Below are 57671 nucleotides of genomic sequence, written 5' to 3'. Positions count from 1 at the left end.
AGGGACCGGCGGCATCGGCCGGCGTGATCGTGTAGCTGACGACCGGCAGACCGCCGTTCATGCGCAGTTCTTCGAGGATGGCGTCGGTGTCGTTCGGGTCGAGCTTCGAGCCGGTCATCTGGTCATAGGCATAGATCGACTTGGTGACGTTCGAGCCCATATGGCCGTCGATGACGCCGGGCGAGATGCCGGCGCGATCAAGGAAGACCTGCAGCGCGACGATCTCTGGCTTCGACTTGTTCTTCAGCGTGATCACGGGTTCGTCGGGTGCGGTCGTGGGCGCGTCGGCAGGCGGAATCTGCTGGTCGGGATCGATCGAGGCGTAATCGTCGCCCGATTGCGGATTGCCGATGCTGTTGTCGTCTGGATAGGGCTCCTCGCCGAGCGGCAGGCGTTCGATCGCAGCGTCTCGCGGAATACCGCCGGTGACGGCTCCGCGTTCGGAATAACGCGTATCGCCATAGGAATTGTCGTCGGAATAGTAGGGATCGTTGCCGTTCTGGTCGGGATAGACCTCGCTCGGACCGGGGCGTGGCGGGTAGTAGCCGCGGGCGCGCATCTCGGTGGCGACGACATTGCCGTAGTCGTCGATCAGCACGCGATTGCCGCTGCGGTCGCGGGCATAAATATAGCCGCGCGGGACATAGTCGAGGATTTCGCCGGTTGGCGTGACCAGGACGACGTCGCTCTGCCGGCGGTCACGAAACTGCTGCGCGCCGGCTTGCGGCGCTGCAACGGCAACGGCTGCCAGCAGGGCCGCAAGCGAAAATGCCGACTTCAAAAAGCGATTCACGTCTCACACCTCGAACAGTGACTGGGCCGACACACACCTGCGAATTTTGACGCTAGTGTGGAATTTCTGAAACCGTGCTGAACAAAATATGAAATTCCCTAAGATTTCCTTTTACTCATAAACGTTTGCGTCTCTGCGTCAGTTCCGCAAAATCCATGGTTGCGGCAAAAACACAAGATGGAAACGGCGCGGATTGACGAATGGCGGTGCGAAACCTAACCCTACGGCGGCCGATAAATCCCTGAGGAGACCCGAATGATCGAATTTGCCGCCGCAAGCGGGCCGCGCCTGATGCTCGATGAAACTTCGGTTCTGGATATCGCAGGATGCATCGTCGAAGGCGTCGACATCGCCCCGAAGCGCGCCATTCCCGATGACGGCGATCCGCGAATCGATCACTCGCTCGAAGGCTTCCTCTTCACTTGCGGGCCGGATCATATCCGCCATCGCCAGCCGATTGCCGGCCGGGCCGACGGCAAGGTCTATCCGCTGCACGGATCGGCCTCCGGCCATGCGGCCAAGGTGCTGTGGACGAAATACGAAAACGGCAATGCCGAATGCCGCGCCGATATCGACATTGTAACCGTCGAGGGACTGCCGCAGCGCATCGAGCGGTTATGGCGGATCGACGGGGCCACCGGCGAAGTGCGGCTGGAGGACCGGGTCGTCAATATCAGCGACCGAACGGTGCCGACCTTCCTGATGTATCACATCAACACCGGCGGCAAATGGCTCGACGCGGGCACGCGGCTCGAAGGGCGGATGCTAGAGAATGGCGGTTTCCCCTGGGCATTCGGCGAGGAGCCGGGCGGCATCTTCTGCGTGCCGGCGCCGGCAACGGAGGCGGGCTTGGCGGAGGTTCGCCTCGGACCGATCGCCGCGATCGGCGGCAGGACGCTCAGTGTGCGCTTTGGCGCCGACACGCTGCCCTATCTGCAGGTCTGGCGGAACCAGAAGGCGCCGGCCCATATTATTGGAATCGAGCCGGTCTCGCATCGCTGGGTGTTGCGTGACGAGCTCGAGGCGGCCGGCGAATTCAATATGCTGGCGCCCGGCGAAAGCCGCAGCTACTTGCTGAGCTTTGCCTTCCTGTGAGTGAAGTGTTGTTGACGCTCGCCAGCCTCCGTCGTAGACCTTCAGCCCAGGATTTATGAGGAGACAGGACGATGGATATTCGCCAGATCGACGATGAATATTCGGTTTCGGGCCAGATCACGCTCGAGGACCTCGACGAGATCAAGGCGCTGGGGTTCAAATCGATCGTCTGCCACCGCCCCGACCATGAGAGCCCCGATCAGACCTCATTCTCGGTCATCGAGGCGCGCGCGCGGGAACTCGGCCTCGAGATCACTCATGTGCCGGTTGGGCCGATGGGCGTGACCGAGGAGGCGGTGCAGGGCATGGTCGATGCACTCGACGAATTCCCGCGGCCGATGCTCGGCTATTGCCGCTCCGGCGCCCGCTCGACGGCGATCTACCAGAAGACCCACCATATCCGCAGCTAGGTTCCGGTCCGGCTGCCGATTTTCCGGCGCTGAACCGCAGCGCCGTCACCTTCCATTCACTCAGGAGACTATGATGAGCATTAAGCGTATCGACGTCGGCGCGCGCATGAGCGGCGCCGTCATTCACGGCAACACGGTTTATCTCGCAGGCCAGGTCGGCGAGGGCGAAAGCGTCACCGATCAGTGCAACTCCTCGCTTGCCGAAGTCGACCGCCTGCTGGCCGCGGCTGGCAGCAACAAGTCGAAGATCCTGCAGACCCTCGTCTATCTCTCCGACATCGCTTATTTCGCCGAGATGAACGCCGCCTGGGAAGCCTGGATCGATCCGGCCAACCCGCCGGCCCGCGCCACCAGCGAAGCCAAGCTCGCTGCGCCGAAATACAAGGTCGAGTTCATCGTCACGGCCGCGATCGACTGAGATCGCCGCAGGATTGTATGAAAGCCGGTAGGTGCGTGACCAACCCGAATGGGGCCGGTCACGGGCCTACCGGCTTTTTGTTTGCGCGATTTCCGAGAGCGTGCGTGTCGGCGTGATCGCCTCAGGATCGAGTTTGACTTCGATGATCGCCGGCTTGCCACTGTCGCGCGCCCGCTCGAAGGCTGCGGCGAATTCCTCCGTCCGCTCCACCGTCTCGCCGTGACCACCATAGGCGCGGGCAAGGGCGGCGAAATCGGGATTGGTGAGATCGGTGCTGCTGACGCGGCCGGGATATTCGCGCTCCTGATGCATGCGGATCGTGCCGTAGATGCCGTTGTTGACGACGATTGCGATGATCGGCAGGCCGTAGCGGATGGCGGTGGCGAATTCCTGACCGTGCATCAGGAAACAGCCGTCGCCGGCAAAGCAGATGACCTCGCGCTCGGGAAAGAGCCGCTTGGCGGCTACCGCCGCCGGCAGGCCGTAGCCCATCGAGCCGGAGGTGGGGGCGGCCTGGGTGTTGAAGCGACGGAAACGATGGAAGCGGTGCAGCCAGGTGGCATAGTTGCCGGCGCCATTGGTGAAAATCGCCTCCGGCCCGGTGTTGGCTTCCAGCCACTCCATGATCGGGCCCATGTGAACCGCGCCCGGGCCGGTTGCCGGCGGCTTCGACCAGGAAAGATAGGCCTGGTGCATGCGCTGTGTGCGCTCCGCCCAGTGCGGCTCGGCCGGTGCTTCGAGATCGGCGAGTGCGGCGACGAAATCGGAAGGAGTGGCGCAGATGGCGAGATCCGGGCGGTAGACGCGTCCCAGTTCGGAAGGATCGGGATAGACATGCACCAGCGATTGCTGGGGGTAGGGGATATCGATCAGCGTATAGGACGAGGACGGCATTTCCGACATGCGGCCGCCCAGAAGGATCAGCAGGTCGCTTTCCTTTATCTCCTTGGCGAGGACAGGATTGATGCCGATGCCGACATCGCCGGCGTAACAGGGATGGAGATGATCGAAGAGCATCTGCCGGCGGAAGGAGCAGCCGACCGGCAATTGGAAACGCTCGGCGAAGCCTGCGAAATCGGCGACGGCATCGGCGTCCCAGCGCGTGCCGCCGAGGATTACCATCGGCCGCTCGGCCTTCAGCAGTCTTATATAGAAATCGTCGACCTGCCTGCGGCCGGGATGCGCCTCGATGCTCGTGTAACGCTTGGCGCGGGGCGCCTCGACTTCGTCGCGCAGCATATCCTCCGGCAGCGTCAGCACCACGGGACCGGGGCGGCCGGAGGTTGCGATCGCAAAGGCGCGGGTGACGAACTCGGGAATGCGGGCGGCATCGTCGATCTCGCCCACCCATTTGGCGAATTCGGTGAAAGCGCGGCGGAACTCGACCTCCTGGAACGCCTCGCGCTCGCGGGCTTCGCGCTGCACCTGACCGATGAAGAGGATCATCGGGATCGAATCCTGTCTTGATATATGCAGGCCGGCAGACGCATTGGTGGCGCCGGGGCCGCGGGTGACCATGCAGATGCCGGGTTCGCCGGTTAGCCTGCCCCAGCAATCCGCCATCATCGCCGCTCCGCCCTCCTGGCGGCAGACGAGGACATCGATATCGCTGTCGCGCAGGGCGTCGAGAACGGCAAGAAAGCTCTCGCCGGGTACGCAGGAGAGGCGTTTGACGCCATTGGCCTTCAGCGCCTCGACGATCAGTTCCCCACCGGTCTTCTTCATGACGATGCCTTTCTCTCACGCTCGGCGAGCTCCGCCAGTATGTCTTCCCTGTGTTCGTCGAGGCGGGGGCTCGGCCTGACATAATGCAGCGGCGTCTCGGACAGCACCACCGGCGTCCTGACCCCCGGGATGAGCGTGCCGGCGGCATCCGCAAGGTCGATGCGCAGACCGCGGGCGCGCACCTGCGGATCGGCGAACATCTCCTCGATCGTATTGATCGCGCCGGCAGGGACACTATTCTCTTCGCAGGCCCTCAACAGATCCGCCTTCTGCCATTTTAGCGTTTCGGTCGAAACGAGCCGGCGCAGCTCGGCCCGATTGCCGACCCGCGCCCTATTGGTGGCGAAACGTTCGTCGTCGGCGATCGTCTCGAGGCCGAGTATGGTGCAGAGGCGGCGAAACTGGCCGTCATTGCCGACCGCAAGAATGAGGTAGCCGTCGGCCGCCGGCACGACCTCATAGGGCGAGATATTCGGATGGGCGTTGCCAAGCCGGGTCGGTGCGGCGCCGGAGACGAGGTAGTTCATGTTCTGATTGGCGAGCACGGCCGATTGCACATCGAGCAGCGCCATGTCGACGAGCTGACCTTCGCCGGTTTTCAAGGCATGGATCAGGGCCGCCTCGATCGCCGAAACGGCATAGATGCCGGTGAAGATATCGGCGATCGCCACACCCGCCTTCATCGGCTGGCCGTCCGGCTCGCCGGTGATCGACATGAAGCCGGACATGCCCTGAACGATGTAATCGTAGCCGGCGAGGCTGGCATAGGGGCCGGTCTGGCCGAAGCCGGTGATCGAGCAATAGACGAGCTTCGGGTTCAGTCTGCGCAGGCTCTGGTAATCGAGCCCGTATTTGGCGAGCCCGCCGAGCTTGAAGTTCTCGATCACCACGTCAGCTGTGGCGACCAGACGGCGGACGAGATCCCGGCCTTCTGGGCTTTTCAGGTCGGCGGCAATGGAGCGTTTGCCGCGATTGGCGGCGTGGTAATAGGCGGCTGAGAGGTTTTCGCCGTCGGCACCTTCGACGAAGGGCGGGCCCCATTGGCGCGTATCGTCGCCGCCGTCGGGATTTTCGACTTTGATGACATCGGCGCCGAGATCGGCGAGCATCTGTCCCGCCCAAGGGCCGGCCAGCACGCGGGCGAGCTCGATCACCCGGATGCCGGCAAGCGGCGGCTTTTTCGTCAGGCTCTCGGTCATGGTCCTCCCGGGCAATCTACGGCGCCAGCGTCACCTCAGATGTATCGGATACGGGTTTGGAAGCAAAGCGGCGCTCGCGCCAAAGGATGTAGATGCCGGAGGCGATGATGATCATGATGCCGAGCCATTTTATCGCATCCGGAAAGTCGCCGAAAACAAGCCATGCGAAGATCGTCGCCGAGACGATCTCGAAATATTGCAGCGGCGCCAGCGTCGAAGCCGGTGCGGCGCGATAGGCGTAGACGCCGAAGATGCCCGCTATCGCGGCCATGGCGCCGACGCCGGTGACATAGAACCAGGCGCTGCCTGCCGGCATGACGGGATCGAAGATGTCGGAGCCGCTTCCTTCGCCGGCAAGAAGCAGGATGGCGCAGAAGATCAGGCCCCAGATGCCCATCTGGAACTGCATGGCCCAGGGATCTTCCTTGTGCGACAGGACGCGGGTCATCAATACGAAAATGGCGATGCAGAGAGCGCTGAGGACGGGCAGGAGCGCAATGTAGCCGACTTCGTTGAAACTCGGCTGGATGATCAGCATCGCCCCGAAAAAGCCGACGCCGCAGGCGGTGTAGCGCCGCCAGCCGATCGTTTCCTTCAGGAAAATGCCGCCGAGGATCGTCACGATGATCGGCTCGACGAAGAAGATCGCGATCGCATCGGCGACCGCCATGTATTTCAGCGTGGTAACGAAGGAAATCATCGAGATAGTGATGATCGCGCCGCGGATGGCATGGAACAGGCTCTGGCGCCATGAGAAATCGGCAAAGCTGCGCCGCCATATCACGATCGGCAGCATGCAAAGCGCCTGCACCGCGAAGCGGCCGGCGGTGATCTCGGCGGAGGGGATGGTGACGACGGCAAGTTTGGCGAAGATATCGATGAGCGGCGAGAACATTACCGAAAGAAACATCAGAGCAAGCCCCATCGTCACGTCGGAGGGGGATGAAACGGGCCGGGCGGAGGTGCTACTCATGATGGGGTTCTCGTTATCCGGGATTTTGGCCGTTCCGGCTCTTGCCGACCGCGCCGTCACACCAGTCGGCGAAGGCGGCAATGGCTGCATCTGCGCCGGTGTCATTCAGCGTTTCGTGCCGCATGTCCTGATATATCTCAGTGCTGATACGGGAGAAGCCCTGGCCTTTCAAATGGTTTGACAGCCAGGCTACGGCTTTTCCACGCTCGGTCGCCGGATCTTCTGCGCCGCCGACCAGATGGATCGGCAAGTCGCGCCGCAGCCGGTCGAGATGGATCCTTTGCGGTGCGCGAAAGGTTAGTTCGAAGACATCGAGCCAGAGCGAAACCGAGGCGTCGAAGCCGCAAAGAGGGTCGGCGACATATTTGTCGACTTCCTCGGGAATATGCGAAAGCCAGTCGAATTCCGTGCGGCGGTCGGCGATGGACCGGCCCCAGGCGGCGAAAGTGAGTTTCGGGAGGAGGCCGCTCGGCACGTCCGAGCCTTTCAGCATGCGCTCGGCGGTGAGGATCGCCTGGGCCGCGCGGCCGGCAAGGCCGACGGCGAAATTGGAATTCCACACGGCGACAGCGTCGAAGTCGGCCGGAGCGGTGACGGCGGTATTGAGCGCGATGAGACCGCCCATCGAATGGCCGAAGAGGATGACCTTCAGGCCGGGATGGCGCGAGGCCGCGTGAGCGCGCATGGCAATGATGTCGCCGATCACCCGTTCGACGCCATCGCGTCGTGCGAAGCGGCCGATCGGGGCATCCGGCGCCGTCGTCTCGCCGTGGCCGCGGTGATCATGGGCATAGGCGTGATAGCCGCGCGCCGCCATCGCCTCGGCAAAGCGGCGATACCGCTTCGAGTGCTCCGCCAGGCCATGCGATATCAACAGAATGCCGCATGCGGGGCCGCTGGCCTCGGCATGGTGATAGGCCAGCGATGCTCCCGGCACGGAGAGCCATTGCGTTTCAGAAAACATTCGGATCCTTCCAGCCGCAGAGCAGATCGCTAGCGCATAATTCCGCAAAGCGAAATCGATTTGAGCAATTATGCTTCAACTCAAAGTGACAAAGCGTCCTTGGTGTGACTTTAAATCGTTTGACGCAATTGATAACAAATTACAGGAATATTGCGATTCAGGGTTGCTGACGTTTACTCTTTGTGCTTATCTGTTCCTGCATTGTTCTTCTATGGGGGCTGAAATGAGCAGCATGCAGTTGCGTACCTTGACATTCGCCGTATCGATGGCCCTTGCCGGCGCCGCCATGGCGCAGCAGGCCGACGGGCGCACCCGTTTCATTCTTGCGGCGAGCTGGCAGCCCGCCTTCTGCCAGACGAACCAGAAGAAGGCTGAATGCGCAAGCCAGACCGGCGAACGCCATGACGCGACGAACTTCTCGCTGCACGGGCTTTGGCCGATGCGGCAGAATTATTGCGGCGTCAGCGACGATCAGAAGGCCGCTGACAAGGATGGCAAATGGGCTAGCTTGCCTCAGGTCACGCTTTCCGCCGAGACGCAGGCGGCGCTGGTAAAGGCGATGCCCGGCACGCAGTCCGGCCTGGAACGGCATGAATGGACGAAGCACGGCACCTGCACGAAAATGAGCGCCGAGGATTATTTTGGCGTCGGCGTGCATCTCTTGGGTGGGCTCAACGCGTCGGCGGTGCGCGAGCTTTTCGCTGCCAATATCGGCAAACCGGTCAAGGCCGAGGCGATCAAGGCGGCTTTCGACAAGAGCTTCGGGCCGGGCGCCGGCGACCGCGTCAAGATGAGCTGCCGGCGGGCCGGCAATGTCAAGATGATCAGCGGCCTGACGATCGGGCTTTCGGAGGCTGCCGGATCGGCGTCGGCGAAAAGCGCCGGCCTTGCCGATCTGATCCAGGGGGCGGGAAAAACCTCTTTCGGCTGCGATGAAGGTGTCGTGGATGCGGCGGGCTTCTGACCGGAATCCTGCCTAAACCGGGTTTCGGCGTTGCCCACAGGCGCTGTTTCGCCTACATAGCGGCACGAAACGAAGTTTCCCGCCCGGAGCAGCGCAGCATGGCACGTCAATTCATCTATCATATGTCCGGCCTCAACAAGGCCTATGGCAACAAGAAGATCCTGGAGAACATCCACCTTTCCTTCTACCCGGATGCCAAGATCGGCATCCTCGGGCCGAACGGCGCCGGTAAATCCACTGTGCTGCGCATCATTGCCGGCCAGGACAAGGAGTATACCGGCGAAGCTTGGCTGGCCGAGGGTGCCACGGTCGGCTATCTCGAGCAGGAACCGCGTCTCGACGCGAACAAGACGGTGTTCGAAAACGTCATGGAAGGTGTTGCCTCGAAGACGGCGATCCTCGATCGTTACAACGAATTGATGATGAACTATTCCGACGAGACCGCGGAAGAGGGCGCCAAGCTGCAGGACATCATCGACAGCCAGAACCTCTGGGATCTGGAAAGCCGGGTCGAGATGGCGATGGAAGCCCTGCGCTGCCCGCCGCGCGACGCCGATGTCACCAGCCTGTCCGGCGGTGAGCGCCGCCGTATCGCGCTCTGCCGCCTGCTGCTGTCGCAGCCGGATCTGCTGTTGCTCGACGAACCGACCAACCATCTCGACGCCGAAACCATCGCCTGGCTCGAAAAGCATCTGCGCGACTATCCAGGCGCGGTGATGATGATTACCCACGATCGCTACTTCCTCGACAACGTCACTGGATGGATCCTCGAACTCGACCGCGGCCGCGGCATCCCTTACGAAGGCAACTATTCGGCCTATCTGCTGGCGAAGGCCAAGCGCATGGAGCAGGAAGGTCGCGAGGAGGCCTCGCGCCAGAAGGCGATCAGCCGCGAACGGGAATGGATCGCCTCCAGCCCCAAGGCCCGCCAGGCCAAGTCCAAGGCACGTATCAAGTCCTATGAGCAGCTGGTGGATGCCGCCGAAAAGCAGCGTCCCGGCGACGCGCAGATCATCATCCCGGTCAGCGAACGGCTCGGCCAGGTGGTCATCGAGATGGAGGGCATCACCAAGGGCTTCGAGGGCCGCACGCTGATCAACGACCTGTCGATCAAGCTGCCGCCGGGCGGCATCGTCGGGGTCATCGGCCCGAACGGCGCCGGCAAGACGACGCTGTTCAAGATGATTACCGGCCAGGAAAAGCCTGACAGCGGTTCGATCCGCATCGGTGAAACCGTGCATCTCGGTTATGTCGACCAGAGCCGTGATGCGCTTGCCGGCGACAAAACGGTCTGGGAGGAAATCTCCGGCGGCGCCGAAATCATCAAGCTCGGCAAGTTCGACATGAACTCGCGCGCCTATTGCGGCGCCTTCAACTTCAAGGGCGGCGATCAGCAGCAGAAGGTCGGCAACCTCTCCGGCGGCCAGCGCAACCGCGTTCACCTCGCCAAGATGCTGAAGGCCGGCGGCAACGTTTTGCTGCTCGACGAACCGACCAACGACCTCGACACCGAAACGCTGGGCGCGCTGGAAAACGCGCTGGAGAACTTCGCCGGCTGCGCCATCATCATCAGCCACGATCGCATGTTCCTCGACCGTCTGGCGACGCACATTCTCGCCTTCGAAGGCGAGGGCCATGTCGAATGGTTCGAAGGCAACTTCGAGGATTATGAAGAGGACAAGGTCCGCCGCCTCGGCCCCGATGCCCTCAACCCGGGGAGCCAGGCCCATAAGCGTCTGACGCGCTGATCGTCTCTCTTTTCGATTGAGAAAGCCCCGGTTCGGCCGGGGCTTTTTCGTATCTGGCCCTGTCGCAATTTGAGCAGGCAATTTCGCGGAGAGTGCGAATTGCCGCTTGCCACCGCTTTTCAAATCACATAAAGATATCTTTATATCTTGATTGGGCCGATGATGAGCGAACCTTTGAAGCTTGGACTGGATGGGCTGGTGGACGTCTTGAAGGCGGCCGGCGAGCCGACGCGTCTGCGTCTTCTGGCGCTTCTCGACGCCGGCGACCTGACGGTGACCGATCTGACCGAAATTCTCGGGCAATCTCAGCCTCGCATCTCCCGCCACCTGAAGCTGCTCGGTGAAGCGGAACTGATAGAGCGCTACCAGGAAGGCGCCTGGGCCTATTTCCGCCTCAAGCAGGAGGGCAAGGCGGCAATGCTGGTGCGGGCCTTGCTGAAACATGTCTCCGAAAACGATCCGACCGTTCTTCGTGACGGCGAGCGGCTGTCGGGGGTCAAACGACAACGGGCCGAGCGGGCGCAGGCCTATTTCAGCCGCAACGCCGCGGAATGGGACGAACTTCGCCGCCTGCATGCCGCCGATGAGGAAGTCGATGCCGCCGTCATCCGACTGCTCGGCAACCAGCCGATCGATTCATTACTCGATCTCGGCACCGGCACCGGCCGTATCCTCGAACTCCTGGCCAGGCTCTACCGCCGGGCGATCGGTGTCGATGCCAGCCGCGACATGCTGAGTGTGGCGCGCGCCAATCTCGACAAGTCTCGCATCACCAAGGCGACGGTGCGCCACGCCGATATTCTGAACCTGCCGTTCGAGGGACAGGATTTCGATCTGGTGACGATCCATCAGGTGCTGCATTTCTTCGACCAGCCGGAGATTGCCATCGCGGAAGCGGCGCGCATGCTGCGGCCGGGCGGCCGGCTCGTTGTCATCGACCTTGCGCCGCACACGCTCGAATATCTCCGCGACGAGCATGCGCATGTCCGTCTCGGCTTTTCGCACCAGGCGATGTCCGACTGGCTGCGCAAGGCCGGGCTCGATGTCGAGCAGGTCGTCGATCTTCATCCGGGTCAGCAGAGCGGGCAGGGGCTGACGGTCACCGTCTGGCTCGCGCGTGACCCGAGGCGCCTCATGGCTTCGCAACTAAGCGAAGGCGCCGAACCTACATTTGCCGGGAGAGTATGACATGGCTTTGAAAAACGAAGCGCAGGCGCGCAACATCGGGATCTCCTTCGAATTCTTCCCGCCGAAATCGGAAGAAATGGAAGGCCAGCTCTGGGAGACCGTCAGCAAGCTGCAGGACTGGGACCCGGATTTCGTCTCGGTGACCTACGGCGCCGGCGGCACCACCAAGGCGCCGACGCTGTCGACCGTCACGCGTTTCCTGGCGCAGACGCCGCTTGCCACCGCTTCGCATCTGACCTGCGTCGGCGCGACGAAGGACGAGACGCATCAGGTGATCGACACGTTCCGCAAGGCCGGCGTGACGCATTTCGTGGCGTTGCGCGGCGATGCGCCCGGCGGTGCGGGCGCTCCGTACCAGCCGCATCCCGGCGGCTACGCCAATGCAGCCGAACTGGTGGCCGGCCTCAAGGAGATCGGCGATTTCGAGATTTCGGTCTCCGCCTATCCGGAGAAGCATCCGGAAAGCCGCGATACGGCCGCTGACATCGAGATGCTGAAGCGCAAGGCCGATAACGGCGCCGACCGGGCGCTGACGCAGTTCTTCTTCGACAATGACAATTTCGAGCGTTATCTGGAGCGGGTGCGTGCTGCCGGCATCTCTATCCCTGTTGTGCCGGGCATCATGCCGATCCAGAACCTGACGCAGCTGAAGCGCTTCGCCGGCGCCTGCGGCACGATCATTCCCGCTTTCCTCGATGAGCGTTTCGCGGGCTACGACGATAGGCCCGAGGAGCGGGCGAAGGTTGCTGCCGAAGTCGCGGCCGAGCAGATCGAGGATCTCGTCCGGCGCGGCATCGATGAGTTCCATCTCTATACGATGAACCGCGCGCCGCTGGTCTCCGCCGTGCTCGACAATCTCGGCTTCTCCCGCCGCCCGGCAAAGAGCGCCGGCGCCGCTGCCTGATCTTTCGTCTCCGCTCAAAAGTGAAAAAGCGCATGTCGGGCGGGACATGCGCTTTTTCATTGGCGGATTGATCAGGGGAGTTTAGGCACTATCAACGTTACGCGTCCGTCATCCAGGCTCAGATGAAGAGCATGGATAAGACGAAAGCAAACGCTGCACTGACCAACAGAACATTCAAGGATTGCGTGAGTCCCATGTCTGTCTCCTCGCGTTAACCGGCTGATATTATGTCTGAAATATGTCGGTTGAAAAGCGGATTTTATGCTGCACTGCCGAAGCGGTCGGTGGATAAGTCGAAGATCGTTTTGCCAAGTCATTGAGATAAAACGATAATATGACCCTAATTTTTGTTCACAGATTTTAACGAGGCGTTAAATCAGGCGATTTCGCATTCACCTATGCGCCCAAAACATGGCGGCTGCGCAAACGGTTGAAAACATAGAGAATGTGCAACTGTTTTTAGGCGGGTTTCGTCAGCAGGCGATAGGCGCGACCATCGAGGATGACGAGGCCAAAACCGATCAGCGCCATGCCGGCGAGTTCGGCAAGGCTGAGCCTCTCGCCGAGGAAGAGCACGCCAAGGACGATGGCGCTCGGCGGCACCAGCAGAGTGACGAGCGAGGCGTTCGTGGCGCCTGCCATTGCCATGATCCTGAAATAGAGAATGTAGGCGAAGGCCGTCGAAAGCAGCGCCAGCGCCAGGATGGCAAGCAGCGCATCGAGCGGCGGCGCGGCAAGCTCCCAGGGGCGATCAGCGAGCAGCGAGAGAGGCAAGGCAGTCAGCGAGGAGGCGGTCAACTGGCCGGCGGCGGTGACGGGGGAGGGCACGCCCTTGAAACGCTTGCCGTAGGTGGCGGCGAAGCCGTAGGAGACGGCGGCAAGCACCGGAAGCAGCAGCGCCCAGAGCGGCGCTTCGCTGCCGGTGGAGATGCTGGGGCCGATCAGCACGATGGTGCCGGCGAGGCCGACGAGGCAGCCGGCGATCTTTGCTGAGGAGAGTTTCTCGTCCGAGGTGAGGTAATTGGCGATGAGCACGGTCCAGATCGGCGTCGTCGCGTTGAGGATCGCCGCAAGGCCGGCGCCGATCCGGGTCTGGCCGAAGAAGATCAGGGCATGCGGCAGGACATTGTTGATGATGCCGAGGATGAGGAATTCCCGCCAGCGGGCCTTGAGGATCGGATACATGTCGAGACGGCCGGCGATATAGACATGCAGCGCGAGCGCTGCGAGCAGCAGTCTCAGGAAGACGAGGGTCAGCGGCGGCACATGCTGGACGGCAATGCGGGCAAAGAAGAAGGAGCCGCCCCAGATCAAGCCGAGCAGTACCAGCAGCCCCCACGTCCAGGCATTCATTCTGCTGTCCACGCCGAGTCCTCCAGCTAGAGCATTTTCGTTTTTCTTCGAATACGAAAATGTTTCAGCTCTTTGTTTCCACGCAATTCCGGACGCAAAACCGCTGCACGCTTTTGCTGGAATTGCTCCAAAATCTCGTACAGACTTAGCGCAGGCGGAGAACGGCGCCACCCGTTTCTTGCGAAGCGGGTGGCGGTAAATTGTCAGGCGATCAGAGAGCGTTGAGAAGGGCAGGCGTCGCCCAGCCGTCGGCCGGTATGCCGAGGCGCTGCTGTTCCTTTTGGATGGCGATACGCGTGCCGGAGCCGAGGATGCCGTCGATCTCGCCGACATCGTGGCCGAGCGACTGAAGCTTGGTCTGCAGCGTCTTCATCTGGTCGTTGGCGAGGCCTTGTTCAGGCGTGCCTTTGAGATAGGTCGGGGCGCCGGAAAGCCGGGTGGCGAAATAGGCGGCCGACGTCGTGTAGATGAAGGACTTGTTCCATTCGAGATAGATCTTGAAATTCGGGTAGGCGATGAAGGCCGGTCCCATGCGACCCTGCGGCAGCACAAGGTCGCCCTCGAGATCGCCGAAAGCGGTGTTGCCGTCGCGCGGCTTGACGCCGAGCGCAAACCACTCGCTCGCCTTCATCGTGCCGCCAAGGCCCGATTTCTCGAAAGGCAGATTGTCGGGCAGGGTGACTTCCTGCAGCCAGGGCTGGCCGCGCTCGAAGCCGAGGTGCTGGATGAATTTCGCCGCCGTCAGGATGGCGTCAGGGCTGCTCTGCTTCAAGCGGACATGGCCGTCGCCGTCGCCGTCCATGCCGTAGGCGATGATGTCGCGCGGCAGCATCTGCACCTGGCCGATCTCGCCGGCCCAGGCGCCGGTGTTGGTGGCGGAATCGAGGTCGCCGTGCTGGACCATCTCGATGAGGGAGATCAGCTGCGGACGGAAGAGCTCGGGCCGGCGGCAGTCATGCGACAGTGTCACCAGCGCGTTGCGGGTGTTGAAATCACCCTGGACGGCGCCGAAATCGGTCTCCATCGCCCAGAAGGCAGTGATGACGCCGGCGGGAACGCCGAATTCCTGCTCGGCTCGGGCGAAGACGTCGGCATATTGCTTCATCTTCTGGCGGCCGATGTCTAGGCGGGCTTGGCTGACGGTGCGCTGGGAGAATTCGAGGAAGGTCTGCTTGAAGACGCCCTGGGCGCGATCCCGGCTCAGCACCTTCGGATCGATCTCGGCGCCGGCAAGCGCCTCGTCGGCGGCCGCGGCACTGGCGCCAGCGGCAATCGCATCGGCCTTGACGCCGTCAAGGAAGGCGGACAGATCGCCGCCGCAGGGCGCTGTCGAGGGGGCGGAGGCGGCAGGCGCCTGCTGGGCCGCGGCGCCGCCGGCAAAGGTCAGGGCAAACAGGAGGGCGAGTGCAGAGCGGCTTGTGAGCGAGCGGTGCATGAATGCGGTCCTTATAGCAAAATAGCAAATGGATGTCCGTCGCTTTCACAGAGGAATGTGACGGAAGCAAGAAAGATTGAAGGACGTTACTAAGAATTTCTGTCCTTGGAAACGGTCGCGACCCAGTTGTTCCAGTTCTTCGCGCTGCCGGCAAAGACGTTGATATCGGTCGGCCCCTTGATGCCGGGAACAACGCCGGTCGAAGTATATTGCCAGAAGGCCCAGCGGCGGTCGGAATACGTCACTTCCGGGTGTTTTGCCACGGAGCGCACCCAGAAATGATAATCCTGGAAGTAGCCGGCGAGGTTCTCGCGGTGGAAATCGACTGAGGTGTAGATGATCGGGCGTTTGCCGTAATAGGCCTCCAGCCGGTCCATGAAGCGCTGCATTTCGGCGCGCACGGTTGCCGGATCGGGGCGATAGCGGCAGGTCTTCGATTCGCCGTTCCATTCGACGTCGAGCACCGGCGGCAGCCGCATGGCGTCCTTGGGCACGTTGCTGATGAACCAATCTGCCTGCTGGTCAGCCGAGGAACAGAAATAATAAAAATGATAGGGAGCGTGCGGGATGCCGGCGGCGCGGGCTTCGCGCCAATATTCGTCGAAGCGGGGATCGAGTCTGTCCTTGCCTTCCGTCGCCTTGATGAATGCGAAGGCAACGCCGGAATTCTTCACGCTCGCCCAGTCGATATCGCCCTGCCATTTGGAGATGTCGATACCGTGCACATCGTTCCGATGCGGGTGCTTTTCGCCAAAATTCTGCGGATCGGTGTCCTTGAAGCGCGTTTTGGGCTTGATCGATGCCGTTTCGAGGTAGTCATAACCGGAGGAAGAACAGCCGGCGAGCATGATGGCCAGAGGCAGAACGCAAAACAAAAGCCGGCGCATGGGTATCCCGTCGTGAACCGAATGATCTCTTTGCCCCACAGCCTGACCTTCGAGAATGACGAGCCCAGCAGAGGAATAACCCTCTTTTCACCATATCAACGTAAAAAATCGGTTAGTTTCAAGCGAATTATGTACGCTTGCTGATAATAGCCGCCCGCCAGGCATAACCGCCGCCGACTGTTTCGAAAGACAATCGCGCATTGTGCTCCTGTGCCTGCGCCTCAAGAACCTCGCGAAGATCCGGCCGCGGCGTGACATGGAACTTCGCAAGCCAGGCCTGCAGCATGCTGCGGAACCAGCGCGGCAGGCCTTCCTGCTGGCCGAAATCGACGATGTGCAGCTGGCCGCCTGGATTGAGCGCTGCTATCGATGCGTCGACGGCGCGCTCCCAGTCCGGGATCATCGACAGGGCATAGGAGATCAGGATGCGGTCAAAACCGCCGACGCCGAATTCTCGCGGCGTAAAGGCGGTGGCGTCGGCGACGCGGAATTCCGGGATCGTCGCCTTGGTGGCGAAGGTCTTACGGGCTGAAATCAGCATTTCCTGGGAAATGTCTAGGCCGAACAGCTTGGCGGTCGGGAAATGCCTGTGGGCGAAGGCCATGTTGCGACCGGTGCCGCAGCCGACTTCGAGCAGGGTGCCGCCCTCGGGCACGTCGAGATTGCGGATGGTGCTGTCGCGGCCGAGAAGGTAATATTTGCGCGTCAGGTCGTAAATATGACGCTGGTAGCGGTACATACCATCCATGAGGCTGGCATGTTCGTCGCTCATTCCCGCCGCCTCGGTGCCGACCTTGCTCACGCCTTCTTCCCGTAGATGTGGAAACCGCCATAGATCGCCGAGCGATCGAGCGCGGTCAACTCGCGTGACTTGTCTTCGAAATAGTCCCACTGGTCGCGGATCGACGGAGACAGGCGGCCTTCGATGATGCTCTTTTCGGCGGCGGTGCGGAAGATCACCCGGGCGCCGTCGCGCGCCGTGCGGGTGATTTCCCGCCAAACGTCGTTCAGCTGTTCATCCGTCATCCAGTCCTGCGCGTCGAGCAGGATGTAGCGGTCGCGCGAGGCGGCGGGCTCGCGGGCCAGAAGCTCGGTGAAGCTCGCGTGGTGGACGTTGACGCGATCGACATTGGCGCGGATCACCTCATAGTGCTCGGGCTTCAGATAGGTCGGCAGCGGACCTTCCTCTTCAGTGCCGTAGCGGCGGCCGAAGGCCTGCCAGGCGAAATAGTTGTCGCGCATCGGGAAATGACAGGCGAGCTTTTCCAGGCGGTGCTTCAGCACCGGCGCGATCGAATGATCGGCAGCAAGGCTTGCGAGCTCGTCATATTGCTGCGGCGGAATGCCGAGGCCGAAGAGCGAGCTCTTGCGGCCGGTGATCCAGCGAACAACCGGCTTTTCGAAAAGCGGCGCGATCTGCTCGTCGAAGAACTGGCGCTGTTCGCGGATCGAGCGGGTCTTGGTCATCTCGCGCAGCTCGACGCCATGCAGGCGGGCAAGAAGATGAGCTGCGCCGATGAAACGACCGAGCAGGCCGGTTTCGTAGATGTTGCGGTCGAAGACGGTGACGCGGCGGCGTCCGAACTTGCGGCCGTTCCAGTAGCTGCGGGTCGCTTCGTCCAGCTTGGCGGCAAGATGCTGGTCGTAGGCGCGGCTGTTCGACTTCTCGTTGGGCATCGCCAGGAAACGGACGAGATCGGCATGATCCGGCAGATGCTTGAACGCGGCAAGTTTCAGGCGATTGAGCGCAATATGGTGCGGGTTGAGATCGACGACGTCGATCGAGGCCGGCGCCTTGGAGAGATAGGCGAGCATGTTACAGCCGCCGGAGCCGATGGTGACGATGCGGTGGTTGGGCTTCAACTCCATCGCCTGCATGTCGAGATCCGGATCTTCCCAGATCTGCGGGTAAACGAGGCCGGAGAAGAGAAGGCCGAAGAGACGCTCGGAAAAACCTTCCTTCGAAAAAGCCTTGTGGCGGAGAAGGGCGTCCTTGAGTTTCCGGTTCTTGCGGAAGCCGGCATCCGGTGCAAATTCTGACATGAGTCTGTCACCTTTTTAGCGTTCAGGGCGTGTAGCGCGCCACTGCTACAGTTTGATGACGTGGACTGTGGGCCGGCGCCGCGCAAAAACGTTCTCATCCTCCTGGGAAAGTGATCAAGGCGATGGATCTTCTTCGCGCCGCCCCCTTTCCGCCGCACGCAATTCCTGCTTCTCTCCGGGCATTCGGAGGAATGTCATGCGATTTGTCCTGCGTGCCCTGAAGGCGCTTGCTCTCCTTCTCGTTCTCATCGTCGTTGCTGGCGCCGCCTGGCTCTTTGCTTGGCCGCCGGAGCTTTTGCGCGTCGGCGACGGCTATGCCGCCAAGATCGTCTGCTCCAATGTCTTCATTGCCGGCCGCAACGCCGAAGACGTGCTGGAGGACGACGTGCAGGCGCCGGGAAACCCGCTGCTGCGGCTGGTGCGCGTTAGCGTCGACCGCGACAACGGCCGGGTAACAGCGCGCTTCATGGGGCTCTTTGCATCAAGTTATGCGCTCTATCGCGGCGGGCTCGGCTGCACCAGCGTGCCGGACGGCGATTTCGAGGCGGCGGCGAATGCCGCGCCCTTCGATCCGCCGGCCAAGATGGAGACGAGCGATGCGTTATGGCCGCAGGGAGAGAGCGTCGGCGATGCGGACGCGAAGATCGCCGCGGTGCTGGCCGATGCCCGACTTGCCGGCCCGGCCATGCGGGCGATCGTGGTGGTGCGCGACGGCCGTATCGTCACTGAGGCCTATGGTCCCGGATTTTCGTCGAAGACGCCGCTGATCGGCTGGTCGATGACGAAGACGGTGAACGCGGCCATCCTCGGCCGGCTGATGCTCGACGGCAAGATCTCCTTCGACGACGATCACCTGATGGCGCAGTGGAAGGACGATCAGCGTGCCAGGATCAAGGTTTCCGACCTGCTCGGAATGGAGAGCGGCCTTGCCTTCAATGAGGATTATGGCAGCGTCGCCGATGTGACTCGCATGCTCTATCTCGATCCCGACATGGTATCGCTGCCGGCCAATGCGCCGATGGAGGCGGCACCCGGCCAGCGCTTCCGCTATTCGAGCGGCACGGCTGTGCTCTTGTCACGCATCTGGATGGACAGGGTCGGCAATGCGCAGGCAGCTTTTTCCTATCCGCATGACGCGCTCTTCTCGCCCCTCGGCATGACCAGCGCCGTCTTCGAGCTCGACGCGCGCGGCACCTTTACCGGAAGCTCCTACCTCTATGCGACTGCGCATGACTGGGCGCGTTTCGGACAGTTCCTGCTGCAGGATGGCGTTTGGAACGGCCGGCGGCTGTTGCCGGAGGGGTTCGTTGGCGCCATGCGCACGCCGACGGCAGCGTCGAACGGCCGGTATACGCAGGGCCAGGCGTGGCTCGCCCCCAGTGGCCGCAGCGCTGCATTCGGGCTGCCGGAGGATACGTTCTGGTTGACGGGGCATGATGGGCAGAGCATGGCGATCGTGCCGTCCGCCAATCTCGTCGTCGTCCGGCTCGGCCTGACGCCTAGCTGGCTCGGTTATCAGCCGCAGACGCTTCTCAAGGCAGTCCTGGCGGCGTCGCCGCAATCGGGAGTGCCGCAACAGCAGGCCGGATCAGAGCGGCAGGTCCAGACGCAGCCATAGGCGGTAGCATCGAAGCCGTTTCTGTTGTGGTGGTGGTCAGTAATTGCCTTGGGCGATGTCGTTCATGCCCTTGCGCTTGGCGTCATAATAATAGCCTCGCGCATAGAGGCGGACGGCATCATCTTCCTTGTTGTCGGAGACGAGCCACGCGCCACGCAGATATTTCGCGGCATATTTGATATTGGTCTCGGCATCGAAGAGACCGCCCGGCGCGCCGTCATAGCCCATCGATTTGGCAGTGTTGTATTTGATCTGCATGAGACCGAAATAGCCGCGCTTGTTGTAAGCCTTCGGATTGTAGCGGCTCTCGCGATGGACGATGCGGTGGAGCAGCGTCTCGGGAATTTCGTAGACTTTCGAATATTTCTGGATGAGCTTGGTGACGAAGCTCTTTTCGACAGTCGGCGCATCGTCCTTGTCGTCGTCGCTGAACATTGGCGGAGCCGTCGGCGGATCGATCGGCCCGGATTCGTCGAAGCCGTAATCCATGCTGGAACGCGGGGTTGTGTCGACTGCCGCGAGTGCTGCAAGCGCATTGTTCTGCGGCGTCGCGGCAAAGGCAAGCTGCGTCGCCGGCTGTGCCGGGGTCACCGGACGCGGCGTCGGCACGACGGATTGGATCGCCGTCATCTCGGGCGTCAGCGGGATCTGCGCATAGGCTGCCGGCTGTATGCCTGCCTGCATGGTGAGATCAGCGGGCTGAGAGGCCGTAACCGCCGGCATCGCCGCTGCGGTCAGCGGGGGGGATGTCTGCGTTTGCGGAAGCATGGCGCCTGCGACCGCCTGGCCAGCTGCGCCCTCGGCCGTCGGGATCGCGGCCAGCGTTGCCTCTTCGCCGGGCTTGGGTGTCGGCACCACTATCTGAGCGGCTGTCAATTCGGCCTGAGAGGTGTATTCGACGCTGGTACAGCCGGTCATCACGCCGCAGCAGAGCACCGTAGAAACGACAAGACTGCGTTTCAAGCCGGACAATCCGATCGCTACCATTCCGTCACTTTCGTGAAATCGCGCCGCCCTGGCAGCGTTGTAAAAGTTACTAAAAAGCTTAAATCCGATGACCCCATTAACCTATTCGTTGCATTCCGGCAACCACGGAATGTTTCTACGCTGCAATACGGCGATAGCCGGCCGTTACGGCGCCTGCAGCGATCAGCAGCGTGCCGCCGGTGCGGTTTACGGCGCGCTGGACGCTCGCCTTGCGAATCAGTCCGCGCGCGCTATGAGCGAGAAATGCGTAGGTGGAAGCGTTGAGAATCGCCAGCATGAGGAAGGTCGCTTCCATGATCGCCATCTGCCCGAAGAAGGGAAGAGCCGGGTTGAGAAACTGCGGCACGAAGGCGACAAAGAAGATGATGCTCTTCGGATTGAGGGCGGTAACGAGGTAGGCGTGGAGGAAAATCCTGAGCGATTTTTCCTCCGGAAGATTGTCGTTGTCGGCAACCGGCTCGCCGATGACGGGAGCCCGCCAGAGCTTGATTCCGAGCCATATCAGGTAGGCGCCGCCGATCCACTTGAGGACGGTGAAAAGAGTGGCTGAGGCGGCGAGGACGGCGCCGAGACCGAAGAGTGAAGCCGTCATCGCGGTGAAGTCGCCTAGCGCCACGCCGCTCACCGTCGCAAACGCCGTCCTGCGTCCATGGCCAAGCGCATATGAGACGACGAGCAGTATCGTCGGTCCCGGTATGGCCAGCATAATGGCGGATGCGGCCGCAAAAGCGAGCCAGGCTTCAAACGACATGGTGTCTCCTCCCATTCCTCAGGAACAAGCAAAGACACCTTATTAACCATCCGTCAATCATGCTTCTTTGTATTTCTGGCCTATATTGTCCATGACTTCGGCAAACCATCCCGTCGAAAGGTCAAAAGCCTTTCCGCCCTTGATGCGCGGGAATTCTATAGTGCGCAATCTACCATTCTGCGCTTCATCGTGGCCGGTGACGCCGGACACTTTATTGAGTGCGCTTTCGACGGCGAGGTCGACCATGCTCTGGATCAGCCTCAGGTCGTCGCCGTTCGCCGGCGCCGAGCGGGCGAAATAGCCCGATTTCTGCACCAGGGAACGCTCGGCGTTCAGGAGGCTGGCGAACTGCTTCTGGAACCATGCACCGACGTTGATCGTGTCGATCTTTACATGGCCGAAGGCATCACGTTTGACGGTCTCGCCGGCGGCTTCGCGCTCGGCGACGATGGCGTCGAGGCAAGCGCCTTCCGACACGAAGACGGTGGCATGGCCGGTGCGATCCATGACTTCCTTCAGCCGGGCGGCCTCGGCATCGAGATCGAACGCCATTTCGGGCAGATAGACGGCGTCGATACCCTTCAGTTGCGCATCCATCATCAGGCCGTCGACATATTGATTGCGGCTGGTGCGCTGGAGATAGGCGCGGGCAGTGGCGGCCGTCAGCCAACCGCAATGGCGTCCCATGACCTCATGGATGACAAGGGTGCGGGGGGCGGCGGTCTGCTCGTTGCCGACATTGTCGAAGAAATGGGCGCCGACTTCGGCGGCCGTCCAGGCGCCCAGCGACTGGCGGATCGGCACGACGTCGTTGTCGACCGTCTTCGGCAAGCCGACGACGGTCAGATCGTAGCCGTTGGCGGCGAGGTAGGCAGCAAGGTCGGCGGCTGTGGTGTTGGTGTCGTCGCCGCCGATCGTGTGGAGAATGGTGATGCCGTCATCCGCAAGGCGTTCGGCGGCGACCCTCAGCGGGTTGTCGCCTTCCTTGACGAGGCCGCGCTTGACGCAGTCGGCGGCGTTGGTGAGCTTGACACGGCTGTTCCCGATCGGCGAGCCGCCATAGCGGTGCAGCAGCGGCGCCTTTTCACGCATCTGACGGGTGATCTCGATGCTGTCGCCGAGCAGTACGCCTTGGTAGCCGGACTTATAGGCGACTATATCGAGCTCGGGCGCAACGTCGCTGTAGCGTTCGATGAGGCCGCCGACGGCGGAGGAAAGACAGGGTGCGAGGCCTCCGGCGGTCAGCATTGCAACTTTCTGCTTGGCCATGATTCCTCCTATGGCGTTTCGATGCGGCGGCGCTGGCTAAGGCGCATCGCATCGACCTTCGTTAATGCGATGCGTTTGCCCATTGATTGTGCATGCCGTGTCCCGGTGCCGCCGTAGAGTTCCGAGCGACATGCATCAGCGCATGGATGCGGCAGGGAAAGGGGCCTGTAAAGTAAAGAATTTACGAAAAACGCCGCCTTTTCACGCTTTGTGGCCGGAAGAGCTGATATAATCGTTTCAACCCGGAGACGCCGACCGACAACTGTTGTGGAAATTGCGGCCTCGCATCGGGACAGGTGAGGCCGGTATGGCAGGGGCGCGCCATTCCCTCAATCCAAGGGGTGAATCGTTTGCTGCGGTGCGACAATTACCAAATCGTGAAAACTGTGTTCGCCCCTAGGACCAATCGTCGCCTTGCAAAGGCTACGATTCTTTGGTCAAGCTGTTTGAGGTTGACAAGCGCGCGAGATTTTCGATGTCCTTCTGGGAAAAACTGGTGAATGCGATTGGCAATACCGCGGGCAATGCGCTGTCCGCGGTGGTCGAGGCCATCCGCACGGTTTTCGAAGGCGATCCGGAAACACGGCGGAAGGTCGCTTTCTCTGTGGCCATCATCGCGCTTTCGGCGAAGATGGCCAAGGCCGACGGCATCGTCAGCGAGAAGGAGGTCGAGGCTTTCCGCGAAATCTTCGAGTTTCCGCAGGATCAAGCGAAGAACGTCGCCAGACTTTATAATCTCGCGCGTCAGGATGTCGCCGGTTATGAGGCCTATGCCGAGCGGCTCTCGACGCTCTGCATTACCTGTGCGGCCAATTGCACCGTGCTGGAAGATGTGCTCGACGGTCTCTTCCATATCGCCAAGGCCGACGGGCTGATTCATGAGAACGAGTTGAATTTCCTCAGTCACATCGGCGAGATCTTCCAGATGAGCGAGACCCGCTTCGAGCAGATTGCCGCTCGCCATGTCTCGGCCGGCGGCGATCCCTATAAGGTGCTCGGCGTGTCGCCTTCCGACGATTTTCCGACGATCCGCCGCCGTTACCGCGGCCTCGTCAGCGAACATCATCCCGATCGACTGATTTCGCGCGGCGTGCCGAAGGAATTCCACGTGATTGCCAATGAGCGCATGGCCGCTCTCAACGCAGCCTATGCGGCAATCGAGAAGGAACGCCGCGCCGCATGATCTCCTTCGAGGCGGATTACGCGGGAGCTTGCGTCCGGCCCTCGCCCAATCACGGGGAGCGGGCGGACGGGCGTCGCCCGGATATGATCCTGCTGCACTATACCGGCATGCCGACCCCGGATGGCGCGCTCGACTGGCTCTGCAGCGCCGAAAGCCAGGTTTCCAGCCATTATTTCGTGCATGAGAATGGCGAGGTCATCCAACTGGTACCGGAGGGCAGGCGGGCGTGGCATGCCGGGAAGAGCAGTTGGCATGGCGAGAGCGACATCAATTCGCTGTCGATCGGCATCGAGATCGCTAATGCCGGCCATCCCGGCGGCCTTCCCGACTATCCGAAAGAGCAGATCGCGGCGGTGATCGAATTGTGTCGGGACTGTGTCAAACGTTGGTCGATCGCGCCGGAACGTGTGCTTGGGCATTCAGATGTCGCCCCGATTCGCAAGGTCGATCCGGGTGAAAAGTTCCCCTGGGCGGAGCTCCACCGGGCGGGCATCGGGCACTGGGTCGAGCCGGCAACGATCACCGGCGGACGCTTCTTCCAGCGCGGCGATAGCGGCCAACCCGTCGAAGCACTGCAGTCGATGCTGTCGCTCTATGGTTACGGCACTGAAATCACGGCGCATTTTTCAGAAAAAACGGCAGGCGACGTGGAAGCTTTCCAGCGGCATTTTCGGCCCGAACGGATAGATGGCATCGCCGATTTTTCGACGATCGACACGTTGCACCGGCTACTGTCGGCTTTGCCGCGTTATTCCTGATTCCTCGACAATTACTGACACGCCGAATTTCGCACTGCAACGCGAAATTCGGCCTGCCACATCATTTCCCTATTATCTCCTCATTGCGATGGTCTAAGAACCTCCGCTAAGCGGTACTCGGGGTTGTTTTCGAGTCAAACCGCGGGCGCTATGTGAAACGATAAGAATTGCCACGAATACAGATCGGTCATTGATCTGGTATTCATTATGACAGCGAGGCGCGCCGTCTGGAAATTCTTTGGGTCGGAGTGTTCAAGACTACATGAGAAAACTGATTGTTGTTGCTGCAACATGCGTTGGCATGGTGCTGGCCGGAAATAGCTTTGCCTTTGCAAATGATTGGGGTGTGCGAGCTGATGCGCCGGTGAAGAAAGTCGAGCGTCCTGCGAAGAAGACAGAGCGTCCGTTGAAGAAAGCGGAGCGTGCGGTCAAGCCGGCGAAGCGTCCGCTCAAGACGGCGGAACGCACACTGAAGACGGTCGAGCGCCAGAGCGGTTATCCCGTCGCCAATGTTTCCGGCAATTCCTATTTCGCACTGATCAGCAAATATGCGAACCAATATAATGTACCGGTTGCGCTTGCGACCGCTGTCATCCGTATCGAAAGCAATTTCAATCCGAATGCGCGCGGCAGCCACGGTGAAATCGGCCTGATGCAGATAAAGCCTGCAACTGCCCGCATGATGGGCTATTCCGGCAGCGCCAAGGGCCTGTTCGATCCGGAAACCAACATCAAGTACGGCATGAAATATCTGGCTGCCGCCCATGATCTCGGTGGTGGCGAGACCTGCAACACCATCCTCAAATACAATGCCGGTCATGGCGCCACGCGCATGAACCCGGTGTCCAAGTCCTATTGCGGCAAGGTTCTCGCAATGCTCTGAGCCTGAAGCGCTTGTCCCTGACAAGAGCTGGATGATTCAAGATGATTGCCATGGTATCGCTGGAATTTAGCGAGGTGGGATATGGCAGTCGATTTCAGGTTCATCATCATCGGACGCGGCATGATGGGTGCCGCGGCCGCCCGGCATCTCTCTGCGATGGCCGACGGCATCGCGCTGATCGGCCCGCGCGAGCCGGCTGAGCGCAAATCGCATGAGGGCGTCTTCGCCAGCCACTACGACGAGGCGCGTATTACACGGACGTTCGATGGCAATCTGGCCTGGGGAACCTTCGCCGCCCGCGCGCTCGACCGCTACCGTGAGATCGAGGCAAGGAGCGGCATTTCCTTCTTCTCGGAAGTCGGCTGCCTCTTTGCAGCGCCTGACAAGAGCGAGCAGGACTATATCGACCGGGCGTTGACCGTCAGCCGGACGCTCGGCAGCGACATCGAGACCATCGCATCGTCGGACCTTTCGCGGCGCTTTCCCTATCTTGCCGTCGATGCCGATTTCAGCGGCTATTTCGAACGCAAACGCGCCGGCTATATCAATCCGCGGGCGCTGGTGCGCGCCCAGGCAAGGCTGGCGGAACAGGGTGGCGTTACGCTGATCGAGGCAACCGCGACATCCGTGCGCGACGCCGGTGCCCATGTCGAGGTGAAGGTCGACGGAAGGCGCTACAGCGCCGAGAGGGTACTGGTGGCGGCTGGCGGCTTCAGCAATTTCCACGCGCTGCTGCCGCGTCCCGTCGACACCAGGGTGATGGCACGCACTGTTGTCTTCTATGAAATCGGTGAGCGCGAGATGGCGGTCTTCGGCGACATGCCGTCGACGATCGTTCTCGGGGACCGGGAAGAGGATCACATTTATATTCTGCCGCCGGTGCGTTATCCCGACGGCAAGATGTATCTTAAACTCGGCGGCGATACCGAGACGCTTTCGATCAATCGGCTGGAGGATGCCGGCGCGTGGTTCCGTTCCGACGGCAGCGCTGCCGAGCGCGACCATCTCTGCCGCATCGCCCTGCAACTGATGCCGGCGCTTGCCGGCTGCCCGGTCACATCAGGGCCGTGCGTGGCGAATTTCACGCCGACCGGTTATCCCTATGCCGGGTTTACGCAGTCGCCGCGCATCGCGGTGCTGACCGGCGGCAATTTCGTCGCCGCCAAATCCTCCGACGAACTTGGGCGGCTGGGCGCCGTACTGCTGATGGAAGGCGTGCTCAGTGAAGCGGATTTCGGCGGCGAGCTGACGCCGGTTTTTGCCTGAAAGGGAGCATCATGGCAGTCGAATTCAAATATATCATCGTCGGCCGCGGATTGATGGGGGCGGCAGCTGCGCGGCATCTGGCCCGGCAGACGGACGGCGTGGCGGTGATCGGGCCGGACGAGCCGGCCGATCGCAAGACGCATCAGGGCGTGTTTGCCAGCCACTATGATGAGGGGCGCATCACCCGCACCATCGATCCCGACCGCAACTGGGCGCTGCTCGCCAATCGCTCGATCGGACGCTACGGCGAGATCGCTCGCGACAGCGGCATCGATTTCTATCGGGAGGTCGGCTGCGTCGTCGTCGCGCCCGATGGAAGCGATTATCTCGGCAGAACCAGGCAGGCCGCCGTTTCGCTGGGTGTCGAAACCAGCCTTCTAGACGAAGGAGGATTGAAAGACGCCTTTCCCTTCTTCGCCTTTGCTGATGGCTGCGCCGGCGTCTTCGAGGCGAAGGGGGCCGGGCATATCAGCCCGCGCAAGCTGGTCAAGGCACAGTCGCTGCTGGCGGAAAAAGCCGGCGCCGCCGTCATCCGCGACAATGTTGTCTCAATCCGCGAGGAGGGTGGTTCGGCGGTCGTCAGGACCGCCGGCGGCTTGGCCTATCGTGCTGAAAAGGTACTGCTGGCTGCTGGAGGATTTTCCATTGCGGAGAATCTGTTGCCGCGTCCGATTGAGATGACGGTTTATGGCCGGACGGTAACGCTTTTCGAAGTGAGCGAAGCCGATGCCATCCACCTCGCCGCCATGCCGTCGCTTATTGTCGATGTGCCCGGCATCCATATTTACCTACTGCCGCCGATCCGTTATCCCGACGGTAAATTCTATCTGAAGATCGGCGGCGACCCCGACGATCTGGCGCTCGGCAACGAGGCGGAGATGCGTGCCTGGTTCAGGACCGAGGGGCGGGAGAGCGTGCGGACGCATCTTCAACGCATCGTCGCCGATCTTGCGCCCGATCTGACGCCGCTTTCGATCTCGACGGCCGCCTGTGTCGTTTCCCAGACGCAAAGCGGCTATCCGATGATCGGCTATACGGCTTCGCCTGCCATCGCAGTGCTGACAGGCTGCGCCGGCACGTCGGCCAAGAGTTCGGACGAAATCGGCAGCCTCGGGGCCGAGCTGCTTTTATCAGGCGGCATCAGTCAACAGGGCTACTCCACGGATTTCACACCGCAATTTCGCTAAGACTATCGTTTTTGGTGGCAATTGTGCGCACTCTCGTTTATGGGAGCCCTGCCAGTTGGCCGGGCAGCCGCGCTTTACCAATGCCGAAAGGCGGTAGAGTGAGGAAAGTCCGGGCTCCACGGAGACACGGTGCCGGATAACGTCCGGCGAGGGCGACCTCAGGGAAAGTGCCACAGAAAGCAAACCGCCTGTCATGACAGGTAAGGGTGAAAGGGTGGGGTAAGAGCCCACCGCATTTCCGGCAACGGATATGGCACGGTAAACCCCACCGGGAGCAAGACCGAATAGGGATGACGCGGCGGGCCGAAGGGCCTTCCGGCCGGTTTCCAGGCCAGTCATCCGGGTGGGTTGCGCGAGGCAGCGTGCGAACGCTGTCCCAGAGGAATGGCTGCCACGTTCCGGTTCACGCCGGAGCCATACAGAACCCGGCTTACAGGCCAACTGGCGATTAACTTTCGTGGCGCGAAAATCTCCGATTCGACGAATCACCTCCGTGTAAGCCGCTGAAATCGACAGTTTTCAAGCGGATGCTCATACAATCCGCTGCGCGAAAATCGTTTTTGCGAAAGCATCGTCGCGCGTCCCTTCCGGGAGGGTGATCCTAACCCTTTGTTAAACTTAACGGCTTATAAATTTTTGATCATGCGTCTGTTGCAAAGCAGGCGCATCCCATTGACGCCCATATGGTCCCATGCTATCCCAAACTCGCACTGCACCAGGGCAATCACCTGCCCATTCATCGCAAAGCAAAGGCGTCTTCCTCTCTGGGAGCGTCGGAGGGGTTTTCGCTCATCCGGCTTGCGAAGCTGTGCCTGATATCGGGAGTTTCGGGCGTCTTTTGGTCCGGATCCCTGCGGGAACGGATGTTTCGAGTGATGAGCCGCTTCCTTTCGAATGCGACCAACAGGATCGACGCCAAGGGCAGGGTTTCCGTGCCGTCGGCGTTCCGTTCCGTGCTGGCGCAGCGCAATGTCCAGGAGCTCTATTGCTTCCAGGACTTTGTGTTTCCGGCGGTCAGCGTCGGCGGTCCGGATCTTCTCGAAAGATTCGAACGGCAGATTGCTGCGGAGGATCCGTTTTCGCCGGATGCGAACGAGATGTCGCTTCTCATTCATGGAGGCGGGGTTTTCATGAAGCTCGACGCCGAGGGGCGGCTGATGGTCACGGATTTCATCCGCGGCTTTACCGGTATCTCGGACGAAGTGACCTTCGTCGGTCGGGCGGATCATTTTCAGCTCTGGCAGCCGCAGGAATTTCTGGCGGCGCAGGCGCAGGCACGTGGGGAGCGCAAGCTGGCGGGCAAGCGTTCCTGAAAGGACGAGGGAACGGAATGGTGGCGAATCCTGGCGGAGGTTCAACTGATGCCGGTGGCGGACCGGTTCGTCACATTCCTGTTCTTCTCGAAGAGGTCCTCGCGGCGCTGGCGCCCGCGCCCGGCAAACTCATCCTCGACGGTACTTTCGGTGCGGGTGGCTACACCTCGGCCATTCTTGCCGCCGGCGCCGAGGTGATCGCGCTCGATCGCGATCCGACGGCAATAGCGGCGGGGCAGGCGATGGTCGCCGCCCATGGCGGCCGTCTCAGGCTCGTTCATTCGCAATTCTCGCATCTGGCCGATCATGCGCCGCAGGGCGGGCTCGATGGCGTCGTTCTCGACATCGGCGTTTCCTCCATGCAGCTTGATGAGGCCGAGCGTGGCTTCTCCTTCCAGAAGAACGGGCCGCTCGACATGCGCATGTCGGCGGCAGGCATTTCGGCAGCCGACGTTGTCAACCGCGCCAAGGTCGCCGATCTCATCCGCATCTTTCGTTTTCTGGGCGAGGAAAGCCAAGCGCCGCGTATCGCGCATGCGATCGAGAAGCGCCGTGCCGAAAAGCCGTTCGAGACGACGCGTGACCTTGCCGGTCTCATCGAGCTGGTCACCCCACGCAAGATGAAGGACAAAATCCATCCGGCGACGCGCGTCTTCCAGGCGCTGCGCATCTTCGTCAATGATGAACTCGGCGAATTGGCGCAGGCGCTGTTTGCGGCGGAACGAGCGCTGAAACCCGGCGGGCGGCTCGTCGTCGTCACCTTTCATTCGCTTGAAGACCGCATCGTCAAGAAATTCTTCTCCGACCGCGCCGGCAAGGCGACGGGATCGCGGCACCTGCCGGCCGCGCATGAGCGGGCTGCGACTTTCACGGTGATCGGCAAGCCGATGGTGTCGGCGAGCGAGGCGGAGGCCGAGGTCAATCCGCGCGCCCGCTCCGCCAAGCTGCGCGCCGGCCTCAGGACGGATGCCGCCACGGAGCCGGCGGATATGTCGCTGTTCGGGTTTCCCAATCTTGCCACTCTCGGAAAGCTTGGAGGTTGACATGCTGAAGACGTTCGATCTCGTGCTCATCGGCGTCATGACGGCAGCTGCCGCCGTCACCTATACGATCAAGCATCGCGCCGAATTGAAGCTCGAGGAGGTTCACCGCCTCGAAGCCGAGATCAAGCTCGAGAAGGATACGATCGACCTTCTCAAGGCCGACTGGGCGCTGCAATCGCAGCCGAACCGGCTGGAGCGGCTGGTCAATGCCTATAATGCCGAGCTGCAGCTGCAGCCGACGGAATCGACGGCGCTCGTGCATGCCAAGGAGTTGCCGATGCTGAAATCGGAGGTTCCCGTACCTGATGTGACGGAGGCCAAGGCCAGCGCCAAAGGCGCGACCGTAGCCAGCGCCAAGGGTGCCGGCGGTGCTGCCAAAGCGCAGCCCGTTCCGATGCCCGTTCCGCGCGGCGGCGTCGAGCAGCACGGTGTCGTTGAGGATGAGGCAGACGAGATCGAAACGGGGTCGGTGGAATAATGTCGTTTCTTTCCCGCATCATGGTCCTGAAGAGCCAGGCGCATTTCTCCGCCGGCGTCTATAACCGTTTCGGCGGCCCTTCCGCCGGTCTGGCGATCGAAGGGTCGCGCAAGAAAAAATCCGGGCAGGCGAAAAGCCGCGTCGGTCTGCTGATCATGGGTTTCATGGGCGTCTACGCCGTCATCGGCGGTCGCCTCGTCGAATATGCGATGAAGGATCAGGAGGTCGTCTCCAGCATCCTGCCGCCCGACCGGCTGATGGCTTCGCGCCCCGATATCCTCGACCGCAACGGCGAGGTGCTGGCGACCGATATCCGCACCGTCTCGCTGTTTGCCGAGCCGAACAAGATCGTCGACGTCGACGAGGCTGTGGAGAAGCTTTCGAGCGTCCTGCCCGAACTCGACGTCAGGGACACCTATAAGAAGCTCTCGGTCAAGACCTCGCATTTCGCCTGGCTGCGCCGGCAGCTGACGCCGAAGCAGCAGAGCCAGATCCTGGCGCTCGGCATTCCCGGCATCGGCTTCCGGCCGGAGAAGCGCCGCTTCTATCCCGGCGGACCGACCGCCGCGCACATTCTCGGCTACGTCAACATCGACAACCGCGGTGTCGCCGGCATGGAGAAATATATCGACGACCAGGGGCTTGCCGATCTCGCCTCGGTCGGTATGACCAGCGACCAGCCGCTGGAGCCGGTGCGGCTTTCGATCGATCTGCGCGTGCAGAACATCGTTCGCGATGCGGTCATCAACGCCGTCAACAATTTCCAGTCCAAGGGCGCAGGCGCTGCCGTCATCGACGTCCATACCGGGGAAGTGCTCGGCATGGCATCGGCGCCGGACTTCGATCCGAACAATCCGCAGGAGGGCGCCAAGGAAGGCTGGCTCAACCGAATGACCAACGGCACCTTCGAAATGGGATCGACCTTCAAGACCTTTTCGCTGGCGATGGCGCTCGACAGCGGCAAGGTGAAGATGACCGACACATTCGATGCCAGCAAGTCGATCTATATCGGTGGCTTCACCATCCATGACTTTCACGGGCAGCGCCGCTGGCTGACCGTGCCTGAGATTTTCCAGTATTCGTCGAACATCGGCACGGCGCGCGTCATCGACATCGTCGGCATCGATTCGCAGAAGGATTATCTGACCAAGCTCGGCCTGCTGACGAAAATGCAGACCGAGCTTCCGGAAGTGAAGATGCCAAGCCAGCCGCGCGTCTGGAAGAAGATCAATTCGATCACGATTTCCTTCGGCCACGGCGTCTCGACGACGGCGCTGCAGACCGGCGTGGCGGCCGCCGCCCTCGTCAACGGCGGCAAGCTAATCGAGCCGACATTCCTGCCGCGCACGCGCGAACAAGCCGATCAGATCGCCACGCAGGTCCTCAAGAAGTCGACCAGCGACGCCGTCCGCTATCTCCTCGATTTCAACGGCTACAAGGGTTCCGGGCGCGTGGCCCGCGTACCCGGCTTCGGCGTCGGCAGCAAGACGGGTACGGCCGACAAGGTGGTGAACGGTCGGTATTCCTCGTCGCTGAACTTCAATTCCTTCATTGCCGCCTTCCCGATCGACAATCCCCGATATGCCGTGATCACCTTCTGCGACGAGCCGAAGACAGGCGAAAAGCAATATGGCGGAACGCTCTCCGCCGGTACGGCCGGTCCCATCGCCCGTGATATCATCCGTCGCGCCGCCCCCATTCTCGGCATCGAGCCGAAATTTGGGGAGGGCGGATCGGCCTTGCTGGTGTCTTATTGAGCGTGAATGAATATCGGCGCCGATTCGCGAGGGGTGAACCGGCTTCAAGAGAGAAAAGTGCATTCGATGAAATTGCGAGACCTGGCCGGAGATCAGTTTCCGGAACTTGAAGCACAGCTCGAAGGCCCAGCAGGCCTGCTTAATATTTCAGGCCTGTCTTCGGACAGCCGTCATGTGGCGCCGGGCAACGCCTTCGTCGCGGTCGCCGGCACAAAGGCGGACGGCGCGGGCTTCATCGTCGATGCCGCCGGCCGAGGCGCTGCCGTCGCGATCGCCTCCCAGCCGGTCGATGCTTCCATTCCGGTGCTTGCGGTCAAGGAGCCGCGTCGCTTCCTTTCGATCGCCGCCGCGCGGTTCTACGGCAGGCAGCCCGAGACCATGGTCGCCGTCACCGGCACGGCGGGCAAGACCTCCGTCGCCTCGTTCACCCGTCAGATCTGGGCGCATGCAGGCCATGCGGCCGCGATGATCGGCACAACGGGCGTGGTTTCGCCGACGCGCAACGAATATGGCGCATTGACGACGCCCGATCCGGTGTCGTTGCACAAGCTTCTGGCTGAACTTGCCGACGAAGGCGTCACGCATGCGTCGATGGAGGCTTCCAGCCACGGTCTCGACCAGTGCCGGCTTGACGGCGTCAAGCTCGCCGCCGCCGCCTTCACCAATCTCGGCCGCGACCACATGGACTATCATCCGACCGTCGAGGCCTATATGGCCGCCAAGATGCGGCTGTTCGACACGCTGCTGCCGAAGGGTGCGCCGGCGGTGATCTTTGCCGACGACCCCTGGTCGGCCCAAGCGATCAAGGCTGCGGCCGATGCCGGACATGATGTCCGTACCGTCGGGCGCAAGGGCGATTACCTCACGCTCAAACGCGTCGAGCATTTCCGCCACAAACAGATGGCGGAGATCCATATCGGCGACGAGATCTTCGAGGTGGATATTCCGCTGGCCGGCGATTTCCAGGTCGCCAACGCACTAGTCGCGGCCGGGCTTGCCATGTCGACCGGCGTCGAGCCGAAAGTTGCGATGGCTGCGCTCGAAAAACTCGTCGGCGCCTCCGGCCGTCTCGAGCTCGTCGGCCATACGAAAGATGGCGCGCTCGCCTATGTCGATTATGCCCATAAGCCGGATGCGCTGGAAAATGTGCTGAGCTCGGTCCGACCCTTCACCACGGGCCGCGTCGTCGTCGTGTTCGGCTGCGGCGGCGACCGCGACCGCGGCAAGCGGCCGATCATGGGCGAAATCGCCTGCCGGCTTGCCGATGTGGTCATCGTCACCGACGACAATCCGCGCTCGGAAGAGCCGGCCTCGATCCGGGCGGAGATCATGGCAGCCGCGCCTTGCGCCGCGGAAATCGCCGATCGCGCCATCGCCATCCGCGAGGCGGTCGCCATGCTGACATCGGGCGATACGCTGATCGTCGCCGGCAAGGGGCATGAGGAAGGGCAGACGATCGGGAGCGTCACACTGCAGTTCTCCGATCATGCGGAGGTGCGCAAGGCGTTGGAGGAACTGAAATCTTGAGCTGGCTCTGGACCACCGAAGACATGATCGCAGCGATGGCGGGGCGCCCTTTCGGCACGCTGCCCGAAGGCATCACCGGCATTTCCATCGACAGCCGCTCGATCAGCCCGGGCGAAGCCTTCTTCGCGATCAAGGGTGACCGCGTCGACGGTCACGACTACGCGTCAATGGCGATGGCGAACGGCGCCTCCCTGCTTGTCGTCAGTGAGGCGAGGCTTCCGGCCATGGGCCGCTTGACGGTGCCGATGATCGTCGTGGAAGACGTGCTCGCGGCTCTTGGCAAGCTTGGCCTTGCCTCGCGCGAGCGCTCGCGGGCCCGGATCATCGCGGTGACGGGATCGGTCGGCAAGACCACCACCAAGGAAATGCTGCGGCAGGTGCTGTCGCCTTCCGGCAAGGTGCACGCGTCTGTTGCTTCCTTCAACAATCATTGGGGCGTTCCTCTGACGCTGGCGCGCATGCCTGGCGACACGGATTATGGTGTCTTCGAAGTCGGCATGAATCATCCGGGCGAGATCCGGCCGCTGGTGTCGATGATCCGCCCCGACGTCGCCGTCATCACGACAATCGCGCCGGCTCATCTCGGCAATTTCAAGAACATCAAGGAGATCGCCGCCGCCAAGGCCGAGATCTTCGAAGGGCTCGAATCCGGCGGTCATGTCGTGCTCAACCGCGACAACGACCAGTTCAATTTCCTCGACCGCACGGCGCAGTCGCTCGGCATCGAGCATATCCATTCCTTCGGCCAGCATGCGAAAGCCGAATTCCGGCTCGCGGAGTTCAACGGCTCGGACGAGAATTCGACTCTGTGGCTGACGATCGGCGGCGAGACGCTCGAGGTGGCGCTCGGCGCGCCGGGCCGGCACATCGCCGAAAATGCACTTGCCGCACTCGGTGTCGTCAGGATTGTCGGCGCCGACATCGAGAAGGCAATCGCAGCGCTTGCGACGCTGAAGCCGGAAAAGGGCAGGGGCAAGCGCCACCGGCTCTCGATTGGCGGCGGCAACGGCAGCTTTACGCTGATCGACGAGAGCTACAACGCCAACCCGGCCTCAATGCGCGCGGCGATCGCGCTGCTGGCGGCTGCCGAGCCGACCGGCCGCGGCCGCCGCATCGCCGTGCTCGGCGACATGCTCGAAATGGGCGAGTATGCCGAGAAGGTTCACACCGATCTCGCCGGGCCGCTGCTTGCGGCCGGCATCGAACATGTCTGGCTCGCAGGCGCCGACATGGCCGCGCTGAAGGAATCATTGCCGGAAAGCGTCCATGTCGAGTATCGCGAAAAGACCAGCGAATTGACGGATTATGTACTGAACTCGGTCGCGCCAGGCGACGTGTTGATGGTGAAATCGTCTCTGGGCATCGGTTTCGGCAAGATCGTCGCCGCGCTTCTTGACAAGTTCCCGGCATTTTCCGACACGCAACGCGAACGTTGACCGGGTAACAAGGGGCCCTGAATGCTGATCTGGCTTGTCGAACTGTCGGAATATTTCAAATTTCTGAACCTGTTCAGATATATTACCTTCCGCACGGGCGCCGCTCTCTTCACCTCCGCATTGATCGTGTTCCTGTTCGGGCCGACCATCATCAATTCGCTGCGCATCCGGCAGGGCAAGGGTCAGCCGATCCGCGCAGACGGGCCGCAGACGCATTTCAAGAAGGCTGGCACGCCGACCATGGGCGGGCTGATGATCCTGGCCGGCATTGTCGGCGCGTCGCTGCTCTGGGCCGATCTTTCCAACGTCTATGTCGTTGCCACGCTGCTGGTGACGCTCGGCTTCGGCGCCATCGGCTTCTATGACGATTATCTCAAGGTGACGAAGCAGAGCCACATGGGCTTTTCCGGCAAGGCCCGTCTCGGCATCGAGTTCATCATCGCCGGCATCGCCGTCTACTTCATGATGCGCACCGCCCTTGCCTCGGGGAGCGCCGGCTCGACCTTCGGCTCCTCGATCGCCTTTCCCTTCTTCAAGGATTTCCTGATCAATCTCGGCATCATGTTCGTGGTGTTCGGCGGCTTCGTCATCGTCGGCGCCGGCAATGCCGTTAACCTGACCGACGGCCTGGATGGGCTCGCCATCGTGCCTGTGATGATCGCCGCCGCCTCCTTCGGCGTCATCGCCTATCTCGCCGGCAACGTCGTGTTTGCGAACTACCTGCAGATCAATTTCGTGCCCGGCACCGGCGAGCTTGCCGTCGTGCTCGGCGCCGTCATCGGGGCGGGCCTCGGCTTCCTCTGGTTCAATGCGCCGCCGGCCGCCATCTTCATGGGCGACACCGGGTCGCTGGCGCTCGGCGGCACGATCGGCACCGTCGCCGTCGCCACCAAACACGAGATCGTCATGGCGATCATCGGCGGCCTCTTCGTCATGGAGACGCTCTCGGTCATCATCCAGGTCGGCTTCTTCAAGATGACCGGCCGGCGCGTCTTCCTGATGGCGCCGATCCACCATCACTTCGAGAAGAAGGGCTGGACCGAGAGCCAGGTGGTGATCCGCTTCTGGATCATCGCGGTCGGCCTTGCCATGCTCGGCCTCTCGACGCTGAAGCTCCGGTGAGGCGGCGATGATCCCGGTCACGACGCTGAAAGACAGGAAGGTCGCGCTTTTCGGGCTCGGCGGCTCCGGTTTTGCTACCGCGCGCGCGCTGATCTTGGGCGGCGCCCATGTGACCGCCTGGGACGACAACCCTGACAGCGTCGCCAAGGCCGCGGCAGAAGGCATCCGCACCGAGGATCTGCATACGATCGACTGGAGCCAGCAGGCGCTCTTCGTGCTTTCGCCCGGCGTGCCGCTCACCCATCCGAAGCCGCACTGGACGGTCGATCTGGCGCGCGGCGCCGGCGTCGATATCGTGGGCGACGTCGAGCTCTTCGTGCGCGAGCGTCGCGCCCATGCACCGGACTGCCCGTTCATCGCCATCACAGGCACCAACGGCAAGTCGACGACGACGGCGCTGATTGCCCACATCCTGAAATCATCAGGCTACGACACGCAGCTCGGCGGCAATATCGGCACGGCGGTGCTGACGCTCGACCCGCCGAAGGCGGGGCGTTATTTCGTCGTCGAATGCTCGTCCTACCAGATCGATCTGGCGCCGACGCTGAACCCCTCGGCCGGCATTCTGCTCAACCTGACGCCCGACCACCTCGACCGTCACGGCACGATGCAGCACTATGCTGACGTCAAGGAACGGCTGGTCGCCGGCAGCGATGTCGCGGTCGTCGGCGTCGACGACAGCCATTCGGCGGTGATTGCAGACCGTATCGAGCGGGCAGGTGTCAAGGTGGTCCGCATCTCGCGCCGCAACGTGGTGGCCGAGGGCATCTATGCCGAGGGCACGAAACTCATTCAGGCCGCCGGCGGCGCCATGTTGCCCTTCGTCGATCTCGACGGTATTCAGACGCTGCGCGGCAGCCACAATGCGCAAAACGCCGCGGCTGCGGTCGCCGCCTGCCTTGCCGTCGGGGTTTCCGCCGACGACATCCGCGTCGGCCTTGCTTCGTTCCCCGGTCTCAAACATCGCATGCAGCCGGTCGGCAGACGCGGCCGTGTCGTCTTCGTCAACGATTCCAAGGCCACCAATGCCGATGCAGCGGCGCCGGCGCTTTCGAGCTATGATCGCATCTACTGGATCGCCGGCGGCCTGCCGAAATCTGGCGGCATCACGACGCTCGCTCCCTATTTCCCGCGCATCGCCAAGGCCTATCTGATCGGCGAGGCGGCGGCGGAATTCGCCGCCACACTCGGCGAGGCCGTTCCCTACGAAATTTCGGGAACGCTGGAGCGCGCAGTCGCGCATGCCGCAGCCGACGCGGATCGCGACGAGGCGGCTGCTTCGGCCGTGATGTTATCCCCGGCTTGCGCAAGCTTCGACCAGTATAAGAACTTCGAAGTCAGGGGCGATGCCTTCGTCAGCCACGTGGCGGCACTTGACGGAATGACGATGCTGATCGGTCCTGTAGCAGGAGAGAAATGACATGGTAAGCCGCGCGGAACGTGGGCCTCTGGCCGATTGGTTCTGGACCATCGACCGCTTCTTCCTGGCGATGTTCATCTTCCTGATGGGCATCGGCTTCATGCTGTCCTTCGCGGCATCTCCCGCGGTCGCCGAGCGCATCGGGCTCGAGCCTTTCCACTTCGTCAAGCGCCACGCGGCCTTCATGATCCCTTCGATCGCCGTCATGCTGGGCCTATCGTTCCTGACGCCGCGCCAGGTGCGGCGAACCGCGATCCTGCTGCTGATCATTTCGCTCGCCATGATGGTGCTGGTGCTGTTCGTCGGGCAGGAGGTCAAGGGCGGCAGGCGCTGGATCTGGATCGCCGGCCTATCCATCCAGCCCTCGGAATTCATGAAGCCTGCCTTCGTCGTCGTTTGCGCCTGGCTGTTTGCCGAACATGCGCGCCAGCCTGAAATTCCCGGCAATCTCTTCGCTATCATTCTGTTCGGCATCGTCGCGGCACTTCTCGTCGCACAGCCGGACCTCGGCCAGACCATCCTGACGACGGCCGTCTGGGGCGGGATGTTCTTCATGGCCGGCATGCCCTGGATCTGGATCGTGCTACTCGGTATCGGCGGCGCCGGAGGCCTGCTCAGCGCCTATTACGTCTTTCCGCACGTTGCCGGCCGAATAGACAAGTTCATGACCGGCGAGGGCGACACCTTCCAGATCGACACAGCGCGTGAGGCGATCATCCGCGGCAGCTGGTTCGGCCAGGGGCCGGGCGAAGGCATCGTCAAGCGCATCATCCCCGACGCTCATACCGACTTCATCTTTTCGGTCGCGGCCGAAGAATTCGGTATCGTCTTCTGCATTGCGCTCGTCGCCCTGTTTACCGTGCTGGTGCTGCGCGGCTTGTCGCATGCATATCGCGAACGCAATGATTTCAACCGTTTTGCCGTCGCCGGTCTGGTATTGCAGCTTGGGATCCAGTCGATCATCAACATAGGCGTCAACCTCGAGCTGCTGCCGGCAAAAGGCATGACGCTGCCGCTGATTTCCTACGGCGGCTCGTCCATGGTGGCGATCTGCGTCACCGCCGGTTTCATTCTGGCGCTGACGCGCCATCGTCCGGAAAAACGTGCGCAGGAGCGGAGCCTTTTCCGCGTCCCGCACGGCATGCCGGCGGAGTAAGCGTATGAGCAAAGGCATCGTGCTGCTTGCCGCCGGGGGAACCGGCGGCCATGTGTTCCCGGCGGAGGCGCTGGCCTTCAAGCTGAAGGAGCGCGGCTATTCGGTGCATCTCGTCACCGACAGCCGGGCCGAGCGTTATGCCGGCAAGTTCCCCGCCGAGGAGATCCACGTTGTACCGTCGGCGACGATCGGTTCGAAGAACCCTGTCGCCGTCGCCCGCTCGCTGTGGACCCTCTGGAGCGGCATGCGGGCGGCCAAGAAGCTGATCCAGCGGCTAAAGCCCGTTATCGTGGTCGGTTTCGGCGGTTACCCCACCGTGCCGCCGCTGCTGGCCGCCACGCGGCTCGGTATTGCCTCGATGCTGCATGAGCAGAATGCCGTCATGGGGCGCGCCAACAAGGCGCTGGCCCCGCGCGTCAAGGCGATTGCCGGCGGCTTTCTGCAGGAAAGCGGCGATGTTATTTCCGACAAGACGGTTGCGACCGGCAATCCGGTGCGTCCTGCGATCCTTGCCGCGGCCGAACAGCCGTATCAGCCTTCCCAGCCCGGCGAGCCGTTCAATCTCGTCGTCTTCGGCGGCAGCCAGGGCGCGCAGTATTTCTCCAAGGCCATGCCAACGGCAATCAGCCTGCTCGACGACGGGCTGCGGGCGCGGCTCAGGGTGACCCAGCAGGTTCGGCCGGAGGACATGGAGATGGTTCGCGGCTGTGTGGCGCAGCTGCAGATGGGTGCGGATATCGCGCCGTTTTTCAACGACATGGCTGAGCGTCTTGCCAAAGCGCATCTGGTAATCTGCCGCTCCGGCGCTTCCACGGCTTCGGAAATCTCCGTCATCGGCCGTCCGGCCATCCTGGTGCCCTATCCGCATGCGCTCGATCATGATCAGGCGGCGAACGCCGCCGCACTGGCTGCGACCGGCGGCGCCAAGGTGATCGCTCAGTCCGAGCTTTCGCCTGAACGCATCGCCTCTATACTGAGCCATGTGATGAACGATCCGGAAAAGCTGTCGCACATGGCGGCGGCTGCGAAGCTTGCCGGGAAACCGGATGCGGCGAACTTGCTTGCCGACATGGTTGAGGCTATTGCCGCCGGCAAGACAGTCTCAGAATTCAAGAGGACACGCGCATGAAACTGCCGAAGGCGATCGGTCTCGTCCATTTCATCGGCATTGGCGGCATCGGGATGAGCGGCATTGCCGAGGTGCTGCACAATCTCGGCCATAAGGTGCAGGGATCGGACCAGGCCGACAGCGCCAATGTCCAGCGCCTGCGCGACAAGGGCATCGAAGTCTTCGTCGGCCATCGGGCTGAAAATCTGGGTGATGCCGAAGTCGTCGTCGTCTCGACGGCGATCAAGAAGAGCAATCCGGAACTTATCGCCGCCCGTGAAAAGCTGCTGCCGGTGGTGCGCCGCGCCGAAATGCTTGCCGAGCTGATGCGCTTCCGCAATGCGATTGCCATCGGCGGCACCCACGGCAAGACGACGACGACCTCGCTGGTGGCGACCCTGCTCGAGGCCGGCGGGCTCGACCCGACCGTCATCAACGGCGGCATCATCAACGCCTACGGCACCAATGCCCGCATGGGCGAGGGCGAGTGGATGGTGGTCGAGGCCGACGAATCGGACGGCACCTTCCTGAAGCTTCCGGCAGATGTCGCCGTCATCACCAATATCGATCCCGAACATCTTGATCATTACGGCAATTTCGATGCCGTGCGCGCCGCCTTCCGGCAGTTCGTCGAGAACGTGCCGTTTTACGGTTTTGGCGTCATGTGCCTCGACCATCCCGAGGTGCAGTCGCTGGTCGGCCGCATCGAGGACCGCAAGATCATCACCTATGGCGAGAACCCACAGGCCGACGTGCGCTTCAAGAATGTGCGCATCGACGGTACGCGCTCGATTTTCGATGTCGAGATCCGCCGCCGCCGCACCGGCCAGGTGACCGAGCTCAAGGGGCTGGTCATGCCGATGCCTGGGCGGCACAATATTTCCAACGCGACGGCGGCGATCGCCGTTGCCAACCGGCTCGGCATATCGAGCGCCGACATTGCCAAGGGGCTTGCCTCCTTCGGCGGCGTCAAGCGCCGCTTCACCTTGACGGGCGAATGGAACGGGGTGCAGATCTTCGACGATTACGGCCACCATCCGGTGGAGATCAAGGCGGTGCTGCGCGCCGCCCGCGAAGCCTGTAAGGGCCGCATCATCGCCGTTCACCAGCCGCACCGCTACAGCCGCCTCGCAAGCCTGTTCGAGGAATTCGCTGCCTGCTTCAACGATGCCGACAGCATTTTGCTGGCGCCCGTCTATGCTGCGGGCGAGGATGCGATCGAAGGCGTCGACTCCACGTCGCTCGTCTCCCGCATCAAATCCGGCGGCCATCGCGACGCCCGCTTCCTGTCTTCGGCCGAGCTTCTGCCTGAGATGGTTGCAGAGGTTGCAAAGCCTGGTGATTTCGTGGTTCTGTTGGGGGCTGGGAGCATCACATCCTGGGCAGCGGCACTGCCCAGACAACTGGAAGGCCTATCGGGAAAGTCCGCATGAAACAGGTGAATGGGGAAAAGCTTCTCGCGTCTCTCGGAGACGGTGTAAAGGATATCCGCGGTCGCATCACGCCGGATGCCCCCATGGACCGCGTCACCTGGTTCAGGGCCGGCGGGCTCGCCGAGCTGATGTTCCAGCCGCATGATGTCGACGATCTCATCGCCTTCCTGAAGATCCTGCCGGAAGAGGTGCCGCTGACGGTGATCGGCGTCGGCTCCAATATCCTGGTGCGCGACGGCGGCATTCCCGGCGTCGTGCTGCGCCTGTCCGCCAAGGGCTTCGGCTTCGTCGAGCTGGCCGGTGAAAACCGCATCCTTGCCGGCGCCATCTGCCCGGACAAGCATGTCGCGGCGATGGCGATGGACAACGGCATCGGCGGCTTCCATTTCTACTACGGCATTCCCGGCGCCATCGGCGGCGCGGCGCGCATGAATGCCGGCGCCAACGGGGTGGAGACGCGCGAGCGGCTGATCGAGGTCAACGCGGTCGACCGCAAGGGCAACAAGCATGTGCTTTCCAATGCCGAGATGGGCTATTCCTACCGGCATTCCGCAGCCCCTGCCGACCTTATCTTCACCTCGGTGCTGTTCGAGGGCTATCCAGAGGATCGCGCCCAGATCCGCGCCGAGATGGATGCCGTGCGCAATCATCGCGAGACGGTGCAGCCGGTGCGCGAGAAGACCGGCGGCTCGACCTTCAAGAACCCGCCCGGCCACTCGGCTTGGAAGCTGATCGACGAGGCGGGCTGCCGCGGCCTCGTCATCGGTGGCGCGCAGATGTCGTCGCTTCACTGCAACTTCATGATCAATATGGGGCAGGCGACCGGCTACGATCTCGAATATCTTGGCGAGCAGGTGCGCCGCGAGGTCTTCGAGAAAGATGGCATCAAGCTCGAATGGGAAATCAAGCGCCTCGGTGTCTTCATGCCCGGCCGCGAAGTGCGTCCGTTCCAGGGCGTCACTAGCGAATAACGGCTACTTCACCGCCAGTTTCAGGCCTTGGCGCGGCGTGACGACCGGCGTCCAGCCGAGAACCTTGCGTGCCTCGGATATGTCGACCTGCAGCGAACCGCAAAGGCGTTGATAGACGGCCTCCTTCCCGACAGCCTTCGCCGCCATGTGCAGCAATGCAGACGGGAAGGGGACCAGCATCGGCTTGACGCCGAGCCCCGCAGCGATTCCCCGGATGAGCTCCGGAGTCGACAGGTCCTCACCATCTCCAGCGAGGAAAATCCCGCCGCCGGCGGCCGGATGCGCCGCGCAGGTGATGATCAGATCGACGAGATTTTGCACAGCCACCAATGTGCGGCGGTTCTTCAGTGAAGCGAAGGGGAGCGGTATCCGCTTGCGGACGAGGCCGACAAGAAGGGCGAAGTTACCTCTTGCGCCAGGCCCATAGACCAGCGGCGGGCGGATGACGACGATTTCCATACCGGTGCGGGCGGCGATTTCGCGCAGACCGATTTCGCTTTCAAGCTTCGAAATGCCGTAAGGATCGATCGGCTTCGGCGTGTCGTTATGCCGGAACGGCCGATCGTTCTCTTCGCCATTGACCTTGATGGTGCTGACGAAGACGAATCTCTTCACGCCGGCGCGGGCCGCCTGTTCGGCAAGGTTGAGTGTGGCGGCGGTGTTGGTCCGGCGGAATTCCGCCAGCGGATCGGCTGCGCGGTCGTTCATGATGTGAACGCGGGCGGCAAGATGGAGGATGACGTCGACACCTGCAAGTGCCGCCGCCCAGTCGGTCCTGTCGGTTATGTCTATCGGAAAATGCCTGACATCATCAGGAAAGGCAGACGTTTGGGATCTGGTGGTGACCACCAGATCACAAATCTTCTCTGCGTGCAGCCGTTTGACAAGTGGACTACCGACGAAGCCGGCAGCGCCGGTGACGAGGCATCGCATGATCTTCTCCCTGCTCATCCATCGGCCTTGGCTAACCGGAAGTCAGACCCGCATCAATAAAAAAGCAGGGCGGACCGCATGCTGCGGCTCTCCGCATTAATCAATCCTGCGGGCGGCGGCCGTTAAGGGATGACATCTCGGTCCTTCGACTGAGCCATCGCGGGTCGGCGCGGCACCATATCTTGTTGAAGACACAGGATTTTTCGCCTCCGCTCCGGTCCACCCCCCGCTTGCGTCGGAATGGTGGCGAAATGAGCAAAAGGTAAAAGATCGCCAATTTCCGAGATGGAAGTTAACGAAAGTAAACACTTCATTAACCATAATGATGCTCTAATGCATGCAGATCGGACAAAGGCCCGGAACGGCGCAGACAGCTTCGCGCAAGCGTCGTTTTCAAAAGTGAAAGTTATTTTTGGGGGTGTTGATGAGTCGCAAGCATGTCGCTGTCCTGATGGGCGGATTTTCCTCGGAACGGCCCGTCAGCCTTTCCTCGGGAAAGGCTTGCGCAGCAGCCCTCGAAGCCGAAGGCTTCAAGGTGACGTGCATCGATGTCGCCCGCGACGTTTCCGAGAAGCTTGCGGCGCTGAAGCCCGATGTCGTCTTCAACGCGCTTCATGGGCCCTTTGGCGAGGATGGCACCATCCAGGGCATCCTCGAATATCTGGAAATTCCCTATACGCATTCGGGCGTGCTCGCCTCGGCGTTGGCGATGGACAAGGACAAGGCAAAGCTTGTCGCTGCCGCTGCCGGCATTCCGGTTGCCGAATCACAGGTCGTCAACCGTTTCGCCTTTCCTTCAGTGCATCCGATGAGGCCGCCCTATGTGGTGAAGCCGGTGCGCGAAGGGTCGAGCTTCGGCGTCGTCATCGTCACGGAAGATCAGGCGCATCCGCCGCAGGTCGTCAGCTCGCCCGAGTGGCGCTATGGCGAGGACGTTCTTGTCGAGCGCTATGTCTACGGCCGCGAACTGACCTGCGGGGTCATGGGCGAGACTGCGCTTGGCGTCACCGAGGTGGTGCCGCTGGGACACAATTTCTATGATTACGATTCCAAGTATGCGGTGGGCGGTTCAAAACACGTCATCCCGGCGAAAATTTCACCGAATATTTACCAAAAAATACAAACATTGGCCCTAAGGGCGCATCAGGCAATCGGTTGTCGCGGCGTCAGTCGGTCCGACTTTCGTTACGACGATCGTTTCTCCGAAGACGGCGAAATCATCTGGCTGGAGGTCAATACCCAGCCTGGCATGACTCTAACCTCGCTCGTGCCCGAAATGGCCGGTCATGCCGGTTATTCCTTTGGTGAATTTCTCCGGTGGATGGTGGAGGACGCGTCTTGTTTGCGTTGACGGTCAAGAGGATAGGGCGTCCCAGCCATCATGCTGTGCTTCCGACCGTGGAGGCCGAGGAGCGATTCGTCCTGCCGCGTCCACTGCGTCGCGTCACTCGTTTCCTGATTAGCCTCGGCGGCGGCCGCATCTATATCCCGGCCCATACGGGCACGGTTTCGGCGCTGGCTTTCTTAGGCGCGACCGGGCTTTACGGCATGTCGCTCGGCGGTCACACGGAAGCGGTAGCCCAGGCGACGACGACGGCCGCCGGTTTTGCGATCGAGGACGTCAAGGTCTCCGGCAATTCAGAAACTTCCGAAATCGAAATCCTGCAGCTGATCGGCCTCGACGGCACGACCTCGCTGGTCGCGCTCGACGTCGATGCCGCTCGCCGGAAGATCGCCCATCTTCCCTGGGTCGAAAGCGTCGAGGTCCGCAAGGTCTATCCGAAGACGATCGAGGTGAAGCTCAAGGAGCGCCAAGCCTATGCGATCTGGCAGCACGGGCAGGAGCTTTCGCTGATCGAAAAGAACGGCAGCGTCATCGCGCCGCTGCGCGACAACAAGTTTTCGTCGCTGCCGCTCGTCGTCGGCCGCGATGCGGAAACGGCTGCGGCTTCGCTCGACGAGGCCTTCTCGAAGTGGCCCGACGTGAAGGCCCGCGTGAAGGCCTATGTCTGGATATCGGGACGTCGCTGGGACCTGCACATGGATAACGGCGTCATCGTCAAGCTGCCGGAAGACGGCATCGATCAGGCGCTGGCCACACTTTCGAAGTTCGATGAGCAGCACCAGCTGCTGGAGCGCGACATCGCTGCGGTCGATCTGAGATTGCCGGACAGGACCGCGATCCAGCTGACGCCGGAAGCGGCGGTCCGCCGGCAGGCGGCGGTAACGGAGCGTACGAAGGAATTGAAGAAGTCGGGGCAGAATATATGAGCTTGTTCGGTTCATCCCATTTCGGACTGCCGCGCCTGAAGCCGCTCTCGTCGAAGCGGTCTCATATCGTTTCGGTGCTGGACATCGGCTCGACCAAGGTCGTCTGCATGATCGGCCGGCTGACGCCGCGCGAGGAAAGCCAGATCCTGCCGGGCCGCACGCACAATATCGAGATCATCGGCATCGGCCACCAGCGCTCCCGCGGCATCAAGACCGGCGTTATCGCCGACCTCGACGCGCTGGAAGGCGTCATCCGCCTCGCCGTCGATGCGGCCGAGCGCATGGCGGGGCTGACCGTCGAGAGCCTGATCGTCAACCTGACGGCCGGCCGCCTTGGAAGCGACATCTACACGGCGACGATCGATCTCGGCGGCCAGGAAGTCGAGCTCAACGACTTGAAGAAGGTACTGTCGGCCGCCTGCCAGCAATCGCTGCGCCAGGACCGTTCGGTGCTGCATTCGCTGGCGACGGGCTTCTCGCTCGACGGCGAGCGCGGTATCCGCGATCCGCTGGCGATGTATGGCGATGCGCTCGGCGTCGACATGCATGTGGTGACGGCAGAGCGCTCGGCGCTGAAGAACCTCGAGCTCAGCGTCAACCGCGCGCATCTTTCGGTCGAGGGCATCGTCGCGACGCCCTATGCATCCGGCCTTGCCGCTCTCGTCGATGACGAGGTCGAGCTCGGCTGCGCGGCGATCGACATGGGCGGCGGCACGACGACCATTTCGGTCTTTGCCGAAGGTAAGCTCGTACATACGGATGCCGTCGGCCTCGGCGGCCATCACGTCACCACAGACCTGGCGCGCGGCCTTTCGACTCGCATCGAGGATGCGGAGCGGCTGAAGGTCGTGCACGCCTCGGCACTTTCGAACTCCTCCGACGAGCGCGAGCTGATCTCGATCCCGCCGATCGGCGAGGATGATCGCGATCAGCCGTCGCAGGTGCCGCGGGCGCTGGTTTCGCGAATCGTGTCGGCGCGAATTGAAGAGACGATGGAACTGATCCGCGACCGGATCCAGCGCTCCGGCTTCAGCCCGATCGTCGGCAAGCGCGTCGTTTTGACCGGCGGTGCAAGCCAGCTGACCGGCCTCGCCGAAGTGGCGCGGCGCATCCTTGCCCGCAATGTCCGCATCGGCCGTCCGATGGGCGTTTCGGGATTGCCGACGGCGGCCAAGGGTCCGGCCTTTTCGACGGCCGTCGGCCTGATGATCTATCCGCAGGTCGCGGACATGGAGACACATGCGTCACAGAGCGGTCTGCTCATGTCGCTTGGGGGAAATAACAGCCGCATAGCCCGGATGGGCCAGTGGCTGAAGGAAAGCTTCTGAAATTTGAGTAATTGGCCGGCGTGGCGATGCGGCCAGAGAGAGAAGGAACAGGTACCATGACAATCAAGCTGCAAAAGCCTGACATCACAGAGCTGAAGCCGCGCATCACCGTGTTCGGCGTCGGCGGCGGTGGCGGCAACGCCGTCAACAACATGATCACCGCCGGCCTCCAGGGCGTCGACTTCGTCGTTGCCAACACGGATGCGCAGGCGCTGACGATGACGAAGGCCGAGCGTATCATCCAGCTCGGCGTCAACGTTACCGAAGGCCTCGGCGCCGGTTCGCAGCCGGAAGTCGGCCGCGCGGCTGCGGAAGAGTGCATCGACGAAATCGTCGATCACCTGAACGGCACGCATATGTGCTTCGTCACCGCCGGCATGGGCGGCGGTACCGGTACCGGTGCTGCTCCTGTTGTCGCGCAGGCCGCCCGTAACAAGGGTATCCTGACAGTCGGCGTCGTCACTAAGCCGTTCCATTTCGAAGGCGGCCGCCGCATGCGTCTCGCTGAGATGGGCATCCAGGAACTGCAGAAGTCTGTCGACACGCTGATCGTCATTCCGAACCAGAACCTCTTCCGCATTGCCAACGACAAGACGACCTTCGCCGACGCGTTCGCCATGGCCGACCAGGTTCTCTATTCGGGCGTTGCTTGCATCACCGACCTGATGGTGAAGGAAGGTCTCATCAACCTCGACTTCGCCGACGTCCGCTCGGTCATGCGCGAAATGGGCCGCGCGATGATGGGCACCGGCGAAGCCTCCGGCGCCGGGCGTGCGCTGCAGGCCGCCGAAGCGGCGATCGCCAACCCGCTGCTCGACGAAACCTCGATGAAGGGCGCCCAGGGCCTGCTGATCTCGATCACCGGCGGTCGCGACCTTACGCTCTTCGAAGTCGATGAAGCCGCGACCCGTATCCGCGAGGAAGTCGATCCCGACGCCAACATCATCCTCGGCGCCACCTTCGACGAATCGCTCGAGGGCATCATCCGCGTCTCGGTCGTCGCGACCGGTATCGACCGGGCGATCAGCGAAGCTGCCGAGCGCAACTTCCAGCCGGCTGCCAAGCCCGCTATCCGTCCCTCCGCGGCTGTTGCTCCGGCAGCGGCCGCAGTTCAGCCTGCGCCGGTGATGCAGGCACCAAAGGCCATTGATCCGATCGCGCAGACCATCCGCGAAGCCGAGATGGAACGCGAGCTCGAGATTCCGGCCCCGCGTGCCGCCGCACCGCTTCAGCAGCCTGCTGCGCAGCAGGAAGTCTTCCGTCCGCAGAGCAAGATCTTCGCGCCTGCACCGGAGGCTCCGGCCATGCGTCCTCAGGTGCCGCAGCAGGCTCCGGCGCCGGTGATGAGCCAGCCGGTGATGAGCCAGCCCATCCAGCAGCAGCCCATCCAGCCGCAGCCGGTCCGGCAGGAGCCTGTCATTCGTCAGGCGCCCGAGCCGATGCGCATGCCGAAGGTCGAAGACTTCCCGCCGGTCGTCCAGGCCGAGCTCGACCACCGCACGCAGGCGGCTTCCGCGCATGGCCAGGAAGAGCGCGGCCCAATGGGTCTGCTCAAGCGAATCACCAATTCGCTGGGACGCCGCGACGATGACGCGGTTGCAGCCGACATGACTGCCGCACCGCCGGCTGCTTCGCAGCAGCGCCGTCCGCTGTCGCCGGAGGCAAGCCTCTATGCGCCGCGCCGCGGCAATCTCGACGATCAGGGTCGCGCGGTTCCGCAGGCCCGGATGATGCAGGAAGACGACCAGCTGGAAATCCCGGCATTCCTGCGCCGCCAGTCGAACTGAGATCGGGGCTTCGGCACCGTTTATGCCCGGGATCCAGGTCCCGGGCATTGCTGTTTTTCGGCCTCGGATTCTCCAGCGATTTCAATTGCGTGACTTCGTAACAATGCGAAAGAAACAGTGATTTGGATTGGGGGGCCGGCGCACGTAAGTATGGTGCAAGGAAACTGCCCTAGGAGACTCCTCAACAAGGCTCCTTCTGCAGAATGAATGATAACCGCGCCGTGGGTCAGATCACTGGAGCGGAAGAATAAAGGCAGATTTTATGGCAATTGGCTTGCTGGGTTTTCAAACGACGGTATCGCGTCCCGTGACGCTCTCGGGCATCGGGGTCCATTCGGGTGCTAATGTCTCGATCACGCTGAACCCGGCCGAATCGGACACCGGCGTCGTTTTCCAGCGCCTGCATGACAATGGCGACATCACCGAACTGAAGGCCGTCTCCTCGCAGGTCGGCAATACCGACCTCTGCACAGTGCTCGGCTTTTCACCGACGCATTCGGTTGCGACGATCGAACATGTCATGGCCGCCATCTATGCGCTCGGCCTCGACAATGTGGTGATCGAAGTGCAGGGCGCCGAAATGCCGATCATGGACGGCAGTTCGCTGCCTTTCGTCGAGGCGATCGAGCAGGTCGGTCTTGTCTCGCTCGGCGTCAAGCGTCGCTATATCCGCATCACCAAGCCGGTGCGAATCGAGCATGGCGGTTCCTGGAGCGAATTCCGTCCCTATGACGGCACACGCTTCGAAGTGGAAATCGATTTCGACTGCCCGCTGATCGGCCGGCAGAAATGGGCCGGCGACATGAGCGCCGCGGTCTTCAAAACCGAGCTTTCCCGCGCCCGCACCTTCGGCTTCATGCGCGATGTCGAGCGGCTCTGGGCTTCGGGCCATGCGCTCGGCTCGTCGCTCGAAAATTCCGTCGTCATCTCGGATGACAACACCGTCATCAACGTCGAAGGGCTGCGTTACGCCAAGGACGAGTTCGTCCGCCACAAGACGCTCGATGCCGTCGGCGACCTGTCGCTCGCCGGCGTCCAGTTTATCGGTTGCTACCGTTCCTATCGTGGCGGCCACAAGATGAACGCCAATGCGCTGAAGGCGCTGCTCGCCGATCCCTCCGCTTACGAAGTGGTCGAGACCTCGACGCCGCGCCAGCGCGTCGCTGCGCGGGAATTGATCGCCGTCAGCGCTGCGGAATTCGCTCCCTGGTCGGCATGACCTCCAGCCGATTCTCAAAGACCAGGCCGCCTCTTTCCCGGAGGCGGTTTTTTTGTGTCGCCCCAAGTTTGCGGCGATAGGCATTTTAAGGCAGGTGCTTAGCTGCAACAGGTCGGCAAGAAGGTGAAAAGCCGGGCATTTCCGGCCGCGGCTGCCACAAAAATGCGTTAATGCCTTATCATTGCGTTGCTCTCGATGCACATTTGTGGCTAGAAACGCCAGCGAGGCGTAGCTGCCGTGGAGCGAGCGGCGGCAGTGGGGTTCTTTCGAATGGCTTATGCAGGATCTGAAGGTATGATGAAGACAGCGCGCGCTTTGTTCGCATCGCTTCTGGTGCTCAGCGCAGGCGCCTCTATATCTGGTTGCCAGTCGGACCCCGATATCGACATCACCAAGCTCGGCCTGGAAACAGATCCGCCTGATGTGCTCTACACCCAGGGCCTTGCCAACATGAAGGCCGGCAACATGGCGGAAGCGGCGCGCAAGTTCGACGCCATCGACCGCGAGAACCCATTCTCCGAATGGGCGCGCAAGGCGCTTGTGATGAGCACCTTCGTCAAATACCGCCAGGGCAAGTTCGATGATGCGCTCGCGTCGGGCAACCGTTACATGGCGCAATATCCGAAGTCCCAGGATGCCGCTTACGTACAGTATCTCGTCGGCCTCACCTATTCCAAGCAGATCGTCGACGTGACGCAGGACCAGCGCGCCTCCGCCAAGACGATCGAAGCGATGCAGGCCGTCGTCGACAATTACCCGAACTCCGAATATGTCGACGATGCGCAGGCGAAAATCCGCTATGCGCGCGACCAGCTGGCCGGCAAGGAAATGCAGATCGGCCGCTATTATATGGAGCGGAAGGAATATCTCGCCGCGATTTCGCGCTTCCGCATCGTCGTCGAGAAATATCCGAATACGAACCAGATCGAAGAGGCGCTCGCCCGTCTCGTCGAGGCCTATTACGCGATGGGCATCGTCGACGAGGCGCAGACCGCGGCAGCCGTTCTTGGTCACAACTACCCCGACAGCCAGTGGTACGCCGATTCCTACAAGCTGCTGCAGACCGGTGGCGCCGAGCCGCGTGAAAACAAGGGCTCGTGGATCGCTGCGGCAGGCAAGAAACTCCTGCTTGGTTCATAAGTCCAATGCTGATCCAGCTTTCGATCCGCGATATCGTCCTGATCGAGCGGCTGGATCTTGCCTTTGAGACCGGCCTTTCCGTGCTGACGGGCGAGACCGGGGCGGGCAAATCCATTCTGCTCGACAGTCTTTCGCTGGCGCTCGGCGGGCGCGGCGACGGTGGTCTGGTGCGCCATGGCGAGGACAAGGGCCAGGTGACGGCGGTGTTCGACGTCGGCATGGACCACGGCGCTCGCGCGCTGCTCAGAGAAAACGGCATCGACGACGAGGGCGACCTGATCTTCCGCCGCCAGCAATCGGCGGACGGGCGCACCAAGGCCTATGTCAACGACCAGCCGGTCAGCGTGCAGCTGATGCGCCAGGCCGGCCAGATGCTGGTCGAGATCCATGGCCAGCACGACGACCGCGCCCTTGTCGACACCAATGCCCACCGCACCCTGCTCGATGCCTTCGCCGGCTTGACCGACGAGGTTGCCGAGGTCGCCCGGCTCTATCGCCTGTGGCGCGACAGCGAGCGAACGCTGAAGAAACATCGCGAGAAGGTGGAAAGTGCGGCGCGTGAAGCCGACTATCTGCGTTCTTCCGTCGAGGAGCTTGAGAAGCTGTCGCCGCAGGACGGCGAAGAGGAGGAACTCGCCGAAAGCAGGCAGAAGATGATGAAGGCCGAGCGGATCGCCGGCGATATCGCCGAAGCCTCCGAATTCCTGAACGGCAATGCCTCACCGGTGCCCCATATCGCCTCGCTGGTGCGCCGGCTGGAGCGCAAGAGCCATGAGGCGCCGGGACTGCTTGAAGACACGGTGACGCTGCTCGATGCCGCCCTCGATCAGCTCTCCAATGCCCAGATGGAGGTCGAGGCGGCGCTGCGCAAGACCGAATATGATCCCCGGGAGCTGGAGCGGGTAGAGGAACGGCTTTTCGCGCTGCGAGCCGCTTCGCGCAAATATTCCGTGCCGGTCACCGAGCTGCCGGCGCTTGCCGTTCGCATGATCGCCGATCTTGCCGATCTCGACGCGGGCGAGGAGAAGCTCGCCCGGCTAGAAGCCGAGGTCGGCCTGGCGCGGGAGAACTACGATACCGCCGCACGCGCACTCTCCGACAAGCGCCATCATGCCGGCACGGCGCTGGCCGCGGCCGTGATGGCTGAGCTGCCGGCACTGAAGCTCGAACGCGCCCGATTCATGGTCGAGATCACCACCGATGCGCAGGAGGCGCTGGCCGAAGGTATCGATGTCGTCGAGTTCCATGTGCAGACCAATCCGGGCACGCGGCCGGGCTCAATCATGAAGGTCGCTTCCGGCGGCGAGCTGTCGCGTTTCCTGCTGGCGCTGAAGGTGGCGCTCGCCGATCGTGGGTCGGCGCCGACGCTCGTCTTCGACGAAATCGATACCGGTGTGGGCGGCGCCGTGGCTGATGCGATCGGCCAGCGTCTGAAGCGGCTCTCCGATCGGGTGCAGGTGCTGTCGGTAACGCATGCGCCGCAGGTTGCGGCGCGGGCGGCGACTCATCTGCTGATCTCCAAGGGGCCGACCAACGACGGTTCGGAAAAGATCGCCACGCGCGTGGCGACGATGGCTCAGACGGACCGCACCGAGGAGATCGCCCGCATGCTGGCCGGCGCTTCGGTAACCGAAGAGGCGAGGGCGGCCGCCAAGCGGCTGCTGGCCGGCAACGGCTGATTGCCTAACCCGATTTAAGGCCGTAGCGTGACAAGCACGGCGCTTCACGCTATGCGCATCTTCCCGATCAGACGCGATCCGTTTTCCATGCGCCTTTTCCATTTCAGCGATGATCCCGATATCGCGGTGTTCGAGCCGCGCCCTGTTCTCATTCCCTCGGTTCGCCCGGTTGGCCGGGAATGGCTGAACGGCCCGCTCGTCTGGGCGATCGATGATGATCATGCTTTCATGTATCTCTTTCCGCGAGACTGCCCGCGTATCCTACTGTGGGGGACGCCGGATACGCCGGAGGCCGAACGGCGGCGCTGGCTCGGTGATTGGCGCGCCGTCGCCTTCGTCGAGCGTCGTTGGTTGGACAGGCTCGAGGCGGAGACGATCCACCGCTATGAAATGACGTCCGACGGCTTCGAAGAGCTTAAGGATGCAGGCATGTGGGTGTCCAGCAGACGCGTCGTTCCCGTCAAGCGGACCGCCATGTCTCGGCTCGACCAGGAGTTTGCGCCACGCAAGGTGGATCTCCGGGCAGTCGATAGCCTGCGGCCGTTGAAAGACCTCTGGAACACCGGCCTGCATGTCAGCGGCATTCGACTGCGCAATGCGAGAGACTGGGAATAGGCCGGCGAGGCGGCGAGCTGTTGTGTTTCCTGCTGGCGCTGAAGGCCGTGACAAGCGTCCCAGAGGTATGAATTTGGCGCGAACGCTGACCCGATCGCCCTCATCCCTGTGCTCGTCACAGGGATCCAGAGCGCCCAAGTCGTTGGGCGCGAGAGACTTCTTACCTGTGTGAGAGTCATTCACGGCGCAGACGCGCCGTGGCTGGATCCCTGTGACGAGCACTGGGATGAGGGCGGAGTGGTGGGCGGCCCTGTCCGATAGCGGGCCATCCGGCATGCAGCCTATTCGGTCTCTCTTTTCATCCGGAAATTTTGCTCTAAAAACAATCCAGATTTTCTGGCCAGATTCCCTGGAGTGATGTCCGATGTCCACCGAAGGTTCCGCCGTCGACACGTTGACGATCGAAGAGGCTGCCGCCGAGCTCGAGCGGCTGGCCAAGGAGATCGCGCATCATGATGCGCTCTACCACGGCAAGGACCAGCCGGAGATATCGGATGCCGATTACGACGCGCTGAAGCGCCGCAACGATGCGCTGGAGGCGCGGTTTCCCGAGCTGATCCGCGAGGACAGCCCGTCGCGGCATGTCGGTGCCGCTCCTTCCGTCACCTTCTCGCCGGTCACTCACGCGCGGCCGATGCTGTCGCTCGACAACACGTTTTCGCAGGAGGACGTGCAGGATTTCGTCGCCGGCGTCTATCGCTTCCTCGGCCGGCTGCCGGACCAGTCGATCGCCTTTACCGCCGAACCGAAGATCGATGGTCTGTCGATGTCGATTCGCTACGAGAACGGCAGGCTGGTAACCGCCGCCACGCGCGGCGACGGCACGACGGGGGAGAACGTCACCGCCAACATCCGGACGATCGCCGAGATCCCCAACGAGCTGCCGAAGGGCGTTCCCGCCGTGGTCGAAATCCGCGGCGAGGTCTACATGGCCAAGAGCGACTTCCTGGCGCTGAACCGGCAGATGGAGGCGGAGGGTAAGCAGACCTACGTCAATCCGCGCAATACGGCCGCCGGATCGCTCCGCCAGCTCGACGCCAAGGTGACGGCGAGCCGCAAGCTGAAATTTTTTGCCTATGCCTGGGGCGAGATGTCGGAGATGCCTGAAGATACGCAGTTCGGCATGGTGCAGACCTTCAAGGACTGGGGCTTTCCTGTCAATCCGCTGATGAAGCGGCTGAATTCGGTCGCCGACATTCTGGCACATTATGACGAGATCGGCCTTGAGCGCCCGGATCTCGACTACGACATCGACGGCGTCGTCTATAAAGTCGACAGCCTCGAATTACAGCGGCGCCTCGGCTTCCGCTCGCGGTCGCCGCGCTGGGCAACGGCGCACAAGTTTCCGGCCGAGCAGGCCTTCACCGAGGTCGAGAAGATCGAGATCCAGGTCGGCCGCACCGGCGCGCTGACGCCGGTGGCGCGGCTGAAGCCGATCACGGTCGGCGGCGTCGTCGTCACCAATGCGACGCTGCACAATGAGGATTACATCAAGGGCATCGGCAATAGCGGCGAGCGTATCCGGCCGGAGGAGCACGATATTCGCGAGGGCGATACGGTGATCGTCCAGCGTGCCGGCGACGTCATTCCGCAGATCCTCGACGTGGTGATGGAAAAACGCGCGGCCGACGCCCGCTCATACGAGTTTCCGAAGACCTGCCCGGTCTGCGGCTCGCATGCCGTGCGCGAGGTCAACGAGAAGACCGGCAAGATGGATTCGGTGCGCCGCTGCACCGGCGGCTTCATCTGCCGGGCGCAGGCGACGGAACATCTGAAGCACTTCGTCTCCCGTAACGCCTTCGATATCGAGGGGCTCGGGTCGAAGCAGATCGACTTCTTCTTCGAACACGAGGACGCGTCGCTGCAGATCCGCACCGCGCCCGAGATCTTCACGCTGGAGAAGCGCCAGCAGCAATCGCTGACCAAGCTGGAGAATATCGACGGCTTCGGCAAGGTCAGCGTCGGCAAGCTCTATGCCGCGATCAACGAACGGCGCAGCATCGCGCTTCACCGCTTCATCTATGCGCTCGGCATCCGTCATGTCGGCGAGACCACGGCGAAGCTGCTGGCGCGCTCCTACGGCACCTATGAAGCATTTGCCACGGCGATGAGGGAAGCAGCACCGCTGTCCGGCGACGCCTGGAACGATCTCAACGCCATCGAGGGCATCGGCGAGGTCGTGGCGCGCGCCATGGTCGAGTTCTACAAGGAGCCGCTCAATATCGAGGTGATTACCCGCCTGCTTGATGAGGTGACGCCACAGGAGGCCGAACAGCCGGTGACGGCGGGAAGTCCGGTCGCCGGCAAAACGGTGGTCTTTACCGGTTCGCTGGAAAAATTCACGCGTGACGAGGCGAAGGCGAGGGCGGAAAGCCTCGGCGCCAAGGTGGCGGGATCGGTGTCGAAGAAGACCGACATCGTCGTCGCCGGCCCCGGCGCCGGCTCCAAGCTCGACAAGGCGCGCGAACTCGGCGTGCAGACGATGGACGAGGACGAATGGCTGGCGCTGATCAGCGGGTGAGAGGCTGACGGCGGGCCGTCAGCCTCGTCCGTTCAAGGTCTCAACCGCGCCATTGTATAGGCGTCGACATACTGTCCCGATCGAAAGCCGAAGGCCTTCAGCAGGCCTTCCCGTTCGAAGCCGAATTTCTCATAGAGGCTGATCGCGGCGTCGTTGTCGGTATAGACGGTCAGTTCCAGCCGCTTGACGTCAAGCCAGTCGTCGGCGGCCTCGACCATCGACCGAGCAGGATGCGTCCGAAGCCGCGGCCGGTGAAATCGTCATGCACGCCCATGCCGACGCTGGCGACGTGCTGCCGGCGGCCGCCGAGACGGTTGAGGCCGCAATTGCCGACGATCTTGCCGTTCAGCGTGACGACGAGATTGAGCGCGCCCGGCGAGGGATTTTCCATGCGCTTGCGAACCTCTTCGACCCTTTGGTAGGGCGGCCGCAACGTGCCGGCGCGGTAGCCCGGCAAATTCATGAGATCGGTGAGTTCTTCCGCATCGGAAAGGCGGACTGAACGCACCAGGATGCCCTCCGGCAAGCGCGCTCGGCGGCTCGGTCCATTCTCTTCATTTTCGGACATTGGATGCTCTCCTTGGGGTTCAAGAGGAGAGCCGGTTTCCGAAAACCCTGCTCGCCTCAGCAGGGTTTCGGGGTGATCGGATCGCTGTTAACGCGCCATTGCTCCGGCATACCCTTCAAGGGTCGTGGTGTGATGGATAAGCGCTGCCATGGTCACGGAACCGATCATGAGTAGCAATTTTGGATATCTGTCGCGAAATGTCAACCGACGCGCGTGGGCAATTTGCGCGGCCGCAAGCCGAGCGCTATTCCTGTGGCAGGTGAAACGATTCGGACGCGGCATTGAAGACCATTGCGATTGATTTCGAGACGGCGAACGAGCAGCGCGGCAGCGCCTGTTCCGTCGGCCTTGCCTGGATCGAAGAGGGCAGGGTGATACGCGTCGAGGAACGGCTGATCCGGCCGCGGGAGATGCGCTTTTCCGGGATGAACATCGCCGTTCACGGCATCCGGCCGGAAGATGTCGAGGATGCGCCGGAGTTTCCCGAGGTGATGGATGAGTTCCATGACGATTTCAGGGGCGCGACGATGATTGCGCATAATGCCGCCTTCGATTTCAGCGTCTGGCGGGCGAGCCTCGATCTCTACCGGCAGTCCTATCCCGAACTGACCTACCTCTGCAGCCTGAAGATGGCGCAGCGGATCTGGCCGCATTTTCTCTCGCACCGGCTGAACCTGATCGCCGAGCATCTCGGCCTGCGCTTCATGCACCACAACGCCGCCGAGGATGCCGCCGTTTGCGCGGCAGCGGCGATCGAGATGGCCAAGGCAGTCAAGGCGAAAGCCGTCGAGGCGATCCCGGCACTGATCGGCATGACGCCGGGGCGGCTGATGGCGCGCGGCTAT

The 57671-nt window shown here is 62.2% G+C and carries 49 protein-coding genes, 1 other RNA gene and 1 pseudogene (2 of these 51 cut by a window edge); 36 read left to right on the top strand and 15 right to left on the bottom strand.

The features are described 5' to 3' along the window. On the bottom strand, positions 1-793 hold the 5' portion of the coding sequence (locus C4N04_RS03270) for a L,D-transpeptidase (RefSeq protein ID WP_077993063.1). It extends 608 nt beyond the left edge of the window; 793 of the gene's 1401 nt are visible here — the first part of the coding sequence; it begins with the start codon at positions 791-793; the stop codon falls past the left edge of the window. A gap of 255 nt (positions 794-1048) precedes the next feature. Here C4N04_RS03270 and C4N04_RS03265 point away from each other — a divergent pair, with 255 nt between their 5' ends. The 3 genes from C4N04_RS03265 (at position 1049) to C4N04_RS03255 (ending at position 2716) form a co-directional block, all read left to right on the top strand. Continuing rightward, entirely contained in the window at positions 1049-1888 is an 840-nt protein-coding gene (locus C4N04_RS03265; RefSeq protein WP_077993061.1) for a DUF4432 family protein, read from the top strand. A gap of 71 nt (positions 1889-1959) precedes the next feature. Further along, entirely contained in the window at positions 1960-2298 is a 339-nt protein-coding gene (locus tag C4N04_RS03260) for a TIGR01244 family sulfur transferase (protein WP_012484529.1), read from the top strand. A 73-nt stretch (positions 2299-2371) separates the two neighbouring features. Beyond that, positions 2372-2716, top strand: a complete 345-nt coding sequence (locus tag C4N04_RS03255; protein WP_009982628.1) for a RidA family protein — start codon at positions 2372-2374, stop codon at positions 2714-2716. A 66-nt stretch (positions 2717-2782) separates the two neighbouring features. Here C4N04_RS03255 and C4N04_RS03250 read toward each other — a convergent pair whose 3' ends face one another. The 4 genes from C4N04_RS03250 to C4N04_RS03235 are packed head-to-tail and all read right to left on the bottom strand — an operon-like array spanning position 2783 to position 7577. Next, positions 2783-4441 (bottom strand): thiamine pyrophosphate-binding protein, encoded by a 1659-nt coding sequence (locus C4N04_RS03250; protein ID WP_077993059.1) that lies wholly within the window; start codon positions 4439-4441, stop codon positions 2783-2785. Next, the gene (locus tag C4N04_RS03245; protein WP_077993057.1) at positions 4438-5640 is read right to left on the bottom strand and encodes a CaiB/BaiF CoA-transferase family protein; all 1203 of its coding nucleotides are present in this window, start codon (positions 5638-5640) and stop codon (positions 4438-4440) included. Before C4N04_RS03245 ends, C4N04_RS03250 begins: the two co-directional genes overlap by 4 nt. 16 nt (positions 5641-5656) lie before the next feature. Continuing rightward, positions 5657-6613 (bottom strand): DMT family transporter, encoded by a 957-nt coding sequence (locus C4N04_RS03240; protein WP_077993055.1) that lies wholly within the window; start codon positions 6611-6613, stop codon positions 5657-5659. A gap of 13 nt (positions 6614-6626) precedes the next feature. Continuing rightward, the gene (locus C4N04_RS03235) at positions 6627-7577 is read right to left on the bottom strand and encodes an alpha/beta hydrolase (RefSeq protein WP_077993053.1); all 951 of its coding nucleotides are present in this window, start codon (positions 7575-7577) and stop codon (positions 6627-6629) included. Positions 7578-7800: 223 nt separating this feature from the next. Here C4N04_RS03235 and C4N04_RS03230 point away from each other — a divergent pair, with 223 nt between their 5' ends. The 4 genes from C4N04_RS03230 to metF all read left to right on the top strand — a co-directional run bounded on the left by C4N04_RS03230 (position 7801) and on the right by metF (position 12381). Further along, positions 7801-8541 (top strand): hypothetical protein, encoded by a 741-nt coding sequence (locus C4N04_RS03230; RefSeq protein WP_009989543.1) that lies wholly within the window; start codon positions 7801-7803, stop codon positions 8539-8541. Positions 8542-8639: 98 nt separating this feature from the next. Further along, positions 8640-10289, top strand: coding sequence for an energy-dependent translational throttle protein EttA (gene ettA, locus C4N04_RS03225; RefSeq protein ID WP_077993048.1), 1650 nt, complete (start codon positions 8640-8642; stop codon positions 10287-10289). Positions 10290-10451: 162 nt separating this feature from the next. Then, positions 10452-11477, top strand: a complete 1026-nt coding sequence (locus tag C4N04_RS03220; RefSeq protein ID WP_086156465.1) for a metalloregulator ArsR/SmtB family transcription factor — start codon at positions 10452-10454, stop codon at positions 11475-11477. A gap of 1 nt (position 11478) precedes the next feature. After that, positions 11479-12381 (top strand): methylenetetrahydrofolate reductase [NAD(P)H], encoded by a 903-nt coding sequence (metF, locus tag C4N04_RS03215; RefSeq protein ID WP_038690163.1) that lies wholly within the window; start codon positions 11479-11481, stop codon positions 12379-12381. Positions 12382-12840: 459 nt separating this feature from the next. On the opposite strand, the gene C4N04_RS03210 is transcribed toward metF, so the two are convergent. The 5 genes from C4N04_RS03210 to C4N04_RS03190 all read right to left on the bottom strand — a co-directional run bounded on the left by C4N04_RS03210 (position 12841) and on the right by C4N04_RS03190 (position 18099). Next, complete coding sequence (locus C4N04_RS03210; protein ID WP_106795527.1) at positions 12841-13746, bottom strand: DMT family transporter; 906 nt, start codon at positions 13744-13746, stop codon at positions 12841-12843. 199 nt (positions 13747-13945) lie between these two features. Then, a complete protein-coding gene (locus tag C4N04_RS03205; protein ID WP_106795419.1) occupies positions 13946-15169 on the bottom strand; it encodes a lytic murein transglycosylase in 1224 nt (407 codons plus the stop codon). An 89-nt stretch (positions 15170-15258) separates the two neighbouring features. Continuing rightward, positions 15259-16056, bottom strand: a complete 798-nt coding sequence (locus tag C4N04_RS03200) for a GH25 family lysozyme (protein WP_038690157.1) — start codon at positions 16054-16056, stop codon at positions 15259-15261. 127 nt (positions 16057-16183) lie between these two features. Next, on the bottom strand, positions 16184-16858 hold the full coding sequence (locus C4N04_RS03195; RefSeq protein WP_106795418.1) for a class I SAM-dependent methyltransferase: 675 nt from the start codon (positions 16856-16858) through the stop codon (positions 16184-16186). Then, on the bottom strand, positions 16855-18099 hold the full coding sequence (locus C4N04_RS03190) for a DUF3419 family protein (protein ID WP_106795417.1): 1245 nt from the start codon (positions 18097-18099) through the stop codon (positions 16855-16857). Before C4N04_RS03190 ends, C4N04_RS03195 begins: the two co-directional genes overlap by 4 nt. 196 nt (positions 18100-18295) lie before the next feature. Between C4N04_RS03190 and C4N04_RS03185 the strand changes: the two genes are divergently transcribed. Then, a complete protein-coding gene (locus tag C4N04_RS03185) occupies positions 18296-19717 on the top strand; it encodes a serine hydrolase (RefSeq protein WP_039621032.1) in 1422 nt (473 codons plus the stop codon). Positions 19718-19753: 36 nt separating this feature from the next. Here the strand turns inward: C4N04_RS03185 and C4N04_RS03180 are convergent, their stop codons facing one another. The 3 genes from C4N04_RS03180 to C4N04_RS03170 form a co-directional block, all read right to left on the bottom strand. Beyond that, a complete protein-coding gene (locus tag C4N04_RS03180; RefSeq protein ID WP_106795416.1) occupies positions 19754-20704 on the bottom strand; it encodes a lytic transglycosylase domain-containing protein in 951 nt (316 codons plus the stop codon). Between the two features lie 115 nt (positions 20705-20819). Continuing rightward, positions 20820-21455, bottom strand: coding sequence for a LysE family translocator (locus tag C4N04_RS03175; protein ID WP_106795415.1), 636 nt, complete (start codon positions 21453-21455; stop codon positions 20820-20822). A 57-nt stretch (positions 21456-21512) separates the two neighbouring features. Continuing rightward, on the bottom strand, positions 21513-22724 hold the full coding sequence (locus C4N04_RS03170; RefSeq protein ID WP_106795414.1) for a pyrophosphate--fructose-6-phosphate 1-phosphotransferase: 1212 nt from the start codon (positions 22722-22724) through the stop codon (positions 21513-21515). Between the two features lie 475 nt (positions 22725-23199). Between C4N04_RS03170 and C4N04_RS03165 the strand changes: the two genes are divergently transcribed. From C4N04_RS03165 to murB, 18 genes are all read left to right on the top strand, one after another. Next, complete coding sequence (locus tag C4N04_RS03165; protein ID WP_039623396.1) at positions 23200-23907, top strand: DnaJ family molecular chaperone; 708 nt, start codon at positions 23200-23202, stop codon at positions 23905-23907. Then, the gene (locus C4N04_RS03160; protein ID WP_096763379.1) at positions 23904-24665 is read left to right on the top strand and encodes an N-acetylmuramoyl-L-alanine amidase; all 762 of its coding nucleotides are present in this window, start codon (positions 23904-23906) and stop codon (positions 24663-24665) included. Before C4N04_RS03165 ends, C4N04_RS03160 begins: the two co-directional genes overlap by 4 nt. Before the next feature lie 262 nt (positions 24666-24927). Further along, positions 24928-25548, top strand: coding sequence for a lytic transglycosylase domain-containing protein (locus C4N04_RS03155; RefSeq protein ID WP_106795413.1), 621 nt, complete (start codon positions 24928-24930; stop codon positions 25546-25548). An 81-nt stretch (positions 25549-25629) separates the two neighbouring features. Then, positions 25630-26814, top strand: coding sequence for an FAD-binding oxidoreductase (locus tag C4N04_RS03150; protein WP_086156303.1), 1185 nt, complete (start codon positions 25630-25632; stop codon positions 26812-26814). Between the two features lie 11 nt (positions 26815-26825). Beyond that, the gene (locus C4N04_RS03145; RefSeq protein WP_106795412.1) at positions 26826-28001 is read left to right on the top strand and encodes an FAD-dependent oxidoreductase; all 1176 of its coding nucleotides are present in this window, start codon (positions 26826-26828) and stop codon (positions 27999-28001) included. A 51-nt stretch (positions 28002-28052) separates the two neighbouring features. Continuing rightward, positions 28053-28450, top strand: an RNA gene (gene rnpB / locus C4N04_RS03140) — RNase P RNA component class A. 426 nt (positions 28451-28876) lie between these two features. Continuing rightward, positions 28877-29314, top strand: a complete 438-nt coding sequence (gene mraZ / locus C4N04_RS03135; RefSeq protein ID WP_038690144.1) for a division/cell wall cluster transcriptional repressor MraZ — start codon at positions 28877-28879, stop codon at positions 29312-29314. 17 nt (positions 29315-29331) lie between these two features. Next, positions 29332-30357: a 16S rRNA (cytosine(1402)-N(4))-methyltransferase RsmH gene (gene rsmH / locus C4N04_RS03130; RefSeq protein WP_077993032.1), complete on the top strand. Its 1026-nt coding sequence runs from the start codon at positions 29332-29334 to the stop codon at positions 30355-30357. 1 nt (position 30358) lies between these two features. Next, on the top strand, positions 30359-30835 hold the full coding sequence (locus C4N04_RS03125; RefSeq protein WP_106795411.1) for a hypothetical protein: 477 nt from the start codon (positions 30359-30361) through the stop codon (positions 30833-30835). Further along, a complete protein-coding gene (locus C4N04_RS03120; RefSeq protein WP_039621015.1) occupies positions 30835-32592 on the top strand; it encodes a penicillin-binding protein 2 in 1758 nt (585 codons plus the stop codon). Before C4N04_RS03125 ends, C4N04_RS03120 begins: the two co-directional genes overlap by 1 nt. 6 nt (positions 32593-32598) lie before the next feature. Continuing rightward, the gene (locus C4N04_RS03115) at positions 32599-34119 is read left to right on the top strand and encodes a UDP-N-acetylmuramoyl-L-alanyl-D-glutamate--2,6-diaminopimelate ligase (RefSeq protein ID WP_183738691.1); all 1521 of its coding nucleotides are present in this window, start codon (positions 32599-32601) and stop codon (positions 34117-34119) included. Further along, positions 34116-35555 carry a UDP-N-acetylmuramoylalanyl-D-glutamyl-2,6-diaminopimelate--D-alanyl-D-alanine ligase gene (locus C4N04_RS03110; protein ID WP_077993029.1) on the top strand — a complete coding sequence of 480 codons (1440 nt, stop codon included), beginning with the start codon at positions 34116-34118 and terminating at the stop codon, positions 35553-35555. The genes C4N04_RS03115 and C4N04_RS03110 overlap by 4 nt, the downstream gene beginning before the upstream one ends. Positions 35556-35576: 21 nt before the next feature. Next, complete coding sequence (gene mraY / locus C4N04_RS03105; protein WP_038690133.1) at positions 35577-36677, top strand: phospho-N-acetylmuramoyl-pentapeptide-transferase; 1101 nt, start codon at positions 35577-35579, stop codon at positions 36675-36677. Between the two features lie 7 nt (positions 36678-36684). Beyond that, on the top strand, positions 36685-38097 hold the full coding sequence (gene murD / locus C4N04_RS03100; RefSeq protein WP_096763385.1) for a UDP-N-acetylmuramoyl-L-alanine--D-glutamate ligase: 1413 nt from the start codon (positions 36685-36687) through the stop codon (positions 38095-38097). 1 nt (position 38098) lies between these two features. Beyond that, the gene (ftsW, locus tag C4N04_RS03095) at positions 38099-39253 is read left to right on the top strand and encodes a putative lipid II flippase FtsW (RefSeq protein WP_038690129.1); all 1155 of its coding nucleotides are present in this window, start codon (positions 38099-38101) and stop codon (positions 39251-39253) included. Between the two features lie 4 nt (positions 39254-39257). Beyond that, positions 39258-40382 carry an undecaprenyldiphospho-muramoylpentapeptide beta-N-acetylglucosaminyltransferase gene (gene murG, locus C4N04_RS03090; RefSeq protein WP_106795410.1) on the top strand — a complete coding sequence of 375 codons (1125 nt, stop codon included), beginning with the start codon at positions 39258-39260 and terminating at the stop codon, positions 40380-40382. Continuing rightward, positions 40379-41794, top strand: a complete 1416-nt coding sequence (gene murC, locus C4N04_RS03085; protein WP_038690125.1) for a UDP-N-acetylmuramate--L-alanine ligase — start codon at positions 40379-40381, stop codon at positions 41792-41794. Before murG ends, murC begins: the two co-directional genes overlap by 4 nt. Continuing rightward, complete coding sequence (gene murB / locus C4N04_RS03080) at positions 41791-42765, top strand: UDP-N-acetylmuramate dehydrogenase (RefSeq protein WP_038690123.1); 975 nt, start codon at positions 41791-41793, stop codon at positions 42763-42765. The genes murC and murB overlap by 4 nt, the downstream gene beginning before the upstream one ends. Before the next feature lie 3 nt (positions 42766-42768). On the opposite strand, the gene C4N04_RS03075 is transcribed toward murB, so the two are convergent. After that, positions 42769-43698 (bottom strand): SDR family oxidoreductase, encoded by a 930-nt coding sequence (locus tag C4N04_RS03075; protein WP_106795409.1) that lies wholly within the window; start codon positions 43696-43698, stop codon positions 42769-42771. 424 nt (positions 43699-44122) lie between these two features. Here C4N04_RS03075 and C4N04_RS03070 point away from each other — a divergent pair, with 424 nt between their 5' ends. The 9 genes from C4N04_RS03070 to ligA all read left to right on the top strand — a co-directional run bounded on the left by C4N04_RS03070 (position 44123) and on the right by ligA (position 56258). Beyond that, on the top strand, positions 44123-45049 hold the full coding sequence (locus C4N04_RS03070) for a D-alanine--D-alanine ligase (RefSeq protein ID WP_106795408.1): 927 nt from the start codon (positions 44123-44125) through the stop codon (positions 45047-45049). After that, complete coding sequence (locus C4N04_RS03065) at positions 45037-45969, top strand: cell division protein FtsQ/DivIB (RefSeq protein ID WP_106795407.1); 933 nt, start codon at positions 45037-45039, stop codon at positions 45967-45969. Before C4N04_RS03070 ends, C4N04_RS03065 begins: the two co-directional genes overlap by 13 nt. Then, complete coding sequence (gene ftsA / locus C4N04_RS03060; RefSeq protein WP_004668807.1) at positions 45966-47297, top strand: cell division protein FtsA; 1332 nt, start codon at positions 45966-45968, stop codon at positions 47295-47297. Before C4N04_RS03065 ends, ftsA begins: the two co-directional genes overlap by 4 nt. A 56-nt stretch (positions 47298-47353) precedes the next feature. Then, positions 47354-49084 (top strand): cell division protein FtsZ, encoded by a 1731-nt coding sequence (ftsZ, locus tag C4N04_RS03055; RefSeq protein WP_038690117.1) that lies wholly within the window; start codon positions 47354-47356, stop codon positions 49082-49084. Positions 49085-49346: 262 nt separating this feature from the next. After that, the gene (gene lpxC / locus C4N04_RS03050) at positions 49347-50303 is read left to right on the top strand and encodes a UDP-3-O-acyl-N-acetylglucosamine deacetylase (RefSeq protein WP_038690115.1); all 957 of its coding nucleotides are present in this window, start codon (positions 49347-49349) and stop codon (positions 50301-50303) included. A gap of 270 nt (positions 50304-50573) precedes the next feature. Beyond that, complete coding sequence (locus C4N04_RS03045; RefSeq protein ID WP_170961440.1) at positions 50574-51443, top strand: outer membrane protein assembly factor BamD; 870 nt, start codon at positions 50574-50576, stop codon at positions 51441-51443. 5 nt (positions 51444-51448) lie between these two features. Beyond that, positions 51449-53122, top strand: a complete 1674-nt coding sequence (gene recN / locus C4N04_RS03040; protein WP_106795406.1) for a DNA repair protein RecN — start codon at positions 51449-51451, stop codon at positions 53120-53122. Between the two features lie 87 nt (positions 53123-53209). Further along, positions 53210-53737: a DUF6886 family protein gene (locus tag C4N04_RS03035; protein ID WP_038692705.1), complete on the top strand. Its 528-nt coding sequence runs from the start codon at positions 53210-53212 to the stop codon at positions 53735-53737. Positions 53738-54101: 364 nt separating this feature from the next. Continuing rightward, entirely contained in the window at positions 54102-56258 is a 2157-nt protein-coding gene (gene ligA, locus C4N04_RS03030; protein ID WP_077993018.1) for an NAD-dependent DNA ligase LigA, read from the top strand. Between the two features lie 32 nt (positions 56259-56290). On the opposite strand, the pseudogene C4N04_RS03025 reads toward ligA, so the two are convergent. Next, positions 56291-56826: pseudogene (locus C4N04_RS03025) on the bottom strand (GNAT family N-acetyltransferase). 281 nt (positions 56827-57107) lie between these two features. Here C4N04_RS03025 and C4N04_RS03020 point away from each other — a divergent pair. Next, positions 57108-57671, top strand: the 5' portion of a protein-coding gene (locus C4N04_RS03020; RefSeq protein ID WP_106795405.1) for a 3'-5' exonuclease. 27 nt of this gene lie beyond the right edge of the window; 564 of the gene's 591 nt are visible here — the first part of the coding sequence; the start codon lies at positions 57108-57110; its stop codon lies off the right edge, out of view.

The organism is Rhizobium sp. H4 (genome assembly GCF_003013335.1).
GTDB lineage: Bacteria > Pseudomonadota > Alphaproteobacteria > Rhizobiales > Rhizobiaceae > Rhizobium > Rhizobium sophoriradicis.
This window is presented reverse-complemented; position numbering and strand designations above follow the sequence as displayed.

What these genes read in the sequence shown, in the direction of transcription:
- C4N04_RS03265 (WP_077993061.1), top strand. Translation starts at nt 1,049, where the DNA reads ATGATCGAATTTGCCGCCGCAAGCGGGCCGCGCCTGATGCTCGATGAA.
- C4N04_RS03260 (WP_012484529.1), top strand. Translation starts at nt 1,960, where the DNA reads ATGGATATTCGCCAGATCGACGATGAATATTCGGTTTCGGGCCAGATC.
- C4N04_RS03255 (WP_009982628.1), top strand. Translation starts at nt 2,372, where the DNA reads ATGAGCATTAAGCGTATCGACGTCGGCGCGCGCATGAGCGGCGCCGTC.
- C4N04_RS03250 (WP_077993059.1), bottom strand. Translation starts at nt 4,441, where the DNA reads ATGAAGAAGACCGGTGGGGAACTGATCGTCGAGGCGCTGAAGGCCAAT.
- C4N04_RS03245 (WP_077993057.1), bottom strand. Translation starts at nt 5,640, where the DNA reads ATGACCGAGAGCCTGACGAAAAAGCCGCCGCTTGCCGGCATCCGGGTG.
- C4N04_RS03240 (WP_077993055.1), bottom strand. Translation starts at nt 6,613, where the DNA reads ATGAGTAGCACCTCCGCCCGGCCCGTTTCATCCCCCTCCGACGTGACG.
- C4N04_RS03235 (WP_077993053.1), bottom strand. Translation starts at nt 7,577, where the DNA reads ATGTTTTCTGAAACGCAATGGCTCTCCGTGCCGGGAGCATCGCTGGCC.
- C4N04_RS03230 (WP_009989543.1), top strand. Translation starts at nt 7,801, where the DNA reads ATGAGCAGCATGCAGTTGCGTACCTTGACATTCGCCGTATCGATGGCC.
- ettA (WP_077993048.1), top strand. Translation starts at nt 8,640, where the DNA reads ATGGCACGTCAATTCATCTATCATATGTCCGGCCTCAACAAGGCCTAT.
- C4N04_RS03220 (WP_086156465.1), top strand. Translation starts at nt 10,452, where the DNA reads ATGAGCGAACCTTTGAAGCTTGGACTGGATGGGCTGGTGGACGTCTTG.
- metF (WP_038690163.1), top strand. Translation starts at nt 11,479, where the DNA reads ATGGCTTTGAAAAACGAAGCGCAGGCGCGCAACATCGGGATCTCCTTC.
- C4N04_RS03205 (WP_106795419.1), bottom strand. Translation starts at nt 15,169, where the DNA reads ATGCACCGCTCGCTCACAAGCCGCTCTGCACTCGCCCTCCTGTTTGCC.
- C4N04_RS03200 (WP_038690157.1), bottom strand. Translation starts at nt 16,056, where the DNA reads ATGCGCCGGCTTTTGTTTTGCGTTCTGCCTCTGGCCATCATGCTCGCC.
- C4N04_RS03190 (WP_106795417.1), bottom strand. Translation starts at nt 18,099, where the DNA reads ATGTCAGAATTTGCACCGGATGCCGGCTTCCGCAAGAACCGGAAACTC.
- C4N04_RS03185 (WP_039621032.1), top strand. Translation starts at nt 18,296, where the DNA reads ATGCGATTTGTCCTGCGTGCCCTGAAGGCGCTTGCTCTCCTTCTCGTT.
- C4N04_RS03180 (WP_106795416.1), bottom strand. Translation starts at nt 20,704, where the DNA reads ATGGTAGCGATCGGATTGTCCGGCTTGAAACGCAGTCTTGTCGTTTCT.
- C4N04_RS03175 (WP_106795415.1), bottom strand. Translation starts at nt 21,455, where the DNA reads ATGTCGTTTGAAGCCTGGCTCGCTTTTGCGGCCGCATCCGCCATTATG.
- C4N04_RS03170 (WP_106795414.1), bottom strand. Translation starts at nt 22,724, where the DNA reads ATGGCCAAGCAGAAAGTTGCAATGCTGACCGCCGGAGGCCTCGCACCC.
- C4N04_RS03165 (WP_039623396.1), top strand. Translation starts at nt 23,200, where the DNA reads ATGTCCTTCTGGGAAAAACTGGTGAATGCGATTGGCAATACCGCGGGC.
- C4N04_RS03160 (WP_096763379.1), top strand. Translation starts at nt 23,904, where the DNA reads ATGATCTCCTTCGAGGCGGATTACGCGGGAGCTTGCGTCCGGCCCTCG.
- C4N04_RS03155 (WP_106795413.1), top strand. Translation starts at nt 24,928, where the DNA reads ATGAGAAAACTGATTGTTGTTGCTGCAACATGCGTTGGCATGGTGCTG.
- C4N04_RS03150 (WP_086156303.1), top strand. Translation starts at nt 25,630, where the DNA reads ATGGCAGTCGATTTCAGGTTCATCATCATCGGACGCGGCATGATGGGT.
- C4N04_RS03145 (WP_106795412.1), top strand. Translation starts at nt 26,826, where the DNA reads ATGGCAGTCGAATTCAAATATATCATCGTCGGCCGCGGATTGATGGGG.
- mraZ (WP_038690144.1), top strand. Translation starts at nt 28,877, where the DNA reads ATGAGCCGCTTCCTTTCGAATGCGACCAACAGGATCGACGCCAAGGGC.
- rsmH (WP_077993032.1), top strand. Translation starts at nt 29,332, where the DNA reads ATGGTGGCGAATCCTGGCGGAGGTTCAACTGATGCCGGTGGCGGACCG.
- C4N04_RS03125 (WP_106795411.1), top strand. Translation starts at nt 30,359, where the DNA reads ATGCTGAAGACGTTCGATCTCGTGCTCATCGGCGTCATGACGGCAGCT.
- C4N04_RS03120 (WP_039621015.1), top strand. Translation starts at nt 30,835, where the DNA reads ATGTCGTTTCTTTCCCGCATCATGGTCCTGAAGAGCCAGGCGCATTTC.
- C4N04_RS03115 (WP_183738691.1), top strand. Translation starts at nt 32,599, where the DNA reads ATGAATATCGGCGCCGATTCGCGAGGGGTGAACCGGCTTCAAGAGAGA.
- mraY (WP_038690133.1), top strand. Translation starts at nt 35,577, where the DNA reads ATGCTGATCTGGCTTGTCGAACTGTCGGAATATTTCAAATTTCTGAAC.
- murD (WP_096763385.1), top strand. Translation starts at nt 36,685, where the DNA reads ATGATCCCGGTCACGACGCTGAAAGACAGGAAGGTCGCGCTTTTCGGG.
- ftsW (WP_038690129.1), top strand. Translation starts at nt 38,099, where the DNA reads ATGGTAAGCCGCGCGGAACGTGGGCCTCTGGCCGATTGGTTCTGGACC.
- murG (WP_106795410.1), top strand. Translation starts at nt 39,258, where the DNA reads ATGAGCAAAGGCATCGTGCTGCTTGCCGCCGGGGGAACCGGCGGCCAT.
- murC (WP_038690125.1), top strand. Translation starts at nt 40,379, where the DNA reads ATGAAACTGCCGAAGGCGATCGGTCTCGTCCATTTCATCGGCATTGGC.
- murB (WP_038690123.1), top strand. Translation starts at nt 41,791, where the DNA reads ATGAAACAGGTGAATGGGGAAAAGCTTCTCGCGTCTCTCGGAGACGGT.
- C4N04_RS03075 (WP_106795409.1), bottom strand. Translation starts at nt 43,698, where the DNA reads ATGCGATGCCTCGTCACCGGCGCTGCCGGCTTCGTCGGTAGTCCACTT.
- C4N04_RS03070 (WP_106795408.1), top strand. Translation starts at nt 44,123, where the DNA reads ATGAGTCGCAAGCATGTCGCTGTCCTGATGGGCGGATTTTCCTCGGAA.
- ftsA (WP_004668807.1), top strand. Translation starts at nt 45,966, where the DNA reads ATGAGCTTGTTCGGTTCATCCCATTTCGGACTGCCGCGCCTGAAGCCG.
- ftsZ (WP_038690117.1), top strand. Translation starts at nt 47,354, where the DNA reads ATGACAATCAAGCTGCAAAAGCCTGACATCACAGAGCTGAAGCCGCGC.
- lpxC (WP_038690115.1), top strand. Translation starts at nt 49,347, where the DNA reads ATGGCAATTGGCTTGCTGGGTTTTCAAACGACGGTATCGCGTCCCGTG.
- C4N04_RS03045 (WP_170961440.1), top strand. Translation starts at nt 50,574, where the DNA reads ATGGCTTATGCAGGATCTGAAGGTATGATGAAGACAGCGCGCGCTTTG.
- recN (WP_106795406.1), top strand. Translation starts at nt 51,449, where the DNA reads ATGCTGATCCAGCTTTCGATCCGCGATATCGTCCTGATCGAGCGGCTG.
- C4N04_RS03035 (WP_038692705.1), top strand. Translation starts at nt 53,210, where the DNA reads ATGCGCCTTTTCCATTTCAGCGATGATCCCGATATCGCGGTGTTCGAG.
- ligA (WP_077993018.1), top strand. Translation starts at nt 54,102, where the DNA reads ATGTCCACCGAAGGTTCCGCCGTCGACACGTTGACGATCGAAGAGGCT.